The sequence below is a fragment of the Microcoleus sp. D3_18_C4 genome (assembly GCF_036702355.1).
In the GTDB taxonomy this organism is placed as follows: domain Bacteria; phylum Cyanobacteriota; class Cyanobacteriia; order Cyanobacteriales; family Microcoleaceae; genus Microcoleus.
Map to the genome: position 1 here is coordinate 115,343 of NZ_JAUBTF010000003.1, position 57,671 is coordinate 173,013.

52 protein-coding genes and 1 pseudogene (2 of these 53 running past the window's edge) are annotated in these 57,671 nt (G+C 45.7%); 28 read left to right on the forward strand and 25 right to left on the reverse strand.

Annotated features, from left to right (window positions below; translation table 11 throughout):
- The 4 genes from QUA90_RS02255 to QUA90_RS02270 form a co-directional block, all read right to left on the reverse strand.
- On the reverse strand, positions 1-915 hold the 5' portion of the coding sequence (locus tag QUA90_RS02255; protein WP_333327766.1) for a 2-hydroxyacid dehydrogenase. Its footprint begins 93 nt before the window's first position; 915 of the gene's 1,008 nt are visible here — the first part of the coding sequence; it begins with the start codon at positions 913-915; its stop codon lies beyond the left edge, outside the window.
- Between the two features lie 159 nt (positions 916-1,074).
- The gene (locus QUA90_RS02260; RefSeq protein WP_333327769.1) at positions 1,075-1,809 is read right to left on the reverse strand and encodes an ABC transporter ATP-binding protein; all 735 of its coding nucleotides are present in this window, start codon (positions 1,807-1,809) and stop codon (positions 1,075-1,077) included.
- 135 nt (positions 1,810-1,944) lie between these two features.
- Positions 1,945-2,601 carry an energy-coupling factor transporter transmembrane protein EcfT gene (locus QUA90_RS02265; RefSeq protein ID WP_333388839.1) on the reverse strand — a complete coding sequence of 219 codons (657 nt, stop codon included), beginning with the start codon at positions 2,599-2,601 and terminating at the stop codon, positions 1,945-1,947.
- Positions 2,594-3,523: an energy-coupling factor ABC transporter permease gene (locus tag QUA90_RS02270; protein WP_333443687.1), complete on the reverse strand. Its 930-nt coding sequence runs from the start codon at positions 3,521-3,523 to the stop codon at positions 2,594-2,596. The genes QUA90_RS02265 and QUA90_RS02270 overlap by 8 nt, the downstream gene beginning before the upstream one ends.
- Positions 3,524-4,151: 628 nt before the next feature.
- On the opposite strand from QUA90_RS02270, the gene QUA90_RS02275 reads away from it, so the two are divergent.
- From QUA90_RS02275 to QUA90_RS02310, 8 genes and pseudogenes are all read left to right on the forward strand, one after another.
- Positions 4,152-4,787: a hypothetical protein gene (locus QUA90_RS02275; RefSeq protein WP_333443689.1), complete on the forward strand. Its 636-nt coding sequence runs from the start codon at positions 4,152-4,154 to the stop codon at positions 4,785-4,787.
- Positions 4,788-4,856: 69 nt separating this feature from the next.
- Positions 4,857-5,330: a hypothetical protein gene (locus QUA90_RS02280; protein ID WP_333388840.1), complete on the forward strand. Its 474-nt coding sequence runs from the start codon at positions 4,857-4,859 to the stop codon at positions 5,328-5,330.
- A gap of 15 nt (positions 5,331-5,345) precedes the next feature.
- Positions 5,346-6,080 (forward strand): hypothetical protein, encoded by a 735-nt coding sequence (locus QUA90_RS02285; protein ID WP_333327784.1) that lies wholly within the window; start codon positions 5,346-5,348, stop codon positions 6,078-6,080.
- Positions 6,081-6,196: 116 nt separating this feature from the next.
- Positions 6,197-6,631 carry a ferritin-like domain-containing protein gene (locus QUA90_RS02290; RefSeq protein WP_333075906.1) on the forward strand — a complete coding sequence of 145 codons (435 nt, stop codon included), beginning with the start codon at positions 6,197-6,199 and terminating at the stop codon, positions 6,629-6,631.
- 96 nt (positions 6,632-6,727) lie between these two features.
- Positions 6,728-7,690, forward strand: a complete 963-nt coding sequence (locus QUA90_RS02295; protein WP_333443691.1) for an FTR1 family protein — start codon at positions 6,728-6,730, stop codon at positions 7,688-7,690.
- Positions 7,691-8,286: 596 nt separating this feature from the next.
- Complete coding sequence (locus QUA90_RS02300; RefSeq protein ID WP_333081299.1) at positions 8,287-9,024, forward strand: response regulator transcription factor; 738 nt, start codon at positions 8,287-8,289, stop codon at positions 9,022-9,024.
- A 696-nt stretch (positions 9,025-9,720) separates the two neighbouring features.
- Positions 9,721-10,215: pseudogene (locus QUA90_RS02305) on the forward strand (chlorophyll a/b binding light-harvesting protein); the annotation flags it as partial.
- A 472-nt stretch (positions 10,216-10,687) separates the two neighbouring features.
- Entirely contained in the window at positions 10,688-11,203 is a 516-nt protein-coding gene (locus tag QUA90_RS02310; RefSeq protein WP_333443693.1) for a transcriptional repressor, read from the forward strand.
- A 149-nt stretch (positions 11,204-11,352) separates the two neighbouring features.
- Here QUA90_RS02310 and QUA90_RS02315 read toward each other — a convergent pair whose 3' ends face one another.
- Both QUA90_RS02315 and QUA90_RS02320 read right to left on the reverse strand, forming a co-directional pair.
- Positions 11,353-12,207 (reverse strand): Npun_R2479 family HD domain-containing metalloprotein, encoded by an 855-nt coding sequence (locus QUA90_RS02315; protein ID WP_333327792.1) that lies wholly within the window; start codon positions 12,205-12,207, stop codon positions 11,353-11,355.
- Positions 12,208-12,518: 311 nt separating this feature from the next.
- On the reverse strand, positions 12,519-12,722 hold the full coding sequence (locus tag QUA90_RS02320) for a hypothetical protein (protein ID WP_333081254.1): 204 nt from the start codon (positions 12,720-12,722) through the stop codon (positions 12,519-12,521).
- A gap of 454 nt (positions 12,723-13,176) precedes the next feature.
- Here QUA90_RS02320 and rpsL point away from each other — a divergent pair, with 454 nt between their 5' ends.
- From rpsL to QUA90_RS02355, 7 genes are all read left to right on the forward strand, one after another.
- The gene (gene rpsL, locus QUA90_RS02325; protein WP_006632197.1) at positions 13,177-13,557 is read left to right on the forward strand and encodes a 30S ribosomal protein S12; all 381 of its coding nucleotides are present in this window, start codon (positions 13,177-13,179) and stop codon (positions 13,555-13,557) included.
- Between the two features lie 145 nt (positions 13,558-13,702).
- On the forward strand, positions 13,703-14,173 hold the full coding sequence (gene rpsG, locus QUA90_RS02330; RefSeq protein ID WP_006632196.1) for a 30S ribosomal protein S7: 471 nt from the start codon (positions 13,703-13,705) through the stop codon (positions 14,171-14,173).
- A 345-nt stretch (positions 14,174-14,518) separates the two neighbouring features.
- Complete coding sequence (gene fusA, locus QUA90_RS02335; protein ID WP_333160978.1) at positions 14,519-16,591, forward strand: elongation factor G; 2,073 nt, start codon at positions 14,519-14,521, stop codon at positions 16,589-16,591.
- A gap of 102 nt (positions 16,592-16,693) precedes the next feature.
- Positions 16,694-17,923, forward strand: coding sequence for an elongation factor Tu (gene tuf / locus QUA90_RS02340; RefSeq protein WP_242724596.1), 1,230 nt, complete (start codon positions 16,694-16,696; stop codon positions 17,921-17,923).
- Positions 17,924-18,133: 210 nt separating this feature from the next.
- A complete protein-coding gene (gene rpsJ / locus QUA90_RS02345) occupies positions 18,134-18,451 on the forward strand; it encodes a 30S ribosomal protein S10 (protein WP_006632193.1) in 318 nt (105 codons plus the stop codon).
- A gap of 408 nt (positions 18,452-18,859) precedes the next feature.
- A complete protein-coding gene (locus QUA90_RS02350; RefSeq protein ID WP_015174045.1) occupies positions 18,860-19,501 on the forward strand; it encodes an LON peptidase substrate-binding domain-containing protein in 642 nt (213 codons plus the stop codon).
- Positions 19,502-19,702: 201 nt separating this feature from the next.
- Positions 19,703-20,641: a PspA/IM30 family protein gene (locus tag QUA90_RS02355; protein WP_333443696.1), complete on the forward strand. Its 939-nt coding sequence runs from the start codon at positions 19,703-19,705 to the stop codon at positions 20,639-20,641.
- 36 nt (positions 20,642-20,677) lie between these two features.
- Here the strand turns inward: QUA90_RS02355 and QUA90_RS02360 are convergent, their stop codons facing one another.
- Positions 20,678-21,319, reverse strand: coding sequence for a pentapeptide repeat-containing protein (locus tag QUA90_RS02360; protein ID WP_333388842.1), 642 nt, complete (start codon positions 21,317-21,319; stop codon positions 20,678-20,680).
- 50 nt (positions 21,320-21,369) lie between these two features.
- Positions 21,370-22,317 carry a prephenate dehydratase gene (gene pheA, locus QUA90_RS02365; protein ID WP_333327802.1) on the reverse strand — a complete coding sequence of 316 codons (948 nt, stop codon included), beginning with the start codon at positions 22,315-22,317 and terminating at the stop codon, positions 21,370-21,372.
- A gap of 208 nt (positions 22,318-22,525) precedes the next feature.
- Here pheA and QUA90_RS02370 point away from each other — a divergent pair, with 208 nt between their 5' ends.
- Positions 22,526-23,104 carry a DUF1997 domain-containing protein gene (locus QUA90_RS02370; RefSeq protein WP_333327806.1) on the forward strand — a complete coding sequence of 193 codons (579 nt, stop codon included), beginning with the start codon at positions 22,526-22,528 and terminating at the stop codon, positions 23,102-23,104.
- A 145-nt stretch (positions 23,105-23,249) separates the two neighbouring features.
- Here the strand turns inward: QUA90_RS02370 and QUA90_RS02375 are convergent, their stop codons facing one another.
- The 6 genes from QUA90_RS02375 to pgl all read right to left on the reverse strand — a co-directional run bounded on the left by QUA90_RS02375 (position 23,250) and on the right by pgl (position 27,511).
- Positions 23,250-23,702 carry an FHA domain-containing protein gene (locus tag QUA90_RS02375; RefSeq protein WP_333081247.1) on the reverse strand — a complete coding sequence of 151 codons (453 nt, stop codon included), beginning with the start codon at positions 23,700-23,702 and terminating at the stop codon, positions 23,250-23,252.
- Positions 23,699-24,148 carry a hypothetical protein gene (locus QUA90_RS02380; RefSeq protein WP_333327809.1) on the reverse strand — a complete coding sequence of 150 codons (450 nt, stop codon included), beginning with the start codon at positions 24,146-24,148 and terminating at the stop codon, positions 23,699-23,701. Before QUA90_RS02380 ends, QUA90_RS02375 begins: the two co-directional genes overlap by 4 nt.
- Before the next feature lie 280 nt (positions 24,149-24,428).
- On the reverse strand, positions 24,429-25,166 hold the full coding sequence (locus QUA90_RS02385) for a PRC-barrel domain-containing protein (RefSeq protein ID WP_333327811.1): 738 nt from the start codon (positions 25,164-25,166) through the stop codon (positions 24,429-24,431).
- A gap of 55 nt (positions 25,167-25,221) precedes the next feature.
- Complete coding sequence (locus QUA90_RS02390; protein WP_445251691.1) at positions 25,222-25,698, reverse strand: FHA domain-containing protein; 477 nt, start codon at positions 25,696-25,698, stop codon at positions 25,222-25,224.
- Between the two features lie 97 nt (positions 25,699-25,795).
- Entirely contained in the window at positions 25,796-26,587 is a 792-nt protein-coding gene (locus tag QUA90_RS02395) for an FHA domain-containing protein (protein WP_333081242.1), read from the reverse strand.
- A gap of 204 nt (positions 26,588-26,791) precedes the next feature.
- A complete protein-coding gene (gene pgl / locus QUA90_RS02400) occupies positions 26,792-27,511 on the reverse strand; it encodes a 6-phosphogluconolactonase (protein WP_333443697.1) in 720 nt (239 codons plus the stop codon).
- A gap of 459 nt (positions 27,512-27,970) precedes the next feature.
- Here pgl and QUA90_RS02405 point away from each other — a divergent pair, with 459 nt between their 5' ends.
- Positions 27,971-29,338 (forward strand): hypothetical protein, encoded by a 1,368-nt coding sequence (locus QUA90_RS02405; RefSeq protein WP_333443699.1) that lies wholly within the window; start codon positions 27,971-27,973, stop codon positions 29,336-29,338.
- Between the two features lie 72 nt (positions 29,339-29,410).
- Here QUA90_RS02405 and QUA90_RS02410 read toward each other — a convergent pair whose 3' ends face one another.
- The 5 genes from QUA90_RS02410 to QUA90_RS02430 all read right to left on the reverse strand — a co-directional run bounded on the left by QUA90_RS02410 (position 29,411) and on the right by QUA90_RS02430 (position 33,238).
- Positions 29,411-30,577 carry an LptF/LptG family permease gene (locus QUA90_RS02410; RefSeq protein WP_333215896.1) on the reverse strand — a complete coding sequence of 389 codons (1,167 nt, stop codon included), beginning with the start codon at positions 30,575-30,577 and terminating at the stop codon, positions 29,411-29,413.
- 80 nt (positions 30,578-30,657) lie between these two features.
- Positions 30,658-31,386, reverse strand: coding sequence for an LPS export ABC transporter ATP-binding protein (gene lptB / locus QUA90_RS02415; RefSeq protein ID WP_333034782.1), 729 nt, complete (start codon positions 31,384-31,386; stop codon positions 30,658-30,660).
- Between the two features lie 173 nt (positions 31,387-31,559).
- On the reverse strand, positions 31,560-32,030 hold the full coding sequence (locus tag QUA90_RS02420; RefSeq protein WP_333443701.1) for an LptA/OstA family protein: 471 nt from the start codon (positions 32,028-32,030) through the stop codon (positions 31,560-31,562).
- A gap of 291 nt (positions 32,031-32,321) precedes the next feature.
- Positions 32,322-32,729 carry a DUF309 domain-containing protein gene (locus tag QUA90_RS02425; RefSeq protein ID WP_333443703.1) on the reverse strand — a complete coding sequence of 136 codons (408 nt, stop codon included), beginning with the start codon at positions 32,727-32,729 and terminating at the stop codon, positions 32,322-32,324.
- Between the two features lie 146 nt (positions 32,730-32,875).
- Positions 32,876-33,238, reverse strand: a complete 363-nt coding sequence (locus tag QUA90_RS02430) for a ferredoxin-thioredoxin reductase catalytic domain-containing protein (protein ID WP_194012549.1) — start codon at positions 33,236-33,238, stop codon at positions 32,876-32,878.
- Positions 33,239-33,549: 311 nt separating this feature from the next.
- On the opposite strand from QUA90_RS02430, the gene cas6 reads away from it, so the two are divergent.
- Entirely contained in the window at positions 33,550-34,680 is a 1,131-nt protein-coding gene (gene cas6, locus QUA90_RS02435; RefSeq protein ID WP_333443705.1) for a CRISPR-associated endoribonuclease Cas6, read from the forward strand.
- Positions 34,681-34,750: 70 nt separating this feature from the next.
- Here the strand turns inward: cas6 and QUA90_RS02440 are convergent, their stop codons facing one another.
- Positions 34,751-36,187, reverse strand: a complete 1,437-nt coding sequence (locus tag QUA90_RS02440; protein ID WP_333443707.1) for a DUF2079 domain-containing protein — start codon at positions 36,185-36,187, stop codon at positions 34,751-34,753.
- A gap of 9 nt (positions 36,188-36,196) precedes the next feature.
- Positions 36,197-37,780, reverse strand: a complete 1,584-nt coding sequence (locus QUA90_RS02445; protein ID WP_333443751.1) for a DUF2079 domain-containing protein — start codon at positions 37,778-37,780, stop codon at positions 36,197-36,199.
- Positions 37,781-37,907: 127 nt separating this feature from the next.
- On the opposite strand from QUA90_RS02445, the gene dxr reads away from it, so the two are divergent.
- Positions 37,908-39,098: a 1-deoxy-D-xylulose-5-phosphate reductoisomerase gene (dxr, locus tag QUA90_RS02450; protein ID WP_333388850.1), complete on the forward strand. Its 1,191-nt coding sequence runs from the start codon at positions 37,908-37,910 to the stop codon at positions 39,096-39,098.
- A 229-nt stretch (positions 39,099-39,327) separates the two neighbouring features.
- On the opposite strand, the gene QUA90_RS02455 is transcribed toward dxr, so the two are convergent.
- Entirely contained in the window at positions 39,328-39,840 is a 513-nt protein-coding gene (locus QUA90_RS02455) for a phosphoribosyltransferase family protein (protein ID WP_333443709.1), read from the reverse strand.
- Positions 39,841-39,894: 54 nt separating this feature from the next.
- Here QUA90_RS02455 and QUA90_RS02460 point away from each other — a divergent pair, with 54 nt between their 5' ends.
- Positions 39,895-40,644, forward strand: a complete 750-nt coding sequence (locus QUA90_RS02460; protein ID WP_333443711.1) for a pentapeptide repeat-containing protein — start codon at positions 39,895-39,897, stop codon at positions 40,642-40,644.
- Between the two features lie 148 nt (positions 40,645-40,792).
- Here QUA90_RS02460 and QUA90_RS02465 read toward each other — a convergent pair whose 3' ends face one another.
- The 3 genes from QUA90_RS02465 to QUA90_RS30395 all read right to left on the reverse strand — a co-directional run bounded on the left by QUA90_RS02465 (position 40,793) and on the right by QUA90_RS30395 (position 44,307).
- The gene (locus QUA90_RS02465; protein WP_333056545.1) at positions 40,793-40,993 is read right to left on the reverse strand and encodes a hypothetical protein; all 201 of its coding nucleotides are present in this window, start codon (positions 40,991-40,993) and stop codon (positions 40,793-40,795) included.
- Between the two features lie 716 nt (positions 40,994-41,709).
- Positions 41,710-41,907: a hypothetical protein gene (locus QUA90_RS02470; RefSeq protein WP_333231420.1), complete on the reverse strand. Its 198-nt coding sequence runs from the start codon at positions 41,905-41,907 to the stop codon at positions 41,710-41,712.
- Positions 41,908-44,187: 2,280 nt separating this feature from the next.
- Positions 44,188-44,307 (reverse strand): transposase, encoded by a 120-nt coding sequence (locus QUA90_RS30395; protein ID WP_445300087.1) that lies wholly within the window; start codon positions 44,305-44,307, stop codon positions 44,188-44,190.
- A gap of 865 nt (positions 44,308-45,172) precedes the next feature.
- Here QUA90_RS30395 and QUA90_RS02475 point away from each other — a divergent pair.
- The 8 genes from QUA90_RS02475 to QUA90_RS02510 all read left to right on the forward strand — a co-directional run.
- On the forward strand, positions 45,173-46,036 hold the full coding sequence (locus tag QUA90_RS02475; RefSeq protein ID WP_333443714.1) for a calcium-binding protein: 864 nt from the start codon (positions 45,173-45,175) through the stop codon (positions 46,034-46,036).
- A 118-nt stretch (positions 46,037-46,154) separates the two neighbouring features.
- A complete protein-coding gene (locus tag QUA90_RS02480) occupies positions 46,155-46,325 on the forward strand; it encodes a hypothetical protein (protein ID WP_333443717.1) in 171 nt (56 codons plus the stop codon).
- Positions 46,315-49,098, forward strand: coding sequence for a tetratricopeptide repeat protein (locus QUA90_RS02485; RefSeq protein WP_333443719.1), 2,784 nt, complete (start codon positions 46,315-46,317; stop codon positions 49,096-49,098). The genes QUA90_RS02480 and QUA90_RS02485 overlap by 11 nt, the downstream gene beginning before the upstream one ends.
- Before the next feature lie 24 nt (positions 49,099-49,122).
- Positions 49,123-53,214 (forward strand): tetratricopeptide repeat protein, encoded by a 4,092-nt coding sequence (locus QUA90_RS02490; protein ID WP_333443721.1) that lies wholly within the window; start codon positions 49,123-49,125, stop codon positions 53,212-53,214.
- Positions 53,207-55,099, forward strand: a complete 1,893-nt coding sequence (locus tag QUA90_RS02495; RefSeq protein WP_333443723.1) for a tetratricopeptide repeat protein — start codon at positions 53,207-53,209, stop codon at positions 55,097-55,099. The genes QUA90_RS02490 and QUA90_RS02495 overlap by 8 nt, the downstream gene beginning before the upstream one ends.
- 179 nt (positions 55,100-55,278) lie before the next feature.
- Positions 55,279-55,920: a Uma2 family endonuclease gene (locus QUA90_RS02500; RefSeq protein WP_333327864.1), complete on the forward strand. Its 642-nt coding sequence runs from the start codon at positions 55,279-55,281 to the stop codon at positions 55,918-55,920.
- 233 nt (positions 55,921-56,153) lie between these two features.
- Positions 56,154-56,888, forward strand: a complete 735-nt coding sequence (locus QUA90_RS02505; protein WP_333327867.1) for a glutathione peroxidase — start codon at positions 56,154-56,156, stop codon at positions 56,886-56,888.
- 201 nt (positions 56,889-57,089) lie between these two features.
- On the forward strand, positions 57,090-57,671 hold the 5' portion of the coding sequence (locus QUA90_RS02510; RefSeq protein ID WP_333229160.1) for a sodium-dependent bicarbonate transport family permease. 390 nt of this gene lie beyond the right edge of the window; 582 of the gene's 972 nt are visible here — the first part of the coding sequence; the start codon lies at positions 57,090-57,092; its stop codon lies off the right edge, out of view.

Consider the following 57,671-nt stretch of genomic DNA (forward strand, 5'->3'; position numbering starts at 1 on the left):
TTTCAAAGCTTCCTCGGTGAAAAAAGCTTGGTGTCCGGTAATCAGGACGTTGGGGAAAGTCAGCAAACGCTGAAATACGTCGTCTTGAATGACGTGATTTGACAAATCCTCAAAAAACAGATCCGTCTCTTGTTCGTAAACATCTAAACCGAGGTAGCCAATTATACCAGACTTCAGTCCTTTGGTAACAGCTTTAGTGTCAATCAACTGACCGCGGCTGGTATTGATCAGCATCATCCCCGGTTTCATTTGCTTGATCGCCTCTGCACCGATTAAATGGTAAGTTTCCGGTATCAGCGGACAGTGGAGGCTGACAATATCAGAGGTGGCGAACAGTTCGGGGAGTGCGACGTATTCCATGCCTAGGGCGAGGCAATCCGGGTTTTGGTAAACATCGTATCCCAGCAGGTGACACCCGAATCCGTGCAGAATTTGGGCAGTAATTGCGCCAATTCTGCCTGTTCCGACGATTCCCACCGTTTTGCCGTGGAGATCAAAACCCAACAAGCCGTCTAGGGCGAAATTGCCTTCGCGGACGCGGTTGTAGGCCCGATGGATTCTGCGGTTGAGGGACAAAATCAGAGCGACTGCGTGTTCGGCCACTGCGTAGGGAGAATAAGCCGGAACTCGGAGGAGAGTTAGATTTAAATCCTTCGCTGCTGCTAAATCGACGTGATTGAATCCGGCGGATCTCAGGGCCAGCAAGCGAACGCCTTTTTCGGCAATGCTAAGCAGCGTTTTCGCGTCCAAGGAGTCGTTTACGAACGCGCAGACTGCCGGAAATCCAGCAGCCAAAACGCTGGTTTCCAGGTTCAGACGCGGTTCAAAAAAAACTAAATCGTGTTTGTCGCCGACATTCGCTGCTTCCAGAAATGTGCGATCGTAAGATTTGGTGCTGAATACGGCTACCTTCATGATTTTTGCCTGCAAACCCAGTAATAGTGGGAAATTCTTTCCCGATCAACTCTAAAGTTTACTAGAACGCCGTTGCCCCAAACAACCCACTTTCCATGAGACATATCGCTTGTGGTTAGTTATGACTACTTTATGTAATGACTAATAAACAATGGTTAATTACCAATCTGGCGGCAAATTGTAATATTCGAGAGTGGATTTGTCTGCCAGCAAATCTTGGGTTTTTCTGTCAATTTTAATCTCGCCATCCGCCAAAACTAAAGCCCTTTGAGTTGTTTTCCCGATCCAATTCAAATTGTGAGAAGCGATCAAAATTACCTCGATCGGCAATTGGGACAAAACTGACGCCAAGTGACGCCGCCACGAGGGATCTAGTCCATTAGTCGGCTCATCTAAGATTAAAATTGCCGGCTCTAATGCTAAAATTGCTGCCAAGGCTGCTAACCTTCTTTGACCTCCCGAAAGTTCGTGGGCAGAACGGTTGGCAAATTCTACTAAACCAAATTCGTGTAATAGCGCTAAAGCTCGATCGCGCGCAACTCCCGGCGGCACTCCGTAATTGCGCGGCCCGAACATGACATCCTCTAAAATAGTGGGCATAAATAGCTGGTCGTTAGCATCTTGAAAGCAAAATCCAATCTGCCTGCGTGCCTGCGATAAAGTCTTCGGTTCCAACTTTTTTCCCTGCACTCTAATCTCACCGGATTGAGGCACTTTTAAGCCGATCAAGTTTTCGAGCAAAGTGCTTTTACCAGCACCTGTCAGGCCGAGTAGGGCAACTCTTTCTCCCGGTTGCAAAGTAAAAGAAATTCCCCGCAATATTGGCTTTTGATCGTGATATCCGAATACTAAGTTTTCTACTTCGATTGTTGGCACGGATTTGAGTATAGTCAATTTTTATTTTCCTCGATTTTAGGATTAAGAGTATTTAACCGCAGAGAGCACAGAGGGCGCAGAGAGGGGAAGGGAGAAGGCAAAAGGTAGAGGCATGAATTAATCAATTACAAATTACCAATTGCCCCTTCTAAATTACCAGTTACCATAAGAAGCTATTGTTAATCCTGCTGCCATTAAAATTGCTACTGTCAGCCAGAGTCGCTCTTTTGGTGTTGATTTTGAGTCAGCAGGTAAAGCTCCTTGATACCCGCGAATTAGCATGGCTGCGTGTACTCTTTCTGCCCGATCGAGACTTCGCAAATAAAGCGCTCCGATCATGGAAGCACTGGCGTAACGCAGCCATCCTCCGGTACCGGACAAGCCCCGGAGTTGGGCAGATATTTTCATGCGGTTGACTTCGGCCAGCAGGATTTCTAAGTATTGTCCTGTTAAAAGTACAATCTCTTGCAAACCTGCTGGTAGGGGTAATCCTTTGAGGGCGATTCCGAAACTGTGGGGTGGCAAAGTTAGCAGGAAGCTGTTCATAATTAGCAGGCAAATTAGGGAACGCAGCAACAGAAAACTGGCGCGTTCCCAACCTTGGGGCAGCACTAATAAGGAGAGAAAAACCAATTCTGCTCCTAACAGTTGCGCTAGGGTTCGTACCGGAGCCCTGAGCCGAAATGACCACAAAAGTGCGATCGCCCCATAAATTCCCAGCCACAGCCAAGCGCCTGTCTTCAGAAAACCCATGCCAATCACAATTGTGAGAGACACTCGCAATCGAAAAGGTATGGAGAGTTTAGACATCTTTAGGTTTTACCACCAACTGAGCAATCCCAAAAGCCGCGCCGAAGCTGAAGGCAGATCCTAAAAGTCCAGCAATGCTAGTACCAATAGGCTGTTCTTCTAATCCTTTAACCGTGTAATCTGCTAAAGGAGTGGGATTTTCGATCGCCACAGCTTCTTGATCTTTAAAGCCGTATTTTTCGGCTACCGCTTCTAACCCGTCAGGCCAACTTGAAGCAAACAGTGAAAGCACCCCGGAAATTAATAAAACTCCGATTACTGGCACTACCCATTTCTGCAATTGTGGCTGTTGTCCCGGCAATAAATCCGGCCGCACTTTGACGAGATAAGTTAAAACGCCGCCTGTAATTACCCCTTCGCCAATCCCAATTAAAATATGCACCCCTACCATTGCTGGCAATGCGATATTGAGTCCTACTGTTCCAGAAATTGCCAATTGGATCGCCACAGAAATCGAAGCAGCCACGACGCTAAGGGCGGCTGCAATCCCTGCAGCTAGCGGCAAACGATTTCTGGAACCTCCCAAGAGTTGCTGCAATGGCTGCAACAGCCACCAGCCCACCCAAATGCCAACTAGCCCCATGTTAAAAATATTGGCTCCCAGGGCGGTGATGCCCCCGTCGGCAAACAAGACGCTCTGAATTATAAAAACTGTGCTCATCGCTAAAGTTGCCGCCCAAGGGTTCCCCAAAACCACGGAAGCTAGCGCTCCTCCTAATAAGTGGCCGCTGGTGCCACCTGCTACGGGAAAGTTAATCATCTGAGCCGCAAATACGAAAGCTGTAGTTAAGCCCATGATTGGGGCTTGTCGAAGTCCAAGACTGGCGCGGGTTCGATTCAGGGCAACAGCAATTACTGCTGCGCTTGCTATGCCGGTGGCAACAGCTACTGGCGGTGAAAGGAAACCATCAGGTATGTGCATCGATCTATCCCAAACGAGAGAACTTCCAAGTCTTTAGTCAACTATTTTTTACAAAAATTTAAAACCCCCTCTGGGGGTATTGGTGCGATCGAGCGATCGGGGGATTGGTGGCGGGCAATCGCTTATGGGATATAGATTACCGCCTCAAAGGCTGAATTTTGAGGATGAGAAATTTTAGATTAAATAATCCTGAAGAATTATTCGGATATTTTACCTAGCACGCCTAAATAGAAGCTTTTTAATAAGAATTATCAATATTTGTTTACAGATTCAACTGCAAAATTGTATTCACCGTCACCCTCAAACAATAATATTAAAAAAATCTAAAGAATTTACTGAAAATCTCTCATTGGCTTTATTGTCAATTATTGAGAATAAATAGCATTAAATTTTGACGACCGCAGCAGTGAAATTAGCAGATAGCTAGTCAAAGCCAAAGTATTGCGTGTTATAGAAACTAAGAAGTGCGAATTATTGCGACTTAATATAGTTAGCAGTATGTTTGCGGTAGTCGATCGCGCCAATGTGCGATCGGCTTTCCCCGCAGGAGCTGCATTATCAAGAAACTCAAAATACTAATGCGCTTATTCTCAAGTAATTTTCCGCACAACCTACAGGATGTTTGCCAGTGGTGCAGGACTCAACCCAAGACTCAAGTACCGATTTAGTTCCATCTGAATTTCCCAAACAGTTAGATATCGCTCAAGTGTCTGTCTACGGACTTAGCTTTTTATCCGCTGGTTTATTTCTGTTTTTACCTTTAGTTAACCTACTGCATCCGAGCCCTTGGCAGCGGTGGATGGGAACCATTCACGGCATGGGTGCAATGTTGGCATTAGTGGTAATGGTTTATACAGGACATCTAGCATTTCCATTGTTGCGGGGTGTCCCTAAAATCTTGCCACAAATGCGTACATTAGCCTTTTGGTCAACTCTTTTGAGTTTTTTGGCCATTGCTACTGGCAATTGGGCTTATATGCGGTATCGAGCAGGCATAGATTTCGGCGGAGCGAGAGCAGCGCTGAAAGAAAACTCTCCTCTAGCGCAGTACGTTTTGATGGAATATCACGAATTTAGCGTGCTGTTTACATTGCCTTTAACAGTAGCTTGTGCGTGGATTTTGTGGAACTATGGCAACTCGATTTTAGAAAAGCAAAATCGCCCAGTTTTAACAGCTACCTGCGTGGCTTTGATGGCAATCATGTTTTTCGCAATGGGCGGCATGGTGAGCGGGCTTGGTGTGGCTAAAATCCACGCTTTGTAATTAACAGTTAGTTGACTTTAGCATTAGCAACGGCTAATTACCTATTACCAAAATTAGGATATTTTTACAATGACTAGACAATTATCCCGCCAAAATAATGCGGGTAATGAACCTGTATACGGGAAATTTTGGAGCCAATTAAAACACTTTCCCAGCGGTTTAGCCGAAGGAGCAGAAACAGCACCTAGTGTTTCCGGGCCTGCCGCAGCCGCAGTAATTAGTGCAGCAATTGGTTGTTTTACAATGATGGTGACTCACCACTTGTCAGACACATCGAAAGCCACAGAAAAAATTGTTTGGAATCTCGGCACTTGGATTCCCGGAAGCAAGACGGATAGCGAATTGTGGGGAAATATCGGCAGTTACACTGGCAAAGAAACTATGTTGCTGGTGGGTTGGCTGATTAGTTGGCCAATTCTCCATACTCTCTGGAAGAATAAGAACATTAAAAGCCGCACCATATTTTTCTGGATGTTTGCTTTGTTGGTTGCTGCCACAGCTATGTGCTGGCATCCTCTATTTCCCTATTTACCGTTAACTTAAGTAATGTGAGGTTTGATGATGGAGACAAAAAATAAGCCGATCCCAGCCAGGGAGATGCACAAAATAGTTTGGGTTAGCGTCGGAGTTTTAACTCTTTTCTTTATGACTTTTCCCATCGCAATGTGGCGTGTTAGCCAAAAAGAAAAGTTTCGCGGTTTTCACGTCAAGTCTTTGACAATTGAGGGGCAAAATCCCGCTAATGCTGTTGCTAAGGGGCTGGCCCAACCAGCTATTGCCAGTAGCAGTGCGCTTCCGGCTGCTAATAATTCCTATTTAGCTCTTGACAGCCAAAAAAAGCTGCCTGACAAGTCTCCAGAGGTTGTACCTTTCACTAATACGTCTACTGAAACGGCTATGGCGAGTAGCCCTACAGATAAGACTGTCCAAGCTGTACCTGTATCAGCAGGCCAGCAGGAAGTTCAGGCGGTGGATGGAACAAATCACACAGCAGAAATTACGGATCGCGTCAAACTAGATGAGTTAGCTCTCAAAGTCTACGATCGCATCGATCGAAGTTGGCAAACTAGCCCTACATTCAATCAAAATCTAGTGTATCGAGTCACTACAAGTCAAGATGGGGCGATCGGCAATTTCGAGCCACTCAATCAACCAGCCAAGGATTACAGCCAAGAAACTCCTTTGCCAAATCTGCTGAAATCTTCCGAAACTAGCAGCCGTAACAGTGCAGCACCAGTTGCTAAGTTTACTGTAGTGTTTGCTCCTACTGGAACCTTAGAAGTTAACCCCTAACTCACATACAACATCTCTCCGGTAAGGTGCGCCATCAGCACCTTACTTTTCATTTTTAACTTAAATGTGATATTATAAACAGCGCCCTCTAGGGTCTGCTACTTCTAAAACAACAAATGAAAGAACTTGACGAGAAAAAAACCCAGGAACTGCTATGCACCATCATGGAATGGGAACTTGCAGGTGTCGTGCGCTATACCCACTATTCACTAATGGTGACAGGGCCAAACCGGATTCCCATCGTGCAGTTTTTTAAAGCACAAGCCACAGAATCTCTAATCCACGCCCAACAAGCAGGAGAAATTCTCACCGGTTTAGAGGGGCATCCTAGTCAGAAAATTGCTCCCATCGAAGAAACCTACAAACACTCGGTGAAAGACTTGTTAGAAGAAAGTTTAAATCACGAGAAAAAAGCGCTCAAAAAGTATAAATCTTTACTTGAAGTTGTGACCGACTCCAGCGTTTATTTGGAAGAATATGCCCGCAATTTGATTGGGCAAGAAGAATTGCACCAAGTAGAATTGAAAAAAATGCTGCGGGATTATAGTTGATTTAATCATTAGTTAGTTGTTATTGGTTATTGGTTATTGGTTATTTCCACTCACCAATGACCAATACCCCATGCCCATGCCCCATGATTATAAAAAATGAATTTTAGTGAAGCCATACCCACTTTTATAATTACCCTGCGCGAAGGCGTAGAAGCCACCTTAGTTGTCGGAATTGTACTAGCTTGCCTCAAAAAAGCCGAGCAAAGTCACCTCAATTCTTGGGTTTATGCAGGTGTCGCAGCCGGCATTGGTGCTAGCGGTATTGTGGGTATTATCTTCAATGGATTGCTCGCAGCACTATCAACCTCAGAGCAGCCTTACGCACCAGTCATTAAACAGCTATTAGAGGGCGTGTTGGGCATGGTGGCGATCGCAATGCTAAGCTGGATGCTAATTTGGATGACTCAGCAAGCTCGCTTTCTCAAAGCAGAAGTTGAAGGAGCAGTTACAGCAGCTTTAACAGAAAATAGCAAGGCCGGCTGGGGCGTATTTGGCTTAATTTTTATTGCGGTACTGCGCGAAGGTTTTGAAACAGTTATATTTGTCAGCGCTCAATTTCAACAAGGTTTAACTCCTGCTTTGGGTGCTTTGGGCGGTTTGACTGGGGCCGCAATCCTTGGCGCGCTACTGTTCAAGTGGGGTGTCAAAATTGATATCCGCCTGTTTTTCAAGTTTATGGGGATTTTGTTGCTGTTAATCGTAGCAGGTTTGGCAGTATCTGCACTCAAACATTTTGACCAAGCCGCTGGGATTTTGTCGCAGATGAATAGCAAATATTCAGCAATTTGTGTTTATTACGATCGCCTCGCACCACTCCACTCTTGTATTTTAGGGCCTATGGTGTGGAATGCAGCGGAAATTTTGCCCGATCGACAATTTCCAGGAGTGCTTCTCAAAGCACTGTTTGGATACAGAGATCGACTTTATCTCGTCCAAGCAGCCGCTTACACAATATTCTTAGCCACCATCGGCGGTCTTTATTTCCAAAAATTAGGCGCTAAGGCGACTGTTCCCAACAAAAATACTCAGCCAGCTCGATCGGAAACTCGCCCTCAGTAGGTATGCAACCTGTTTTTATCGGTTGTTTTGCTGATTCCAGGGCGATAAAGAAATTAGCCCCACACGCAAAAAATTGACCAAAAACTTTCAGTTTGCGGGATTTATTATTTGACTTTTATATGATATCATTAAATGATGCCAACATTGTTTATTTATTTTATAAATAGTCATAATAATATTATTTGATAATACCGTCAATAACCCAAAAAAGCAAGCCCTACCGATCAAAAAACACAAAAACTTTATCAGCAAAATTAACTAACTTAAAAAAATTACAGTTAACGGTTAACAGGGTTATGCAAAACGCGGACTACCGTTAGGGCGATCCTGTGAAGCCCCAGGCGCACCCTGCAAAAGTTAAGGCTGTTCTTTCCGACCAAAAATCTGTCCCCAGCAAGATTTTTGGTAAACAGTTTTCTGATAAGCGCTCTTAGGGCTTATAATTAGTACAAGAATATTTACAGAGTTCCGAAAGTTCTTAATCAACCTTATAATCCTTAATGAAGCTTAAAATTAAAAAATTGTTCGTTAAAGTTACCTGGAACCCCCAGAAGGCTGTAGGATCTGCCATTCGGTTAGCGGTGAGATAAATAATGATGCCTCGGATACTTGTTATTGATGATGACGCGGCGATCGCCGAACTCGTAGCAGTCAACCTAGAAATGGCTGGCTACGAAGTCACCCAGGCAGAAGACGGCATCAAAGGTCAGGCACTAGCCATACAACTGCTCCCCGACCTGATCATGCTAGACCTCATGCTGCCTAGAGTAGACGGATTCACCGTATGTCAGCGTTTGCGGCGTGACGAGCGCACCTCAGACATTCCCGTCTTGATGTTGACAGCCTTAAGTCAAACTCAAGACAAAGTAGAAGGCTTCAACTCCGGCGCCGACGACTACCTGACCAAACCCTTTGAACTAGAAGAGATGCTAGCCCGAGTGCGAGCTCTACTAAGACGCACAGACCGCATCCCCCAAGCGGCCAAACACTCCGAAATCCTGAATTACGGCCCGCTGACCCTTGTCCCCGAAAGGTTTGAAGCTGTTTGGTACGCTCAGACAGTCAAACTGACCCACCTAGAGTTTGAGCTGCTGCACTGCTTGCTTCAGCGCCACGGTCAGACAGTCTCTCCTAGCGAAATTCTCAAAGAAGTGTGGGGTTACGACCCCGACGACGACATCGAAACTATTCGTGTACACATCAGACACCTGAGAACCAAGATGGAACCCGATCCCCGCCATCCTCGGTACATCAAAACCGTATACGGGGCTGGTTATTGCCTGGAGTTACCCAACAACGAGCAAGTAGCTGAACAAACAAAATCCTCTGCTTGAGCTAGCACGCCAGATGCAACAAGCAGTTAAAAGTTCCGCTAGAAAAGCCTGAGAGCATTTGCTCTCAGGCTTAGTTGTTTGGAGTTTGAGATGAATATGTCAACAAGTAGGCATTAACTCTCTTCATTCGGAAAAAACAATCCCACACCCCCCTCTAACCGCGCGGTTTCATTCTCTTGTAGGGGCTGCCCCCCGTGGCTGCCCCCATGTCTGAAACTGTGAAATCGCCTGTGGGGGGGGTAGGCACGGGGGCACTACCCCTACAAAATCGCGATTTTCGTGAGAATGAAACCGCCCTGCCTCTAACCGTACTTTTAGAGAAGCTTGTCCATAGGAAAGTACCGGATTTCTTTTTCCACCTTGTCTTTTCCGAGAGGATTGGATACCTACTTAAACAATACTCTAGCCATAGTACTCTTTAATAATATTATTTATCAATAAATTTAGAGGTATTCCTTTAGCTGCTATTTTGGCTAAGGAGAAGCCAAACTCCGCTCAAGCGCCAAAAACAGTCATAATCGTGATATAACGATGTTTTTTCCTACTGATTTACATACCTGAACTCAAATCAGTGAAAATTTTTCTCAAATACCCCTTGACTAAACTACTAAAATTGTTGATTATCTATATCAATAATCTGCGATCGCTTAAAACTCCACTGACATCTTTCTCAAGAGGTAAATCGCCGTGACCAGCATGGCAAAAAAATCCTTCCCAACCGAAGGAAAATCATTTCCCTGGTGGGTCGGCAACGCCCGCTTAATCAACCTTTCCGGCCGTTTGCTCGGTATCCACGTCGCCCACGCCGGCCTCATCGTCTTCTGGGCGGGAGCCTATACCCTATTAGAGCTTTCTCGCTTTAACTCAGAATTGCCCATGTACGAACAAGGCTTAATCCTGTTGCCAAACCTAGCCAGACTCGGCTTGGGCGGGGGTGCGGGAGGCAAAATTGTCGAGACTGATCCGTACTTCGCCGTTAGGGCGATTCACCTAATCAGCTCAGCCTTTCTCGGCTTCGGCGGCATCTTTCACTCCCTCAAAGGGCCAGCCACCCTCGAAGCAAGAACTTCTTTCTTTGGCTACACATGGGAAGACGCACACAAAGTGACCACCATCTTGGGCATCCACCTACTTTTGCTGGGTGTCGCTACCTTCTTGTTGGGGGCTAAAGCTATGTATCTCGGTGGTTTATGACTGTCTTTTTCTAATATTTATGTATTGCCACTTTGATTATTTTTGTGGAGTCTGTCCATAACATTGCCAGAAGGAGTGCATCAAATCAAGCGCTTGTATCCAATTCCTTGTGATTGGAATTTTTTTACTAACGACTACCGCCTCACATTTACAGTGCGCCCGTGCGTTGCTTGTGCTGAAGATGCGAGCGGTTGCACTGACTTTGAACCTAAGACTTGTTTTATCAATGCTTATCCGCAACATTGCTATAAACTTCACAAAAATTACGCAGAAATACCGAAAACAACTTTTTCAGTTCCACTTTTAGCAAAGGGGATAGGTGGCTAGCAGATTACCCTGGACTAAAGGGGGAGTCTAGAGTTATATGGATTATCACGGAAAATATACTTTAGAAGCATCTAAAAAATAGCACGAATAAATAACAGATAATCCATGACCATCCTCGTTCAACTTTTTTATTTTTTCCGACATGAATTTATACAGTGCTAACTCACTCAAAGTCGAACTCAACCAAAGAGGCTGCCGCCTGACTCCCCAGCGAGAAACTATTTTGAGTGTCTTTCAAAATCTACCGCAGGGTAATCATTTAAGTGCGGAAGAATTATACAGGACTTTGCAGAATCAAGGAGAACGAATAGGCTTGTCTACTGTCTACCGAACGCTGCATTTATTAGCAAGGATAGGAATTTTGCGTGAACTAGAATTAGCAGAAGGACACAAACATTACGAACTGAATTTTCCCGAATTGCACCACCACCATCATCTGGTTTGCATTCAGTGTCACAAAACCTTTGAATTTAGCGATGAATCAATTTTAAAAATTGGCAAAAAGCAAGTTGAAAAAGCTGGGGTTGAACTGCTTGACTGTCAATTAACTGTGCGAGCTGTTTGTTTGGAAGCGCTACGGGAGGGATGGCCTTCTTTGGTACCCAGCAATTGGTTGTGTCCCAGATATCATTCGCAAATGGAGGAGGAAATTAGTTGATTTGGATGAAATACACTTAGGTAATATGGAATTGGTGATAATTGGTAATTTGTGCTTTTTTATTCGTTATGAGCTGTTAGTTATTAGGACCTACAAATAACCCATGATCATTGACAACTGACTGCTGACTGCTGAATTCACTTTTGCAATCAAGCAACCTCAGAAGAATCGCAACGTTGGTGTTCCATCCGAAATATGTTAGCGTACAAACTAGCAACAATCTGTTTGCCTTCCTGGGTCAACTGCAAGTAACCGAGAGATTCACTGATGTGAGGATAAATGCCGCTCCAGTAAAACTTAGAGTAGCTTTGCAGCAAGTCGCCCGGATGTCGATAGCCCAAAACTTTAGTAGCACCGCTTTCTTCCAACTCGTAAAAGAGCGCGCCAATTTTCTGCAAATATTGCGGGTTGCTGAGCTGACCTATCAAGTCAGCACCGCGAACTAAACTAGAGTAATTAACTGCCTCCTCGTCAGTGTTGCCGTCAAGGACCGAGAAACGAGTCTGTTCTATGTTCTGCTTAATTATCTCAGCATTAATTAGCTTATGGTTGCCGAAGCGCTCGTCAATAAACAATTTAGCTCTGTCAACTCGGTAAGGAGCTAAGCTAGCCGCTGTTGCACCGGGAGCAAGTGCAATTCTCATGCCATCTTTTCCCGTAGCATACAATCCTTCTGATTCTTGGTCTTGCCGGCAAACTCCTTTGACATATCCGATGTCTTGGCACAGCAAAGAAATAATGAAGTGCAGCCAATCTTCGCAGGAAACTCCGCCCTTGCGAATGTGTTTTCCCCGCAAGATTTCTTGACCGACTAAGCTAATGCAAATGGCGTGTTCTACATTGTGATAAAGAGCATCGCTGTTGGCGATGTTTTCTAACGCCATTGCCCCCACCCAGGCAATAATGTCAGCATAATCTGATTTGTAGCCTCCGTAAGTGCGGCTGTACCCGTTCTGAAGTTGTTCGATGAAAGCCTCGATCAGCAGTTCTGTAGAATTAAACATACCCTATCCTTTTACCTTAATATTTCCTTTTAAGAGCGGTGCATCTATTGGGGATTCGTCTACTTTTATGGATGAGATTTTAGCTCATACCAATTCACTATCAAGATACACTAAATGAGGCTGATGTCTTTTTGGTTGGAACTATATCCTTAGCGTTATATTAAATGCAGCTTGATAGTAAATTGGTATCACCACTCATGCACCCCGTGTGTGTTGTGCTCCGTGGGTGGTAATCTCAAAACTCATTGACGCAGCTACGCCCGGGGAGTCACGAAGCAATCTCGCGCCCTGACTCAAAACTCCCAAGCAACTCAGTCCATCACTGACACCCATCCCCGCCGTACTGCATACAGCAGCCTGCTGACAATTTTTCGATCCTCTGAACTTTTTAAACTGTGAGAATTAATTGCGTATTGAATTTCCTGGAACTGATCCCGATCGATCTTACCGGATTTCCAAATATTCAAGTAAAGTTCGGAAATTTTATATTCAGGAATATAAGCTTTGGTTGTCATCTGCAGTCAACTCAATGTATATTTCTTATTGTCCGGCAATTTTAGATAACTTTATGTGATGTAGATCGGCTATAGACTGTGATGCGATCCCAGGCTGGAGTTAATGCACCTCTCCTAACAATGGTAATTTGAGCGAAAAAGCGCGATATTGCGATCTCATAAATTTTGCTGACGGCTGTGAAAATCATCATAGTTGCGCCTAAATTATAGGATGTCACATACCATTCTCCCGTTGCGCTCGCCCCCGGACAACTTGCAGTAAGGAAGCAAGTTGGAGCGGTGGTCGCGCAAATTTCTTGCCAAAGAAACACGCGTCGTGTACAATACAGAGTCTGGTATCCTCACTTACCCATAATTATTTTCATTCATCCCGTCCCCCCAGAGGGGAAGGGACTTTCAGTGCGGATACAGCCAAATCACTATATTCAGCAAAAAGCTAGAAATGCCGTAACTCATGCCCACTATTCAGCAACTCATCCGTTCAGCACGGGAACAAACGCAGAAAAAAACCAAATCGCCAGCTCTCAAGAGTTGCCCCCAGCGCCGCGGAGTTTGCACCAGAGTGTACACGACCACCCCGAAAAAACCCAACTCGGCGCTGCGGAAGGTGGCTCGGGTACGGCTGACCTCTGGTTTTGAAGTCACCGCCTACATCCCTGGGATCGGTCACAACTTGCAAGAACACTCGGTAGTAATGATCCGGGGCGGTCGTGTAAAAGATTTGCCCGGAGTTAGATACCACATCATTCGCGGTACATTAGACACCGCTGGGGTGAAAGACCGCAAGCAGGGTCGTTCCAAATACGGGGCCAAGCGTCCTAAAGAGAAAAAATAACACGGAACTCGCCCGATCGTCGGGGTTGGGAAGCAAAAATAAATCCGATCGCGCCGCTCAATTGCACGCTCGATCGTCATCAATCGAGATGTGATCCCAAAACCCCAAACTCAATCATTCAAAATCAAAAATCCCAAATAGAACTATGTCTCGCCGCACAGTTATTCAAAAACGTCCAGTTCCACCAGATCCAACCTACAACAGCCGGTTGGTAAGCATGATGGTGAGACGGATCATGCAGCACGGCAAAAAATCCGTTGCCTCCAGCATCGTCTACGACGCCCTCAAAACCATCCAAGAACGCACAGGGGCTGAACCGTTAGACTTGTTTGAAAAAGCAGTCAAAAACGCGACACCCCTAGTCGAAGTCAAAGCCCGCCGGGTAGGTGGCGCCACCTACCAAGTGCCAATGGAAGTGCGTTCCGATCGCGGTACAACACTCGCCCTCCGCTGGCTGATCAGATTTGCCCGCGCCCGCACCGGCCGATCGATGGCAGCCAAGCTAGCCAACGAACTGATGGATGCAGCTAACGAAACAGGGAGTGCTATTCGCAAGCGCGAAGAAACTCACCGCATGGCTGAAGCTAACAAGGCTTTTGCTCACTACCGCTACTAACTGCAACAACGGGCATGGAGAAGAGCGCGATCGTGCGGTATAAAAGCATCGGGTGAGAAATTGGAAAGTGTAAGTTTTGAGTGTTGAGATTGCTTCTCTTGGCGCAGTTGCGATTGGTGAAGCAAACTCAAGACTCCCAAAATCAAAATTCACGCACTCAAAATTCACGCACTCTCTGAATCCTCCATGTCGCATCCTTAATATTTTTGTAAACAAATCTTGCAAAAAATATTAAAATGTAACAATAAACTCCAGAGACTTTTGTAAGTTACTGGGGAGTGCAAAATAGGGTTACTGTGTAGTATAATAGTATTATAACAGCAACACAAGATTAAGGAGGTAGCTGTGGCACGTACCGTCCCGCTAGAAAAAACTCGCAACATCGGCATCGCAGCCCACATAGACGCGGGCAAAACAACAACAACTGAAAGAATTCTGTTCTATTCAGGCATGGTTCACAAAATGGGTGAAGTGCACGAGGGAACAGCAGTCACTGACTGGATGGAGCAAGAGCGGGAGCGGGGAATTACGATTACTGCCGCTGCTATCACCACCAGTTGGAAAGATTACAAAATCAACATCATCGACACTCCCGGACACGTAGACTTCACGATCGAAGTCGAACGCTCGATGCGAGTGCTCGACGGAGTGATCGCAGTGTTCTGCTCGGTAGGGGGAGTGCAGCCGCAATCCGAAACAGTTTGGCGACAGGCTGATCGGTACAAAGTACCGAGGATCGTGTTCGTCAATAAAATGGATCGGATGGGGGCAAACTTCTACAAAGTCTACGGTCAAATTCGCGATCGCATGAGAGCGAACGCCGTACCCATCCAAATCCCGATCGGCAGTGAAGAAAACTTCAGGGGAATTGTAGACTTAGTGCAAATGAAAGCCTATATCTACAATAACGACACGGGAACCGACATCGAGGAAGTAGAAATCCCCGATGAAGTAAAGGATCTAGCCGTAGAATACCGCACCAAGCTGATCGAGTCGGTAGCAGAAACCAACGACGCCCTCACGGAGAAATACCTCGAAGGCGAAGAGTTAACGGAAGACGAAATCCGCTTGGCCCTGCGTCACGGCACTGTCGAAGGTACGATCGTCCCCATGTTGTGTGGTTCGGCATTCAAAAACAAAGGCGTTCAGTTGTTGTTGGATGCAGTCATCGACTATCTGCCGTCGCCCTTGGAAGTTCCTCCAATTCAAGGACTCCTACCCAACGGCGACACAGCAGAGCGGTTTGCCGACGACAACGCCCCGCTGTCAGCCCTGGCCTTCAAAATCATGGCTGACCCCTACGGTCGCCTGACCTTTGTTCGCGTCTACTCCGGTATCCTCAAAAAAGGTACCTACGTCCTGAACTCCACCAAAGACAAAAAAGAGCGGGTTTCTCGCTTAATTGTCCTCAAAGCGGACGATCGGATAGAAGTTGAGGAACTCCGAGCCGGAGACTTGGGAGCAGCCTTGGGTTTGAAAGACACCTTCACCGGCGACACCCTCTGCGAAGAAGGAGCGCCAGTGATTCTGGAATCTCTGTTTATTCCAGAGCCAGTTATCTCGGTGGCTGTCGAACCCAAAACCAAACAAGACATGGAGAAGCTCTCCAAAGCCCTCCAGTCGCTCTCGGAAGAAGACCCCACCTTCCGAGTCAACGTTGACCCAGAGACCAACCAGACAGTCATCGCCGGCATGGGCGAACTGCACCTGGAAATCCTGGTAGACAGGATGCTGCGGGAATTCAAAGTAGAAGCCAACGTGGGTCAGCCACAAGTAGCCTACCGTGAAACCATTCGCAAATCCGTCCGCGCCGAAGGTAAATTTATCCGCCAAAGCGGGGGTAAAGGTCAGTACGGTCACGTCGTGATCGAACTAGAACCCACCGAAGTCGGAAGTGGCTTTGAATTTGTCTCCAAAATTGTTGGTGGCACTGTACCCAAAGAGTACATCGGCCCAGCAGAACAAGGGATGAAAGAAGCGTGCGAATCAGGTATTGTAGCAGGATATCCCGTGATTGACCTCAAAGCTACTATGGTAGACGGGTCTTTCCACGACGTAGACTCCTCAGAAATGGCATTTAAGATCGCCGGTTCAATGGCGATCAAAGAAGCCGTGATGAAGGCGTCGCCAGTGCTGCTAGAGCCTATGATGAAAGTAGAGGTGGAAGTTCCCGAAGATTACATCGGGAACGTCATCGGAGACCTCAACTCGCGTCGGGGTCAGATCGAAGGTCAAGAGACGGATCAGGGGATAGCCAAAGTTTCTGTAAAAGTTCCACTAGCAGAAATGTTTGGTTACGCCACCGACATCCGCTCGAAAACCCAAGGTCGAGGCATCTTCACAATGGAATTCAGCCATTACGAAGAAGTGCCGCGAAACGTGGCTGAAGCCATTATCGCTAAGAACAAAGGGAACTAATGATTTTAGATTTTAGATTTTGGATTTTGGATTGAATCCAAAGTCTAAAATCTAAAATGTTAAAATCTAAAATCGCTAAAAGAAACAAGGAACAAATCGAGAATGGCACGCGCAAAATTTGAACGGAATAAACCCCACGTAAACATCGGCACGATCGGTCACGTTGACCACGGCAAAACAACTTTGACCGCCGCGATTACGATGACTCTCTCTGCACTAGGTCAAGCAAAGGCTAAAAACTACGCCGACATCGACGCTGCGCCTGAAGAAAAAGCACGGGGTATTACGATTAATACTGCTCACGTGGAATACGAAACCACAGGTCGGCACTATGCCCACGTAGATTGCCCCGGACACGCTGACTATGTGAAAAACATGATCACCGGTGCAGCTCAAATGGACGGCGGCATCCTAGTAGTGTCAGCGGCAGACGGCCCCATGCCTCAAACTCGCGAACACATCCTGCTAGCTAAGCAAGTTGGCGTTCCCAGCTTGGTTGTCTTCTTGAACAAAGAAGACATGGTGGATGATGCTGAACTGTTGGAATTGGTAGAACTGGAAGTTCGCGAACTTTTGAGCTCTTACGATTTTCCGGGCGATGACATTCCTATCGTCACAGGTTCGGGATTGAAAGCTCTCGAAGCGATGCTTGCTAATCCCAAGACTGTCAAGGGCGAAAATGAGTGGGTTGACAAAATCTACAAGCTGATGGAAGAAGTAGATGCTTACATCCCCACCCCAGAACGCGAAGTTGACAAGCCTTTCTTGATGGCAGTTGAAGACGTATTCTCGATTACTGGTCGGGGTACGGTCGCCACTGGTCGGATTGAGCGCGGAACCATCAAAGTCGGCGAAACAGTCGAATTGGTGGGTCTTAAGGACACTCGCAGCACTACAGTGACTGGTGTGGAAATGTTCACCAAGTCTCTTGAAGAAGGTTTGGCCGGCGACAACGTTGGTCTACTGCTGCGGGGGATTTTAAAGGCGGATATTGAACGCGGAATGGTGATTGCCAAGCCGAAAAGCATCCTGCCTCACACTCAGTTTGAATCTGAAGTGTACATCCTCAAGAAGGAAGAAGGCGGCCGGCACACGCCCTTTTTCTCTGGCTATCGCCCTCAATTCTACGTCCGTACCACTGACGTGACCGGCACGATCGCACAATTCACGGCTGATGACGGTACTGAAGCAGAAATGGTGATGCCCGGTGACCGGATCAAAATGACTGTTGAGTTGATTCACCCGATCGCGATCGAACAAGGAATGCGCTTCGCTATCCGCGAAGGCGGCCGCACCGTCGGCGCCGGCGTTGTTTCCAAAATCCTCAAGTAGGACTCGCATAACAGCTTAAATAGCAGAAAAGCCGCCAAATGTCAATAGGCTTTTCTGCTATTTAGTGAGTAGTGAGTAGTTATAGGTTAGTGGCCAGTTGTTAGTAGTTATGGGTTAAATGTTCAATAACAAATAACAAATAACAAATGACTGATGACTAATGACTAATGACTAAAAATAAACTGAACCTCGAAAATTCAAGAAACAAAAATGGCAACAATTCAACAGCAAAAAATTCGCATTCGCCTCAAAGCTTTCGATCGCCGAATTCTAGACGCATCCTGCGAAAAGATTGTAGATACAGCAAATCGGACAGCAGCCACAGCGATCGGCCCGATTCCCCTACCGACAAAGCGGCGGATTTACTGCTTGCTGCGATCGCCCCACGTAGACAAAGATTCTCGCGAACACTTTGAAACCCGCACGCACCGCCGCATTATCGACATTCACCAGCCATCGGCCAAAACAATTGACGCTTTGATGAAACTGGATTTGCCAGCCGGCGTAGATATCGAAGTCAAGCTGTAGATTGACTTATCGAAAACTCGGAAAGAAGGAACAAAGATTAAATAAATTGTTCCTTCTTTTTGTTGAAATTTTCCTAGTCATTAGTTATTAGGTATTAGTTATTAGTTAATAATCACCAATAATTTCTGCTCCGACACGAATTTAAATAATTATTGTTAATTAAGGGGCGCTCACTACAAAAACGCTCCTTTAGCAGTCGCTATCATCGCCTTCGGACTCACTTAGTTTAGCAAAAAGGTATATTTAACATTTTGACGAAATAACGCCTTGGTCAAGCTGTCAGCACCAGAGATAGCGAGCCGTCGCTCCCGTTGCCACCGAAAAAGCCCGATCGCTCCTGCCCCCGAATTGCCTTTAATCAGTTAAAGTAAGAAAAATAAGCGCAAGTACCGTCACTTTTGAGCGACAATGGCATCCTCTTCCTCTGTAGCAGTTCGCGAACTCCCCTTATTTCCGTTGCCGGAAGTGGTTCTATTTCCAGGTAGGCCACTCCCGCTGCAAATCTTCGAGTTTCGCTATCGAATCATGATGAATACGATTCTGGAGGGCGATCGGCGTTTCGGTGTACTCATGTGGGACCCCAACCAAAACAAAGTCTCTGCCGTTGGCTGTTGCGCCGAAGTGATTCACTGTCAGCGCCTCCCCGACGATCGCATGAAAATTATGACTCTCGGCCAGCAGCGGTTCCGAGTCCTCGACGCCGTTCGGGAAAAACCGTATTTAGTCGGTCTAGTAGAATGGATCGAAGACGCACCGCCACAACAAGACCTCAGACCTTTGGGAAAAGATGTCGAACAACTGCTGAGAGATGTAGTTCGCCTCTCCAGTAAATTGATGGATCAGCCGATCGACCTGCCCGAAGACATTCCCAGTTTGCCTACAGAATTGTCCTACTGGGTAGCCAGCTACCTTTACGGCGCCGCGACAGAACAGCAAACTCTTTTAGAATTGCAAGATACTGCTGCGAGATTGGAACGCGAAACCGAAATTTTGACTTCTACTCGCAATCACTTGGCAGCGAGGACTGTACTGAAAGATACGCTCAAATAGTCAATGGGGCAGGCAAAAAGTACGATCTGTTTGACCTCCATTGCAGAAAGAATTACACACAAATCATTCGATTTTTGATTTTCGATTGACTGATGAACTAAGGGTTTGGATCGCGCGCTTACAGTTCCATTATTTTTGCGAACTGGTATCTGTTCAATTCTTAACTTCAAACAGGTTCGGATAGGTTCCTTATAGCAGTAAATGCTTGTGTTAGAAAATCACGACCAACCGAAACCATACGATGCAGTTAGAGGCGGTCAACTGCCCCCTCCTGTGGGCGGTGTAGTGCTTGGCGGACTAGCAGGAGTTAAACATCGGCTGTCTAGTTCTGTCAACGAACATCGAATTGCCGCCCTGAGAGAGACACTGAATTACGGCGATGCTGGCTTAAAAATAGTCATCAAGATTTGTCAAAGCGAAACAGGGCCAGTGCAGCGGGCGGCCTCCGATTTGCTTCGACAAAGGCTTAATTTGATCGCCCGCGAAAAGTTACAAGCCTTTGTAGCTTCAAGTTCAGATTCAGAAGCTGAGTTAGACAGCACGGAAAAAATATTAAAGCACTCATCCGGTGCAGTCTCAGAAAAAAATTACGATCGGCAAATGTCCGAAGCACAGTTAATATTTGAGACAGTTACGCAGCAGATGCAACCAAATTTGTTGCTATTAGAAGCACTGGTAGCCTCTGTAGAACGCGAAGAATTTACCAGCGAACTGATGAATCTTTGGGAACTATTAATCTTAGAAATTCAGGAACCTCTCAAAGAACTGCGTCAGGCTGTTGGCATTGCGATTTCCGCCCAACTGCGGATTCAGTGGCTGTACAATCAAGCTGAATCTCAAGCCAACCAGTGGCAGCAGCGAGCTTTGCTAGCTCTTCAGACACAGGATGAGAATTCAGTTCGCCTCGCCGTGGTTCGCAAGCAGGTTCAATTTGATCAGGCGGCAGAACTAAAAATTGACTTAGACTACCAAACTTTGCGAGTAGAAAACCTCAACCGCAACTTGCTGGCTTTGGAAAGTAAGATTGCTCAAGCTAATTCTAAGAAAGAGATCCTCAAAATGCAGCTTCATTTTGCTAAGGTACAGCAGCAAATAGACTTCACTTTCAGCCAAGTCAATAGTATATTTTTTAGTCCTTAGTTGTCGGATTCTCCGGTTATATATTATTGCGTGATTTCAAACTTGTCTGACGCAAAAATGTATAGCCCCACTTAAAATTGCCTTATCTAGCTGAGCTCCCTCAAGATTAGCACCGCACAAAAATGCCCCGCTCAAATTAGCACCCCTCAAGTCAGCTCCTCTCAAATCGGCGCCCTCAAGGTTACTTTCACACAAAAAAGCGTTTCTCAAGTTGGCTTTTTTTAGACTTGCTCCCCGCAGTTTAGCCTCGCTTAGATTGGCTTCTTCGAGGTTTGTATTGTCCAAGCAAGCATCTATGAGGTTTGCTTCCATTAGGTTGGCGGCGTACAAGAAAGCTCCGCTCAAATCAACACCGATCATTTTGGTGTCGCTCAAGTTGGCGTTTTTCAGTTTTGCTTCAATCAGGTCAGCTCCTGTTAATCTGGCGAAACTTAGATCGGCTCGGCTCAGGTTTGCCCCATTGAGTTTGGTCATCACCAGGCAAGCATTCTTGAGATTGCTACCTATTAAGTTTGCCCCCATTAGGTTGGCCAAAGCAAAATTTATTTCTTTGAGATTCGCGCAGGCTAGATTAATATGAATTAGGAAAGCTTCTCGCAAAGAAGCCTCTTTCAAGTTTGTTTCATGAAAATTTCTTTCTCCGGCGGCGTATCGCTTGAGAAGTTCATCAGCATTCATCTCACCAGCCTCCTAAGGTTGACTTAAAAAGTATACTACATAAAAGAAAATTATACTACTGACAGTAAATTGTAGCAACCAAAGATTTTTAAAGTTTCTGTGTGATTTTTTAATTCTTCGAGTGCCGCTCGAACAAATGCTTGGCAGGCGTTAGCCTCAACGTCCATAAAGAAAATATATTCTCCGAGTGATCTTTTAGTCGGTCTAGATTCAATCCGACTTAAATTAATACCGCGACTGGCAAATACTTCCAAAGGTTTTACCAGTGCTCCCGGCATATTGGCCGGTACGCTAAAAGCTAGTGAGGTATGGGTGCAATTAGACGGTGAAGTATCGAGGATCAACTTAGCAGCAGATGTTGTGCTGGATTTAAGGGATGAGTGTTCCCCTGGTTCTACGTTGGCGATTTCTCCACCACTCCTGCTGAGTACCCAAAAGCGAGTGTAATTATCGGGATAATCATTAATGGGGTGAGCTAACACTGGCAAATTGTAAAGTTCAGCCGCTCTTGGCGAAGATATCGCTGCTACATTTCTATCTTCCAGATATTGCAATGCTTCCGTGGTAGAGTTCGCCGGAATTAATTGAGCTGAGGGAATAAACTGCCCCAACCATACCTGACACTGAGCTAGCGCTTGCGGGTGAGAGTAAACTTTTTGAATCTCGTTAAAATTTTTGGCATTAGACACTAAGGCGTGGGAAATTGGCAAAACTAAGGCGTGTTGAATGCGGAGTTGATCGAGTCGCCAGAGTGTATCTAAGGTGACAGTCACGCTGCCTTCGATCGAATTTTCGACGGGCACAACTGAATAGTCAACCTGCCCTACGGCAGATGCCTCTAGCGCTTGGGAAATGGTGGAATAAGGACACAGGGTGCATTCCAAGTTAGTTTCCAGGCTCAACCAATTGAGATAAGCTAGAGCCGCTGTTTCTGCATTTGTACCAACAGGGCCGAGATGTGCGATCCTCTTCGAGGGCTGCGCTAACGAAATTTTCATGTAGAGGCAATTTTAGGTTACAAATGTTTGCTTTACTCTCATCAGCTAGGAAGTATGATGAAAAATTAGCGATGTCCAGAAAGCTTTAATCAGTGATTTCTCGGATGACATTGCTGGGCGCGCGACTTAGTGCGCTACGTATGTCACCTTAAAAAAGGTGATACTTTATTAAGATATGCTTAGGAATCCTATATTTTGATATTTTCTCATGTATACCCGCTTTAATTCTTCCCAATCCGTTGAGATCGCCGTACCAGAGGAACGGGTTCCCATTCAACATTATCTGCGCCAGCCGAGGCGACTGGTGAACGCCCTCGTTGATCAAAGTCGCACACAACAGCTAAGCGATGACTGTTTCCGCCTAAAAATGCGACCGTTACAATTTATGATGCTGAGCATTCAACCCACAGTAGACATGAGGGTGTGGGCCCAGTCGGATGGCACAATCAATTTGCAGTCCGTCGCCTGCGAAATTCTCGGCGTGGGTTATATCAACGATCGCTTTGCTCTCAATCTCAAAGGAAAGCTTTGTGTACACCAAAGCAGCGGGGTAGCATACTTGAAAGGAAAAGCGGATTTGGAAGTGCAAGTAGAATTACCGCCGCCGTTTTGGCTGACGCCCAAACCCATTTTAGAAGCAACGGGGAATGCTTTGCTCAAGAGCGTACTGCTGAGCGTCAAACAGCGGTTGATGCACCAGTTGCTCTTAGATTACCGCCGCTGGGCAAACAGCGAAAGTGAGCTAATATCGATCGATCTCCCCCCAATCTTATCTTTAGAAGGCTGACATCCTACTAGATAACCTGTTAATTAATGTATAGGGATATTTAGGCACAAATCAGGCCACTTACCCCAATATTAGTTAGACGCTCGAATTGGGCATCGGTCACTTTGTGGGAACTAGCCAGCAGGGATAGATAGATAGCGGCCGGTCAGTCAAGATCGATTTGAGTCAGCCCCCCAAGTTCATCGTCTTCGAGGATTCCCACGCCCCCAGGCCAAGCTGTTGACCTGTTTTTTGAAACTTCGTCCTTTTGGCGGAGTTCGCGCTGCGGTGGCTTAATGATTTTGCCCGGTTGATTCGTGGCGGCCACCCGAATCCTGATTTTTGGCCCGGAATTGCCCAAGCGAATTGTCATACCGTCCACAACGGACACCTGAGCGATCGGTCTATCATCTACATAAGTGCCGTTAGCACCAAAATTAATAATTTCCCAGCCATTAGCGTGATTCCACAGCTCTACGTGGTGGCGGGAAACTACAGCGCTGTAAATAATTACATCATTGTCGTTCGATCGACCGATCCGAACCACCGGTTCTGATTCAAAACACCAACTTTGAACTGGGACAGACTGGATAGGATGTAAAAGAGTTAAGGTAATCACTGATGTTTTGACACTCCACCGCCAGACTGAAACGGGGATACTTCCAGAGAGATTTTTTGGGAGAAAACTGCAAAAAATTTGCTTTTTAAAGGCGTCGTCAGTGCGCCCCTATTCCCTCTATCGGCAGTAAAAGTCGAACTTTTGGCTGCTTGAGGCATTTGAAGCAACTTTTGAGGGTGAGCTTTTGGCGCAGGCGCCAATTTTTGCTGTCCTCGGTAACAACCAAACACGATGTGATTAGTCGGGTGAACTTCCCAGTGATGGACGGCGGTTTTAACCGCGTGATTAATGTGGTCTGTGAGGGAGCGATTCTGCCGATGGGTGAGCCGCTCAATTCGATCGGCTAAATAATCCTTTTCCCGCTGATGAACCAGAGACTTTAACTCAGACCCGCGCTGGTTGCACCGCTGATTCGACTTCTCGATCAGGCGACAGTCACTGCTCAAGGACTCGCTGTTTATAAAGAAAAAAGTTAACCAATTATTAATCCTGGGGTCTCTAGATAAAATACTTGTTGATTGTATCAAACAGCATAGGTCATTTTGAGTTGCTAACATTTTCCTTATTGATGCGATACCTTTAAAATACAATGCTTTGAGCAGCACTGGAATTTTAAGCGACAACGCATCAATTTCTCATAGCGAAAATACCGATCGACCTTCCTCGCGCGCGCCGCCCGAAAATGCGATCGGCAATTAGTCCCCCAGCGAGCGGGAAGACCAAACTTCAGCTCAAATCTGAGTCAGGCGGCTCCGGTTTCGGCTCTGGCTGGACAGATTCTTGCCTTTGCCGTTTCAACTCTGCAACTTTTTCTTGAGCTACATCCCTGACTTCGAGAGCTTTATCTTGGAATTTTTCCGCCAGACTTTGAGCGCCCCGCTTCACACCGGCCACATTTTTGAGAGTTCTGTCGAAATCTTCGTGTAAAAACTCTGCTACCAGACCGACTTTTTTGTGCAGTCCCTCCGCGTACTGCACTGGCTCTGATACAGCAGCTTCAGAGACGATCGCCCGCTTGCTGCCAATGGTCGAAATAGCTGCCACAGGTAACAAGTAAATGTCGTCTAAAACACCGCGCCAGCCGCTTGATTTAAATAGGTAGTGGGTGACTGAACCCGTGCGGATATCAAAAAGGTAGTCAACCACTGCACCTGCCTGATTCCCAGCGTCCGTGAGCACCTCAAGCCCGATCGGACAAACAGCTTGTTCCGGCTGATGCAATTCCGGCAGTTCCGGGTTAATGGTGACAAAAACATTTTCCCCCACCGTATCAACTTGTGCCCAAGCGAACCAAGTTTTTTTGCTACCCAAAAGGCCCGACTTGCAAGTAAAGCCGATCGCCCGCTGGGAGTGAGCATCGAGCCAAACCCGATCTACCCTGCCGACCTCTTCCGCCGTTCTGCGGTCGATGGTGCGGCGGCCCTGCAGTTCGCTGCGCCTAACAATTTGTGGTGATGTACTCATAAATAAACTCCTGAGTGCCGCCTTTGAAAAATGTCGATCGTCCAAAGAAGCCGATTTAATATTCTTCTTCCGAATAATGGCGATTATTATCTGCCTGGGTTAACTCCTCCTCTTCCCTGGAATTCCCAACTTCTTTGTGGTCGGGAACAGGAATCGTGCTAATGTGCACGCCGCCCGAGGGAGCGTGAATTTCCTTAGCCTCCCTAGGCTTGACGCTAATTTGTCCTAACTGGACTGAGGACTGATTCGGGCCTACGTTGATTTGAATTTTCGGCCCAGAGCGAGCCAAGTGAACGATCAGACCGTCCACAATGGGAACCTTAGCGATCGGCTTACCATCGAGGTAAGTGCCGTTGGTACCTAAATTGATCAGTTCCCAAGTTATGCCGCTGCGCCGCAATTCGATGTGGCGACGAGAAACCACAGCGCTAAAAAGAACGACGTGGTTTTCGGTCGAACGCCCGATCCGGACGACCTGCTCGTCTTCAAAGATCCAACTGCGGACGGGTATAGACTGGAGTGGATGTAGCAAGGTCAGCTTAATCACATTGGCTGCATTGAGTTTTGGTAGAGCGCCTCAAGATGCGATTTTAGATTTTAGACTTTCGATCGCCCAATCCAAACTCGCTCTAAGAGATTTGAAATAAAAACGTAACCAGGTCTCCTTTGCCCAGAGAGATGCGGTCTCCCGGTCGCAACCGGTGGCGGTTTCCCTTGGGTAGCGGAGTATTGTTGACGTAAGTGCCGTTGGAACTGCCTACATCTTCTAGGTAGCAAGCATCTCCCTCCACCCGGAGATTTGCGTGTACCCGAGAAACTATCTCAGAATTAGCAAATCCCGAAACATCAATATCCGGGGGCACTAAATCATTTGGCTTGCCTATGTGAACCACAGCCAGACTGTGAGGCAATTCCATCGGGGTATTTGTCTGAACGTGTAGCAGGCGCGCCGACTGCTGTTGCAGTTGAGTTTTAGCTACACCTGCTGGCTGTAGGCCCGGAACCGGAGGAGAGATAGTTACTGGTGTTGCCACCGATTCAGTTGTAACAGGAACCGAGGGCAAAGGCGGGGGATCTGGAATCGTCGGAATGCTGGCAGGAGTTTTTTCCAAGTTAAGCCCCTTATTCAGGGTAACTAGAGGTTCCATTGCCATCAGGGGATCGGGTGGCACTAAATCCGGCGCCGGTGAGGATACCACTGTCGGGCCTACAGGCGAGGGAGACGGTACTGTCACCTCAACTTCTGGAACTATGGAACCCGGACGCAAATTAAAGCCACACTGACCGCAAAATGCTGCATCTGTCTGAACTGCTGCACCGCAGTTCGAGCAACTTGCGGTAACAGGTAAAGGCGTGTAGCAAGCCTCACACTGGCTGGCCCCGTCGGGGTTCTGGTGATTGCAATTGGGACAGACAATCATCGATTTCTCCTTGCTATCGGCCAGATTTTCAAATCAGCCTCATAAAAATACTCGTGTATATGGTCAAATTTTAACTTTAACCGCCACAATTCTTATATTGCTTCTAATACTAGCAACTGAGCTGACGCCGTGACGTTAGCTGTGATGGGCAAGATTGAGTTAGTGATAATGCTGACTGTGTTGGCACGCTAGCGGCTCTGTCGGCTATTTTACTGCTTCGCCAGCCGCCGCATCGAGCAGCCACCAAAGTTCGCCCTCTGGTTGAACGAGTCTGGCTGGATAGGTCATTTCGTCGGCTGCGGGGGCAAAAATTTGAGCTAGGGCGGGTTGTTTGCTGGCTCCTGCGACCATGAAGATGACGCACCGGGCCCGGTTGATTAAGGGGACTGTAAAGGTAATGCGGGGTTGACCGTCTTTGTTGCCGACAGTTACTAGGGCGTCGCGGACTTGCAAAGCTGCTGTGCCGGGAAATAGAGAGGCTGTGTGGGCGTCGTCTCCTATGCCCAATAAAATGATGTCGAAGGCAGGAAACTCGCCGTCGGATACTTTGAAGAACTGCTGTAATTCGGTTTGGTGCGCCGCAGCGTCGGCTGCGGGGTCGCCGGCGCCTGTGGGCATGGGGTGGATGTTGCTGGCGGGGATATTCACTCGATCGAGCCATGCGAGGCGCGCCATTTTTTGATTGCTGTCTGGGTGTTCTGGGGGAACGTAGCGTTCGTCGCCCCAGAACACGTGAATTTTGTCCCAAGGCAGGTCTTGGGCTGCTATCGCTCTGTAGAGGGGTTCCGGTGTACTTCCGCCCGCTGCGGCGATCGTACAAAGTCCGCGTTCTGCTATGGCTTCTGAGATTTTCGACAGCACAATCTCGAGCGATCGATCTATCAGTTGTTCCCGATTTGCTAATACTTCTACGATTTTTTTCATTAATTTCCTCTCAACTTTTCTTGGGTGTTGTTCTCAGCAATTGCCAATTTTACCTTGACATTTTGGTTTGAGGTCGAGCTGCTAACAGACCCGGCTGGCCGGACACAGCATCCCATAAAATTTTATCATCTTATGCCCCTTGATTTAAGGAAAGCAAGACATATTTCTACCAGTGCTTTATTGATTTTCATCGGTTGCATTGAGCTTTCGCAACTTTCAATCAAAATTTCGATCGTACTCGGAGCATCTGGGCAGAAAGTAAAAAGCTTTTTTTGGGAGTGCGATCCGTCCCGCACAGCAAAATCTATAAATATAGCCAGCCCGACGATCGCACACCGACAGTAAAAGCCAAACCGAGATGCTCCCGCACTTACCCCCGCATAGCAAAAATAATCAAGATTGATGTGGTAGACTAGGAAAAATAGTTTTAAATCCGCACGCTCGGAAGGAAGCAAAACTATGTCAATTTTTAAGCGATTTCCTACATCTGTCCGCTATCTAATAGCGCGGTTGCGCCACTGGACGCAACCCGCCGTTTGGGCTCCCTTAGCCGTGCTGTGTGCGGGGGGGTTATTTATCTGGGAGGTCTCTGTAAATCCAGAAAGGTTGAGTATAGATGGCGAAGAAGAACCAGCCTCAAACACTCCAGCTTCGCTATCGGGACTATCTGCTGAAGATACCGCCATTGCGGCTGAAATCGACAGCTCACCAGTGCTAGTCAATCAGTTTAATGGCTCTACTGCTTCTGAACTGAACTTGTTAAATTCATCAGTAGTAAAAAGCAAAGGTTTATTCGAGGAACTTCGAGATCGGGACTTAGAAACTCCTCAGCCATCTTTAGCCCCCAAGCGGGTAGGAAGCAGCGGATTTTTATCCTTGTCAAATTTAGCAAATTCTGCTGTCGAGGCCGGAAACAATAACCTCCAAAATTCCACCTTGCCAAGTTCAAACGCAACATCAGCGTTGAGTTTATCTAGCAGCGGGAGACTAACTTCCGGGATAAAAACGATCAAGCCTGAGTCTGGGGGTACAGCGACAGCAACTTTATCGCAGGCGTCGAGTGATGCTAATTCAGATAAACAAAACGAAAATTCTCTGCCTTTGAGTCCGTTGCAAGCAGCTATGAAAAAATACGTCGTTGCTAACACTTCGCCAACGGCGGCTTCGGCTGAAAAAACAGCAGACTCGGCTAAATTGCTCGATCGACCGGCTTCCGATCCGGCGGCAGGAAATGCGACCAATTTGCTCCCAACGACCGCTACAGCTCAAAGTGGAGCCACTCCAGTGAATGTTCCCACAGCACTTCTCCCACTTGTGGCTCCGACAAATAATGTGAGCAAGGAATCTCAAGAATTCTTAAAACCGACAGCTACAGTCCCTGAATCATTAGCGGGGTTAACTTCCCGAGTACCGAGCCTTCCCGAAATTAATGCAGGGGCTGCAACGGTGGCTTTGCCGAAAAATCCCTACCAAACTAATTTATCTGGCTCAGGCTTCGCACCTGAAGTTCAACCTGTGGCACTTCCAGTAGCCATACCTTCGCCAACACCTCTACTTCCCAATGTCGGTGCATCTCCCTTTCCAAGTGGGATTGGGGGAAGCAAGATAATTAGCCCTCCATTCTCTCCCAATGCAGCGAATTCTCAATTTCAAACACCTCCACCGAGTCAGCTTAATTTGCCACAGCCGCCTAACTTTGGAGTTGTTCCCCAAAACACAAATCAGGGCGTGCAGCCCATTCAACCTCAAACTTTTTCTACACCCCGCTCCCTGGCTCCGGGACGCTACATTGGCGGTGGCGAAATCAATACTTTTTCTAATCCTTAAATGATGGAAGTGGGGCTACGAAAACGATATTATCAATTCCCAATGCCCAATTCCCAATGTTAGTGGTAAAACTTACCTAGCGGCGGCCCGCACCAACAACAATCCCCCGATTCCCAAGCCAAACACGATAGGCAACCAAGCCGAAAGAATCGGAGTCAAAACAGCTTTCACGCCCATAGAACTGGTGATGAAAGAAAATACGTAGTAAGTGAAAATCACAACTACGCTAATACCAAAACTCGTTCCTCGCCCGGAGCGGCGCGGTTGAGTTCCCAAAGCTGCTCCCACTAAACCGAATACCATGCACACGAAAGGAAAAGCATATTTTTCTTGAATTCGCACCTTTAATTTGCGAATTTGCGGTTCGTCGCCACTGTTTTTAAGGATATCCAAACGCTCTAAGGCTTGGGCAATGTTCATTTCCTTGAAATCCCGCGCTCTAGCCGCTAAATCTAAGGGCGTGCGGGGGAGTTGCAATTGCTGGTGTTGAAACCTAACTATATTGCGGTAAGAGCCGTCAGGAGCAACTATATAAGCGGTTCCGTTGAAAAAATCCCAGGTATTTTCTGAGGGATTCCAAGTAGCTGATTCTGAAGAAACGATTTGATTGAGGCCTGGGGTGGAGCGATCGATAATTGTTAAACCTTTCATTTGCTGGCCGTCAAATTGTTCTGCATAAAAAAAGCGGGCCAGGATTTCGTCGCCGCCTTTTTCTGGTTTGCGAAATTCTGTGTAGATAATATTTCTATCTTGAAATGTCGGTTTTTCTCGCTTGAGGGCTCTGTCTAAAGTCAGAGTTGCTCTGTAGCTGGCGGCGGGTACAACTAGCTCTTGCAAACCAAAAGTTAAGCCTGCAACAATTAAACTCATTATCACAGCAGGCAGTATTAATCGGTAAACGCTAACTCCGCAACTGCGAAGGGCGATAAGTTCGCTGTCGCTGGACATTCGGCTGTAGGCCATTAAGGTTGCTAGCAGCATTGACATGGGGAAAGCCAATACTACGAAGTAGGGAATTTGCAGGAGAAAAATTTCTATGGCTGCGCTGTAGGGGAGGCCGGATTCTGCTACTCTGCGGACTAATTCAAATAAAGCTCCAACTGTGACGGCGACGGATGTAAAGAGTCCGACGCCAAAGAGAAATGGCCCGATTAGTTCTTTGGTAATGTACCAGTCCATTACTGAAATTCTCGGCAGCCAGTTGATGGGATTCAAAGAATTGGATATTGCTATTTTCATAGTTTGGGCTTTTTGCAGTTTGCTCCTCAATCTAACATCTCAAATCTAAAATTATGGCCATGGGGAATGCCTTCAAAAGACTATCGCACGAAGTTGTCGCCTAAGTAATACTGACGCACTAAAGGATTGCTGTAGAGTTCTTCTTCAGCCCCGGAGGCTAAAATTTGGCCGTCTCGCATGATGTAGGCTCGATCGGTAATTTCGAGGGTTTCTCGGACGTTGTGATCGGTGATGAGGATGCCGATTTTACGATCGCGCAATTTAGCAATAATGGTTTGAATTTCGTCTACGGCGATCGGATCGACGCCTGCAAACGGTTCGTCTAAAAATAGGAACATCGGCCCGTCTCGCCCTGCGGCTAATGCTCTGGCCAGTTCAGTACGCCGCCTTTCTCCCCCCGATATTTGAATTCCCAAACTCGATGCTATTTTTTCTAAGCGAAATTCTTGCAATAGGAAATCGACTCGCTCGCGCCATTCCCAGCGCGGCACTTGAGTTTGTTCTAGGACTAACAAAATGTTGTCGCGCACGCTCATGTTGCGAAAAATGCTTGCTTCTTGAGCGAGATAGCCAATTCCCAAATGTGCTCGCTGGTGCATCGCCAATTTAGTGATGTCTAAATCATTTAGCCAAACGGTGCCTTGATTTGGTTTTTCTAATCCGGTTGCTATGTAAAATGTTGTGGTTTTGCCGGCACCGTTGGGGCCGAGCAGTCCTACTATTTCTCCTTGGGCTACCGAAAGGTTGACGCGACTGACTACATTGCGTTTTCCGTAGGATTTGTGAATATTTTCGAGTACAATTTTCATTTTCGCTCCCGGCAACCTCTACAAGCTAAATTTCAGACTGCGGCTTTGTGCGATCGAGTCTCTAATTTAAGTTTTACCTTTTCAAGTTTGTGAGTTTTATAAAGACGAAATTTCGCATCTATCCCAAGTAGTATGTTTTGGCTGAGGCGAAATTTCGCTGCTGCAAGCCACTGTTACCGGGGGGCTGAAGTTGGACGTGGGGAGCCAACTGTATTTTGGGCGGCCGCATCTTGTTCCGGGGCAACCAGATAAACAGATTCTACCTGTCCTGGGTTGTCTGGGAGGGCAATAAACCGCCCTTCGTCGATGAGGTATGTGATGGTTTCGCCGCGTAGGCTGTTGCCCTGCTGCAATACGTAAACATCTCCGCTGAGAATGATCCGGCGCTCGCGGCTGAAATATTGAGCTTGAGCTGCGGTGGCTTGTATTTGGCGGGCTGGATAGTTGATTTGGACGTTGCCGCGGGCTGTCACGATGCCGGTTTTGGAGTCGGCTTCTTGAATGTCTGATCGCACGCTGAGAGTGCGGGGCGGCCCGGCTTGCGGGTAGGTGGGAGAGGCTATCGCGCCTGCCAGAGTCAGGGGCAACAGCAGCGATAATCCTTTGAATATGCCGGAATTGAGCAGTTTAGCGGAGGGCATCATAAGCTTGGAGCCTCAATATTTGTGAAATTACTGAAGGGCATTATATCCAGTTAGATATTTTATCTTAACGGCCAGAAAGATTCCCGTGAGGTCGATCGATTGACCCGATAGTCTCAACCAATTATCCTAGCAAGACAACAGCGAATTTAATTGGCTATTTTGCTGAGTGGCTGCAACTGTCTTACCCAGAAACCGGCAAGATACTCGTTCCACAGTCAATTAATCTGCTTGGGCAGCCAGCCCTCCTCTGTGTAGAGGCTAAGTATACTGCACCCTAATACAAATATTTATTTAACTTTTTGGTACTTTGATAATTAGCGGCAATTGCAAGCCGGCAACTTCTGTACCTGCGAACAACGGTTGAAATTTAGCTACTTCTTCCGGGCCAGCTTGTTGCAAAGCGCTCAAAAGTTTAGCACTTTGTCCGAGCAAGTCTTCAACAGCAATTCCAGCATAACTAGGCTGATAAAAACTGAGCCGATTTATTCCTTCTCCCAGCAATATGACTGCACCGCGCCCGTTTTGATTTCCTAAGTGATAAAGCGCGACCGCAATTTGCAAGATTCCCTGATAAAACCTTTTTTCCGGCTCGCAGGCTTCCATCCACAAAGCCTCTAAAGTATCGTGACAAGCGTAAAATTCTTGGCTGTTAAACTGTTCAACACCTTGCCAAAACTCGATCTGGATTTCCTCTGTCATTCGATTGGGATTGGGGATTTTCGATGGCGGATATATGTTTGAGTAGGCGGCGATCGATTGTTTTTTAATAGCTAAGTCTTAAAAACAGGAAAACTTCCGAATGATTTTCAAAACTACTGCCATTTCACGACCGCCTACTTAACCAATTACATAGTCTCTCTGACAGCTTGAATCTGATCCATTCCTATTTCCTGATTAGTTCCAGCAAAATCGTTGTCTGGCGTCAGAAATAACATACAGTGACACTCTTTCCGCTCGCGCATGGGAATGCAGGGACAGTTCCAGTAGGCGGCTTTTACTTCGGCTTCTTTATCTTCGTAATGGCGACAAGGGCATAAGGGAGCGCCTAGTTCATCCTTGTGTTTTGCTAGTCCTTCTATCACGACAGCAGTGACGGAAGGTTCGGAACAAAAGTAAGTTCCCGTGCGCTTGGCGTAGGTTTCGGAGAAATTCTTCATTGCCTCCAAAGTTTTTTCGTTGGATAGTTTAGATTTTTCTGTTGTGTTCATAGTTTAGGATCGGAGTTGAGGATGCTACGAGCTTTTGACAATTGTAGCGCAGAATGTGATTTTAAACACTGGTATATTTCTGTTTAGTTACAAGGAAGAAAACCTTGACAAAGATTGAGTTTTAGGTTGTTGGTTTTTTAGTGGTTTTTGTCTATCCCGGAGGGTGCGGGAAACTGGCGGCAGAGCGAGTTTTTGAAGCTACCAAAAGATTTGGGCGATCGATCGCCCTCAACAATCATCCCCCAAAGGGGATAAAAATCGGCTAAGATAGCACGGCGCTCTTTCTGTGACGGTTATAGGCACGGCATCTGATGGCAACTTCCCCGAACCGCACCGGCACCCGCGATCGAAAATCTCCTCCGTCTGGGCTGATTTGGCCGGCTGACACCGAGTTAGTCGGATTAGTGTTTGAATTGACTCCCCGCGCTGCTAGCTATCTGTACGCGCAGTATGCTATAGGTTTGCACGCTTGGTTTTTAGCTCAAGTGCAGCAAACTGACCCGGATTTATCGCAACTTTTGCACGATGAACAGTCAGAAAAAGCCTTTACTATTTCGGGATTGGAAGGTGATTTGCTCCCTGGTGGCAAAGAATTTCAGCTTTTGGGCGATCGAATTTATCGCTGGTACGTAACAGGACTTTCAAAGCCAGTAGTGCAGTGGCTGAGTCAGTGGCTGCCAAATTTGCCCGAAGAGATAGATTTACGAAATGCTCCGCTGCTAATTCGCTCTTGGGATATTGCTTTTGCTCCCACAACTTACCAGCAATTACTAACAGCAGAAATCCCATTATCCCACAACATAAAACTTAGTTTTGTGACTCCTACAAGCTTTCGCAGCAAAGGCCATCATTTCCCTTTGCCAGTTCCCGAAAATGTTTTTCACAGCTATTTGCGCCGCTGGAATAACTTTTCGGGGGTAAATTTTGACCAAACAGAATTTTTGAATTGGATTGATGAAAATGCAATTATTAGCCGCCACAAATTGGAGTCGCAAAAGGTAGTGGCGGGCAAAAAAGGCATGGTAACGGGGTTCACTGGGGCTGTGGAATTTGGTCTAGGGCGATCGGCTCACAATCGCCCTGATTTTGTACAATTATTTTATGCTTTGGGGCGGTTAGCGCCTTATTGCGGCACGGGCCACAAAACAACTTTTGGATTGGGACAAACGCGAGCACAATGGTTGACAGAAGCCCTACCTGAAGTGTCAATACAAAGCCTCTTGGGGGCGCGAATAGAGGAATTGACAAAGAAGTTTATGGCACAGAGAAAGCGTAAAGGTGGAAGTCGCGCTGCTGAGATTGCGGAAACTTGGGCGACGATTTTGGGACGCCGGGAATTGGGGGAATCTTTGTTTGATATTGCTGCTGATTTAGAAATGCCTTATGAAACTGTGAAAACTTACGTGAAGTTGGCAAGAAGGGCTTTGAAAGTGGAGGATTAGCGCGAATTTGTTGACTGTTGACTGTTGACTGTTGACTGTTGAATGATGACTGATGACTGATGACTGCTGACTAAGGACTCTTAGTAAATAGATATATGTTGTCTCGCTGATATTTGAGTTGAAATTGAGGGTTGTTTTTTAGTTTAGTTATGAGGTTTTCCACAAAAGCTCGATCGCTCATCCAGCCAGGATAGCGCAAATTCAGCAATACATAATCAAATTCTGCGAGATTTGCAGGCGGCGCGTTAGCCTGAGTTAATCTTACTACAGGGCGGTGCGCTAAGTGCGGAGCAATCTGAGCAGTTGTTAAAACACTGCCTTTGGTTTCAACAAGAGAAATTGCTTCTCTGGTAGCTGGCAAAGTGTCGATCCCATTTAAATAAATAGTCCAAAAATACCCGTATTTCGCTAAAGCTAAGAAAGCAATCAACGACCAAATTACAATGACTCTAGGCAATGGATAATTAGGAAGTGGCAATCTATCAAATACTGTTTTTCCCTTTTGCTGATTGCTAGCTGCTAAACTGGAAATTACGGCAACCAATAAAAACGGCAATATCGGCACAGAATATTGATGAATTAAATCCCGCTGAGCGGGGATATCGGAAAGAATATTCATCGCCAACATTGGCACAGCACTAATTAAAGATGACAGATGACGCGGGGCCAGCCACCAAATTACAGGTAATAGCAATAAGCCTAAATATCCAAAAGTATCTAAAGAAAACAAACGCGCTAAAACTATATTGGGTTTCACTATTAAATTAATAGCAATTTCCAAAACAGAGTTTCCCAAATATTGATATCGCCCGATACCCGCGTGTTCTCTTCCCTGATTAAAATACGGTATAACTGCCTGAGTAACTACCAGAAACCAACCCGCGCCTAGAAAGAGAGCTATGAGTCCACAATTGCGTTTTTTGTCAAAACACAACAGCCACAAACCCATCGCAGCAACAGTTAAAGATAGCACGGCTTTGCAGCTCAAAACTAATACAATAGTAGCACAAAACCACAAGGTTTTATTCAGTCTCGCGGCTAAGATTGCTGCTAGCAGTGCTGGTAAAGCAATGACTTCTGGGTGGAAGTCGAAGAGATTGACATTAAATACTGCGGGATAAAGCAGATATACGGCTGAAATTGCAATTGCTTTTCGTTCGTTTAATCCCGCTTGACGTGCCAAACTCCAACTCGGCCAAGCGCCTAAAGCTAGGGAAACAGCTTGCACTAAAAAAAGCCAGTGAACATCTGGATATATTTTGTAAAGTAAAGCTAGTGGATAGAAAATAAAAGCAGCGTGATCCCCCCAAATATTTATTGCCATTAAAGAGGAAAATGGCGTTTGATTTTGGGATATTAAATAAATTGCTTGGTCAAAAATTGCTAAGTCGAATGCAGTTGACTGAAACAAAGCGTGCCGCGCGCTGCTGGCGGCAAATAAGACTATCGTTGTCACGACAATCATTAAAAATACTGGATGAGATTTTAGGGATTTGAAAGTTAGCATTTTATTGGTTTAATCAGCCCTTCGTTTAAATAGCAGGACTTCGTTTTTTTGATAAGTTAATTTAAAATTGGGAGAAGTTTTAAGTTTATTTGCTAAAGTAGCACCAAGTTTTTCAGTATCAGGCCAGGGATGGCGCAGATTTAATAATATGTATTGAAATTCAGCTAAATTTGTTTGGGGCGAAATTTGTGACAGCAATTTTACTATGGGGCGGTGGGTAAAGTGAGGGGCAAGTCTATTATCTGTTAAAATACTGCTTTGCGGTTGAACTTGTGCGACTGCTTCGCGTGTAGCTTGCCAGGTATCTAGTCTATTTATGTACAGATAAAAATCTTTATATTCGCCCACACATAGGAAGATTAGTAATGACCAAATTATCATGATTCTCGGCAATTGAATTCCCTGCCAAAGTGGAGAAATTCGGAAGTTTTTAAATTGTGGCAGATTGACCCATGTTAAAAAATGTTGCTTATTTACTTTATCCTCTTCCTTGTTGCCTTTTATTTCTTCCCTGTTCCTTGTTTCTTCCTTCGCGATAACTGCTAAAAATAAGAATGGAATTACAGGCACTGAATACTGATAGGCTAAGCTGCGTTGAAATGACAAGTCAGAGAGGATATTGATCAGCAGGGTAGGGAGGGCAGGAATTAGCGCTGTTAAATATTGTAGGCGTAGTTTGCCAGAGAATGGCAATAGCAGCCAAATCACAGGTAAGGTGAGGAGAAATAAATATTTTAATGTATCGAGTGAAAAAAATTTTCCTAATACTAACTGGGGTTTTAATATGAGATTGATGATAATTTCTAGTACGGATTTGCCTAAATAGCTGTAGCGCCCGACTCCAGCGACTTCGCTGCCGCTAAAGAAGGGGATGATTTTCTGGGAAGCTATCAAAAACCAAGCTGCACCAAGCAAAAGTGCGATCGCCCCGTACCGTTGCTTTTTTTCGCAAAAAAACAGCCAGAAACCCATAGCAACAACGGTTAGGGACAAAACCGCTTTGCAACTGAGAACTAACACAATAGCGGTACAAAACCACACAATTTTATTTAAACGTGCCGCCAAAATTGCTGCTAAAAGTGCGGGTAAAGCGATTACTTCCGGGTGAAAATCAAATAAATTGATGTTAAATACCACCGGATAGAGCAAATAAATCAATGCGATCGCACGGGATTGTTCTTGATTCAAGCCTGCCAAACGCGCTAAACTCCACATAGGCCAAGCGCCTAGGGATAATGCAACTGCTTGTACCAACAGCAGCCAATGCACATCCGGGTAGATTTTGTACAGCCAAGCTAGCGGATAATAGATTACCGCTGCGTGATCGCCCAAAATATGAATCCCCATTAAAGAAGAAAAAGGCGTTTGGTTTTGGCTGATCAAGTAAATTGCTTGGTCAAAAATTCCCAAATCGAAAGCAGTTGATTGGAATAAAGCGTGCCGTAAACTGCTACACAAAAAGAAAATTGCCGCAGCAGTGGCGATCGCCCAAACCAAACTCGACGGTAGCTGAGATCGACCTTCCTCTCTATTTTCGGCGATCGAGACACTGATGTCCTCACGGTCATCAGCAAAATTTTCCCTATTTTGCATGAAATCTGGCACTAGGTGGTCACTCAAAATATGATTCCATCGAATGTGCTTTCCACGCAATAGTTAACCACTAATTTTCATCCCCGCAATCGTAATATTAGAATAATCCACAAAACATTAAAAAATTGTGAAAGCAATAACTCTTCTCGGCTCCACAGGCTCCATCGGCACTCAAACTCTGGATATTGTAGCTCAATACCCCGATCAATTTCGGATTGTCGGGTTAACCGCCGGACGAAATGTAACGTTGCTGGCCCAGCAAATTCGCCAGTTTCGACCGGAAATTGTCGCGATTTGCGACGAAGATCAATTACAGGAATTGAAAGAGGCGATCGCAGATCTCGACCCTCAACCTATTTTACTTGCTGGCGAGTCAGGCGTTGTCGAAGTTGCCCAATACGGTGACGCTCAAGCCGTCGTCACGGGAATAGTTGGCTGCGCCGGTTTGTTGCCAACAATTGCGGCTATCAAAGCAGGCAAAGATATTGCCTTAGCCAATAAAGAAACATTAATCGCAGGGGGCCCCGTTGTCAACCCCTTAATCGAAAAATACGGCGTTAAAATATTACCGGCTGACTCGGAACATTCGGCAATTTTTCAGTGCCTCCAAGGTGTTATGGTTGGCGGGTTACGGCGAATCATTCTCACTGCTTCGGGGGGTTCTTTTCGAGATTTACCGATCGAGAAATTAGCAGGAGTAACAGTAGCCGATGCTTTGAAACATCCGAATTGGTCGATGGGGCAGAAAATCACAATTGATTCTGCTACTTTGATGAATAAAGGATTAGAAGTAATTGAGGCTCATTACTTGTTCGGAATGGATTATGACGACATTGATATTGTCATCCATCCTCAGAGCATAATTCACTCGTTAATTGAGCTGCAAGATACCTCGGTTTTGGCGCAATTGGGATGGCCGGATATGCGATTGCCGCTGCTTTATGCTTTGTCTTGGCCGGAGCGAATTCATACAGATTGGGAACGGCTGGATTTGGTAAAAGCTGGGGATTTAACTTTCCGAGAACCCGACCACGAAAAGTATCCTTGTATGCAGTTGGCTTATGCGGCGGGACGTGCGGGCGGTTCGATGCCTGCGGTGCTGAATGCGGCAAACGAACAGGCGGTAGCGCTATTTTTGCAGGAGAAGATTCAGTTTTTGGATATTCCGAAGTTGATTGAGAAGGCCTGCGACAAACATCAAGCCGATAACTGTGAAAGTCCTGGTTTAGACGATATTTTGGCCGCGGATAGGTGGGCGCGGCAGGAAGTTTTGGCAGATAGTATGGAATTGGGCGATCGTATTCTTTCGGTTCGCTAATTCTATCAGCAGACTTGCACTTACCCACAAGCCCTAGGAGTGAATTAATTCCCCGTCTCATAGCTAAAGTCGGTTGAAACCGACTGCCCAACCTTGATAAATATCCAGTCCTCTTTCAGAGGACTTTAGCTATGAGACACGGGTTTCAACCCCGGACGGACTATACCCAAAAGTGCAAAATATCGGCAAAACCCTATAAAAAATTGACCAGATGTTAGCCTTTTATACACTAACTCGCAACTTTCTCAGCCAAATCAGCCGCACTCATCTTTTCGTACATTTCAAAAGGTTGGTGAATCCAAGGATTGTCAGCCAAATAATCTACATAATAATCCGGCTTTGCAACAGAACAAGCCTTGTACCAGAGTACAGCAGTCCGAATTTCCTGAATATCCTCGCCGTAGCGACTCTTGAGCCAAGCGATACCTTGCTCTAAACTAATTCCCGAATCGACCAAATCGTCAACCAGGAGAATGCGGCTGCCCAAATTATCGCCCACCATTGTCAAATCGCGGGCAAACTCGATCGCGCCCCGGACATTTCCCTCGGCCCCACCATAAGACGAGGCCGCTAAAATGGCCAAAGGTTTGTCGAAAATCCGCGACAGAGTATCCCCAACCCGCAGCCCTCCCCTCGCCAGACAGACAATTCGATCGAATTTCCACTGAGATTCCTCAATTTTTACAGCCAAATCCTCAATTTTTCGATGGTATTGAGACCAAGAAACGTAAAGGTCGCTCATGCCTAATATTATTGAAATATCAAAGGTATTATTAAATATTTTGGGGGAAATGACATGGATGCAGAGGAACTTCTCAGACGGTATGCAGCCGGAGAACGGGTTTTTCACAAAGTAGACCTGAGCGGTGCCCATATCTCAAGGACAAATTTGCGCGATATTGACCTGAGTCACGCTAATTTAAAAGGTGCAAATTCGATCGGTCTCACCCTCTACAGAGCTAATCTGTATCAAGCAGATATCAGTCAAGCCAACCTCTCCCAAGCCAACCTCATGTCCGCTAATTTTGGCGAATGCGAGGCGGTGGGAGCGAACTTGAGCGGAGCCATCTTGCGGAGTGTCGTCTTCAGCGGGGCCGATTTAACGGGGGCTAGTCTCAGGGGTGCAGATATGAGAGATGCAAACCTTCAGGGGGCAATTTTGATTCAAGTTTATGCAGTTAACGCTAACTTGCAAGGTGCAAACTTGACAGAAGTAAAGCTTTGCGGAATCAACCTGAGCAAAGCAAATTTAACGGATGCGAACTTAACACAAGCTGACCTCAGCCGTGCTAACCTAACTCAAGCAAATCTGAGTTGGGCAAATTTGACGGAAGCAAACCTGGAAAAAGCGGATTTGAAGGGAGCCGATTTGAGCGGAGCTAACTTGAGCTGTGCAAATCTCCATCGAGCCGATTTGAGCGGAGTTTCCCTTAAGGGAGCAAATCTCCGGGGAGCAAACTTGCATCAAGCTTCTTTGCGCGGGACAAATTTGAATGAAGCGAATCTGAGAGAGGCCATGATGCCTGACGGCACAATCTCTGACTAAATAAGCTGAGAAAATAGAAGTTAAAACCGCAGGGTGCCTATGGCGCACCCTACATTTAGGCTAATGCCTGATTTTTTTAAGGGGATTTAATTCTGCCTTTAAGTGACAGTGCATTTAAAGAGTAGTGGCAAAAAATTTAGAACCGACTTTAATCTACAACTTTCAGCCAGCCACGGCGAACGGCGTGGAGCAAGCGGTTGATGGCTGTTTGATCTTCTTCGGTAAGACAGTCATTTAACAGGGCTGTCTTGAGCTGTTGTCGGTGAGTGGGAGTCAGCAGACCGGAGTGATATACCTGAAAGACTAGCTCTGCAATAGTAAATTGAGGTAAAAGCGTTTGGGTTGTCATCATGTGTTTTTTTTTGAACTCACTTTTGACAGTATTGACTGATTTTTCCAAAATTGATGTGATTCAACTACGGGAGTAAATGTGATCGATTGGCTATTGATGAGTGATTTGTGTCAGCCGAACTTGGGGATCTGATATTTCCTCGATCGCCCTGCTACTTGAAACATAAACCCCGTCCCGATTCCTTGCTTCTGGCAACCCCCACGTCTCTACTTTTGGTTAAGAAACGGTGACAAATAAATTAATATTTATCTATTAAGAGATTACTAATGACTGCTAGCGAAATCGCTCTGCTTAATTCAAGGTAAAACTTTTAGCCTGTTTATAAACCCGCTTTTACCTACATTTACCTAGTTTCTTGCTGTGGTCTGTTTTCCGTGGATATACTTAATAACCCGCCCAAAGACAGATACAAGTTTCCGATAGGAGCGGGCATCCGCCCCAAATTTTAACCTTTAGTTCAAGCTCCCAGATTCATATGTGAAGTCAATCTAAAATCTAAAATCTAAAATCTAAAATCTAAAATCTAAAATCGACTGACTGCTTAAAATCAAAAATCCCGGCTTCTTCAAGAAACCGGGTCGAGCTTTTCGATCGCAGTACAAATTTTTTTTGAGAAGGCTAATGGAGCGACCTACTCACTTCAATCTTATTGTTGGGAAAGCTTGACAGGAGAGAAAGTAGAAATACTCATCTCAACTTCTTGTGTGAGGGGACTAATCGGAAATCCTGACCCATCCGCGGCGGATGGCGTGCAGCAGGCGGTTGACTGCATCTCTGGCGTCTTCGCTGAGAGCGCTTTGGCAGAGTTCCCGCAATCCGTGGCTTTCAGTGCGAGTCAGATTGCCTGAATTGGTGACTTGATAGAACAGTTCAGCGATCGCGCGATCAGATTTTAAAGTCAGAGCTTGCATGAAATCTCGTTGAACTCGACTATTATAATATCGAGGATTTGAGAAAAAAGTAGGGTGATTGCAGTCGGGTAAGCTGTGTGATCGTTCTTGGCTCGATTTGTGACCGAAGTCTGCCAGTATACGTGATTTAAATCACAGCAAACCCAAGACCTCGATCGCATAAGCTATGATTGGGGTGGTAGCCTCAAGGTTTGACAAAACCTCGAAAAGCTCTGAACGCAAGACCTTTAGCGCCTCGCGTCGCCCAGCAGGAGTAAGTCAGCTCAACATCGCAGGCTCTGGACGTGGATAGCTGTGAAACTTTGGCTTTTAGACACTTGCAGCTTGCAGCTCAGGGCATAAAGTTGCGATCGGCGAGCCACGGCCTGAGATACAATAATTATAAATACTTCTGTCCCATCTATAGACAGGGAGGTAAAAAAATGATAATGATTAGCTACTTTTCGATTGCCTTAATCGTTTTTCTTGTTTGGTTCAAAAGTTTTTGGAATGATACTGCGACATCTAAAAAAGACGTGATATCTTGGATAGCCTTAATAATCGGCCCTCTGGTTTGGCCTGTTGTTCTGCCCCTATCCCTTTTGCAAATTACCAGCAAAAAGTCTGTGGTACAAACAGCTCAATGCGAGCAAGAGTTATTATAAATTGTGGAAGTAACTGGCTTCAACACACTCGCTTATCTCTTCCTAAATTATTCGGCCTGCATCGCTCCTGGCAGCGAGTAATTTATCTTGTTTCATTGTAAAAAAAATGCAGCGAGAAGGTAGAATCCCCTAAAAATTCTGAATCCTAAAACAGTATTTTTTACCGCTATCAAATTCTGCCTTCTGCTTTTTGACCCCGCCCAAAAACGGCTACAAGTTTCCGACAGGAGTCGGCTGCTGCCCTAAAATTGAGGCTTTTCTTCAAGCTCTCCGATTCCTCTGTGGAATAAATCTCAAATCTCAAATCGTTCAACTGAGCGAGATTGACTCACCGCTCGCCGAAGGTCTCAGGCCGAAGTATCCAATCGACTGAGGCCTAATTTTCTGTCACATCGTGAATTAATGGTGCGGATCAGTCAAAATTGTTCAGGCAAAATTGTCAGACTCAAATTATCGGACAGCGACCATAATTTTTTTACCCAAAAAGTATTTACCACCTCAACCAAGCTCAAAATTAATATGCAATCTAACATGGCCTGTTGCTTGCAAAAATATAACTTCAGACATATTTTTGCAAGCAACAGGTCAACTTAAGAATTTTCATTACTTCCGGCCACTGCGTACCATTAATCGAAGGTGGGAAAATCCTGGCGAGGCGTGGAAAAACAGCTAGGCTCTTTGCCCTGTAAGCTTTTCCAGCTCCCTTTTTTCAAATCGTAGTAGCTCTAAACAGGAAATTGTAGAGTTCGTATGCGCCCAAAATTCCTAACTCTTACCGCAGTTAGATAGACAATTCAAGGCAGAGACCGCAATATGAAATAGGCAACAAAAACTGTTTCACATCTCAAGTAGGACTTATTTTTGGCGATCGGGCATCAGGAGTGTATAACGCGATCCAGCTAAATTTTTAGAGGTACGAGATGTTTGGGAACTTCTAAAAAAAAGTGCCGTCACGGTATCCAAATTAGTTATTTGCATAAAAAGTAGGAGTCAAAATGAACAAAGTATCTGAGAAACCAATTTATAGAGTTCTTAATCTATTGTCGCTGTTAGGGCTGACCTACTATGCAGCTACTTCCATCAATTATATTTTCGAGAGTGACGCTCACATCTATAGGTACGATAGCCAGAGCAATTCCAACGCGTCACCAGCGCAACTTGCAGCACACCGCTCTGAATAAATAGTAGAGATTTTATCTGAATGAATGCCGAACCAAATTTCGGGAAATTTGCTAATCGCTAATGATCAGCTCGAAGTTAACAACAATTAGTAAAAAAGTTTTTCCTAAAAACTTAAGATTTTCACTCACAGGTATTAGCCCTCGAATGGGGAGCATCTCACTTTTGCAGCCAAGCTAGAAATTGGAGTTGGGAGGCAGAAGGCAGGAGGCAGGAGGAAATAGGAAGAAAGAAGGAGCCAGAAGAAGTGTTTTTACAAAAATGAGATGCTCCGGATCGGATGTACCACAAAAATTAACTGTTTAATGGGTTATCAAAAAAGACCAGAGTGATGAAAGGATGGCCAAGCATTTTCATCATTAAAAGCATTAATAGCTTTAGTAATCGCTTCATCAAGAACATTTGAAGGTGAATACGCTTCAGGACGGAAAATCGCTTTGATTTTTGCCCACTACAACTAGATGGGAGATAAATCCGGCGAGTATCGAGGTAAGAATTTTACTGGGGAGCCGATAGATACGATCAAAAAATTGACGGCTTCAGCATTATGAACAGGTAAATTATCCATAACTACAATTGTGCCGACCCATAACTGCGATTCATCTGTGGACTAAATCTAAAATCTAAAATTTAAAATCTAGTGACAGTACCGTCACAAATCTACCGACCCACCGTTCGTCCCAACTTCACCAAAAGACGATCGCTGCATTGTCTGATGATCCGGATGGATGTGGATCATGGTTGAAATGATGGATTGTGGTTGAAAAACAGGGTTTTTTAGCCAAAATCTTACATTGAGCGTGACTGATTTGGCTGGAAACATCCAGGTGATGAGACTCAAAAGCCTCTCCAGGACTGTGTTGGGATGCACTTTTGATTAAATACGACCTCCAGCGTGCGTCGGCTTGCTGTGAAAGCCAGTTAAAAAATTTTGATTTCTGGGGAACTCTAGGGGAAAATCTAAAGTCTGGTCAACTACAGTGTACTTAAAAGAAATCGCAGCTTAGTTCCAGCCCCATTGCGGGCGATCGAACTCTCCGGCGATCGAGAGTGCCAAGGGCCCGGTGCAACTTCTCAATCTTGAGAGCATACTCCCATTAAAAATGGTCTCTGTGTATCTTCCGGGTATTGTTTTAATAATGACTAGCCATATCGATGGTCATTATGGTAAACTCGCAAACGTTTAACTGGAATATTTTCGTGTTAGAGGAGGCAGTGGTGGAGTCGAGAGTCAAAAGCAGGAAACAACCGAGATTTGCTGCTCAACGAATACAGGATTCAACTCGCGCTCCGAGGCTCGCTGCTGACAATTTAAATTACATGACAGCTTATAGCAGCCGGGTAAATTAGGGTCTCAACCGATGTCCGGTTTCATTTATTGAATCCCTTTGGAGGGAAAAGTGTATTGTAGAAAAATGATTGATCTTTTAGGAGGAGTGTAAATGACACAGGTAACAAATCCAACACAACCAGCAAGTTCACTACCAGGTGGTGGTGGTGGCGGTGGCTCAACGGTTATCGGCATCACTGGCGCCAACAGGTTGAACGGCAGCGAAGGCAGCGATATTATCCTGACTTTTGGGGCCGCAGATGTCGTCTCCGGTGGCGGTGGCGACGACCTGATTATTACCGGAGGCGGAAATGACAGTATCGGCGGCGGCAGCGGCAACGATAATATCTTTTCAGGCAGTGGCGCCGATGTGGTCGCTGGTGGCACCGGCGACGACCGGATCTTTGCTGGTAAAGGGGATGACCTCGTAGACGGCGGTGATGGCAATGACTTGGTTTCTGGCGACAACGGCAACGACACCGTACTCGGCGGATCGGGCAGCGATACAGTCTTTGGTGGCCGAGGCAACGATATTGTCGATGGCGGCGACGGCAACGACACTGTCTACGGCGGTAAAGACAACGATACTGTCAATGGTGGCGGTGGCAATGACTTTATCTCTGGCGACAGAGGAAGTGATGTGCTGACGGGCGGTGCTGGCAGCGATACGTTCTACTTCTTCTCCAGCGGTGGCGATTATGGCGTAGACACGATCACTGACTTTACCCCAGGCGAAGATAAGATCCGCTTGAAGCAGGGCGGTGTGTTCGCTGGTTTGGGTAGCAGCTTCGAGGCAAGCGAGTTTGTCGTCGTTTCTAATTTCAACGCAGCTACTCCAGGAGCAACCACGACCAACAAGTTGGTCTACGACCCAACAAGCGGTGCGTTGTACTTCAACGGCGCCAGCGGAGTGCTAACTATTGCTCAGTTGCAGCCTGGCCTGACAATTACGTCGAACAACTTCGAGTTGTTCTAAAACAACTGGCTGTTGTGGGGCAGCACCGGATAAGATTCGGGGCTGTTCTCACAAAGGCGGTAGTTTTAAAGGATTTCAACCTCACTCTGCCACCAGCGGAGTGAGGTTGAAATCTTAAATGCAGGAAATGAAGCAGGGGCAGTTAAAAAAAAGTCGATCGACAGTTATTGATAAAATTAATCGATCGCCCGATCGGGCAAAATATAAATACAAAGTTTTTAAATTACAATTTCTAGGTTTTACTGAAGCGGTAAAGAAACCGCAACTGCTGGCTAGCAATGAGCACTGAAGAATATATCCGGCAAGCCAAAATTTATTTGAACCGGGGGAAGTTAACTGAGGCGATCGAGTTTTGCAAAAAGGCGATCGAACTTCAACCATTTTCGCCCTCGGCTTACACGACTTTAGGCGAAATTCTCGACGCTCAAGGCGATCCGACGGCGGCAAGAGACGCTTTTGTGCAAGCTTTGGAGATTTCGCCCCAGTTTTTTCTGGCTCATGCTTATTTGGGTCAACTTTACAGCGACTATGCGTGGCTGGATGAGGCGGTTTTTCACTATCGACAAGCTCTGGATTTGAAACCAGATTGGGCTGAAGTTCATTATAACTTGGGAAATGTTTTTCACAAGCAGGGTAATTTGTTGGGGGCGATCGACTGTTACCGCAATGCGATCGCCCAAAAACCGGATTATCTCGATGCTTTATACAATCTGGCTGTGGTTTTAGATGAAAATAGTCAGCTCGCAGCGGCAATGGATACCTACCGACAGGTGATTGCCGTGGCGCCGGATTACGTGGAAGCTTACAGCAATCTGGGTGTGATTTTGCTCAAGGACGATCGCGCTGCTGAGGCGATCGAAGTTTACCAGCGGGCGATGGAGATTAAGCCCGATTGGGCGACGCTGCACAATAATTTGGGTCAAGCCTTGCTGGATAAAAGTCCGGAAAGGGCGATCGCATTTTACCTCACAGCTATTGAGTTGGAGCCGGACATGGTTTTGGCTCACTATAATCTGGGGAAAGCGTGGCAATTACAGGGGGAACATTCGGCGGCGCTTGCTTGTTTCGATCGGGCGATCGAGATCAATTCTGACTATATTTCGGGCTATACAGACGCCGGGTTTTCTTTGATGGTTTTGGGCAAAATTGCTGAAGCCATGCCTTATTTTGAGCGGGCAATAGCTCTGAAGCCTGATTTTGTTGAAGCTTACTGCCGCTTAGGAGACAGGCGCAGAGTTGCGGCGGTAGAAGATGATGAATTCTCAAGGGCGATCGCTGCGTGCGATCGATTTCTCACAGCATTGATGGGAAGGAAGAAGGAAGAAGGAAGAGAGAAGAAGGAAGAAAAAGAAACTATTCCCAATGCCCAATGCCCAATGCCCAATGCCCAATTACCAATTGCTAAAATTTGCGATAATTTAGCCGAAATTTACTTGCATTTGGGAAATGCTTTAACAGAGTACGGCGGGCACGAATCTGCCACCACTTATTATCAAAAAGCTTTGCAAATTCAGCCCAAAAATGCAGAGCTTTACTGGCGGGTGGGAAATTCCTTAGCCCAGCAACAGCGCTTGGGCGCAGCAATTGCAGTTTACCGCATGGCTTTGACGATTCAACCTGCTTTACCGCAGGTTTATTTTGAGTTGGCAAAACTGCTGGAAAAACAGGGGCGCTGGGAACGGGCGATTGATTATTATCAAAAAGTTTTAGAGCTGCAATTGCACGGGTATGGGGAGCAGAAAGAATGGCAAAAAAAGAGTTTTATCTTGCCAGATAACACTTCTATAAAACCTCCTTACGGTATTTATTTATCGAGTTGGGATTGGCTAGTTAATGCTAAGTTGGATGCTGATAATTATGTGGAAATATTTTGGAAATCGGCACCAGAAGCAAGTGCAGAAAATATTCCGAATTCCCAATTTGCGATCGCTAATTCCAAATTGGCTAATTCCGATTGTGCCGGGTTAACTTGCGGGCTGTGTTTGCAGCGACTTTCTAAGTGGTTCGATCCGGTGCATTTGGGTTGGGGAGTTTGCCGTTTGTCCAACTCGCAACCGATACCTGTGGAGGCGCCCAAGACTTTTGTGGCAGCAATTCCTAACGGGCGAGTTTGGATTGTTCCACAGGAAAATTATTGGCTGATTTGTAAGGCGATCGCTGTAATTACTCCTGACAATTATTTATTGGCTGATGTGTCGAGAGATTATCCGGGGTTTTTGCCGGGATGCGAAAAGCATGATGTTAGAAAACACAGCGTTTTTCAGTTAGAATCCTTTCCAGGTGTAAAGCAAATTGACGGCAGCGTGGCGGTGCTTTCTGGTTTGTCGGGAAATGTCTATTTTCACTGGATGGTTGATGTTTTGCCGAGGATAGAATTGCTGCGGCATAGCGGTAGGAATTTGGCGGAGATTGATTGGTTTTTGGTGAATAGTTGTCAGCACCAATTTCAGCGGGAAAGTTTGAGAATTCTGGGCATTCCCGAAGAAAAAGTCTTGGAGAGCGATCGCTTGCCTCACATTCAAGCAACCGAGTTAATTGTGCCGTCTTTTGCGGGATATTTGGGCTGGCCTTCTGGGTGGGCGATGGATTTTTTGAGGCGCGAGTTTCTCAAGGGAATTATACCTAGTTCCAGCTATCCAAAACGCATTTACATCAGCCGCAGCAAAGCAAGATACCGACGAGTTTTGAACGAGAAAGATGTGGTTGAGGTTTTGGAGAACTTTGGCTTTGTTTCTATTTTACCTGAGTCGATGTCTTTGGCAGAGCAAATTGCTCATTTTTACCACGCTGAGGTAATAGTTGCCGCCCACGGCAGCGGCTTGACAAATACGATTTTTTGTCGCCCGGGAACTAAAGTAATTGAGTTGGTGTCGCCTCACTATATCAGCCATTATTACTGGGGAATCAGTCAATATTTGCAGTTGGAACATTACTTTTTAACGGGGGAGGCTTTTGAATGCTATCCTATTAGACAGTTGATGTATCAGAATTCGCTGACTGAGGATATTTTAGTGAACTTGAGTTCGCTGAAAAGGATGGTTGAGGTGGTGGGTTTGAGTTAGTTGGTGTCTGGAGCAAGTTTAATTATGCCCTCGATTGAGAAGATGGAAAAGGCAGCGGTTGATTTGAGTCGGCAAGCAGAAGTTTATTTAGCCGAAGGAAAGTTGAATGAGGCAGTTTCTGCTTGCGAGTCAGCGTTGAAAATTGAACCAAATTTGGCGGCAGCTTGTCAGACGCTGGGAAAGGTGATGCAGGTTCGAGGTGAAATCGAGCAAGCTAAGCAGTGGTATGAAGCGGCAATCGATCGCAATCCAAATTTGCCGGAAGTTTATGCTAATCTCGGCATTTTGTATTCTCAGGAGAAACAGTGGGAAAAGGCGATCGCCAATTGTGAAAAAGCAATTTCGCTAGCGCCGAATTTTGCTGCTGTTTATCGGCAGTTGGCGAGAATTTGGACGCAGTTAGAGAAGCGAGAAGAGGCGGCAGACTGTTGGTATCAAGCTTTTAATATCGAGCCGAATTGGGCAACTGCTGAGGAACACGTCACTCTGGGAAATAGTTTGGTTGAATTGGGAAAGTTCGATCGCGCTATGGAGTGTTATTCGCGCGCAACTAAGTTAAACCCGAAGCTAGCAACAGCTTATCACAATTTGGGGGAAATGCTGATTGGCCAGAAGCGGTGGGATGAGGCGATCGCCAATTACCGACAAGCGATTGCCATCAATCCAAATTCGTTTGAATCTTACCACAGTTTGGGTAAAACTTGGGCGGAGCGAGGAGAATTAGATCGGGCGATCGCCTGTTACAACAAAAGCCTCGAACTCAATCCCAACTACGCTCGTGCTTACGTGGGTTTAGGTAATGTTTTCGCGCAAAAACAGGACTTTGATGCAGCCATTAAATGTTACCGTCAGACTCTGGAAATTAATGATAATTCCTACTGGGCATACAATTGCTTAGGGGACGCTTTGGCTCAAAAACAACTGTGGCCCGAAGCTATTAGTTGCTACCGCAAAGCTATTGCAATAAATCCCAATATTCCGTGGTTTTATGTCAATTTGGGAGTTGCCTTAACCTGCGAAAAATCCTGGGATCAAGCTGTGGCTGCTTACCTGCACGCGGTTCAGATTGAGCCGAATTTGACGGGAATCAATCAGCGGTTGGGATATGTTTTGCGGAAGCGCAGCGAATCGGGTTTAGACATCACAATTGAAACTTATTGTCAAGGTGTAGAGGTACTTGCAAGTGGGAAAATTTACCACAGCTTGCTGGAAATTGAGTTAGATGGAGCAGAGTTTTATATAAATTTAGGCAATAGTTTAGCGAAACAGAAGCAGTTGGAAGGTGCGATCGTATTTTATAGCATGGCACTGCAAATTGAACCCAATGCTGCGGAAGTGGTCGCCCAACTGAATGATGTGCGGGCAAAACAACAGGAGTTATACGCACAAATTGCCGCTTACCGCCACCAAATAGAAATCGAGCCGACTAATTCTAAGCCTTACAACGATTTAGGAAATATTTTACCCCAATTAGGGGAATTAGAAGAAGCAATTATTTGCCACCAAAAAGCGGCGGAATTGAGGGGTTGGGCTGAGTGTGCGGCGAAAGATTATCAATTTACCCAAGATTGGTTTACCCACAATATTCCTATTTGGCAACGGCATTTGCAGGAATTTACCGGAATAGCGGATTTTCAAGTTGTGGAAATCGGCAGTTTTCAGGGAATGTCGGCTTGCTGGCTGCTGGATAATATTTTAACTCATCCGACGGCAAAGATTACTTGTATTGATTTGTATTTTCAACAACATTTTAAGGGCAATATTGTTAAAACGGGAGCAGCGGATCGGGTAATTGAATTAGAAGGTTACTCTCAAGATTTGTTAGTGAATTTGACTTCGGAATATTACGATGTTGCTTACATTGACGGCTGTCACAAACCTACCAGTGCTCTGCAAGATGCGATTTTATCTTGGAGGTTGGTGAAAGTTGGGGGCTTGATGATTTTTGACGATTACGAGTTTACGTTTCCCGACAGCCCGGAGCAAGATACTAAAATTGGCATAGATGTTTTTTTGGAGATGTTTGGAAGTCAGTTAGAAGTGGTACACAAAGGCTATCAACTCATCGTCAAAAAAATCGGCAATCAAAGTTTGGGTGAAGAGCAAACTCTGTTGTCTCTGGGTTGGGAAAAGCTGGGGGATATTGCGGCAAATGCGGGTTATTTGGATGAGGCGAGCGCTCGCTATCAAACAGCTATTAAAATTAAGTCTGGCAACTACTTAACTTACCACAAGTTGGGTAAAACTCTGCAAGAGAAAGAACTATTTGACGAAGCTCGGGCCGCTTACCAACGGGCGATCGCACTAAACCCTAATTTTAGTTGGTCTTACCACTTTTTGGGGGAAACTTGGCAGGCGATTGAGGAACACGGCGAAGCCGCTGCTGCTTACCGCAAAGCTATTGAGTTAAATCCCGATTTTTGTTGGACTTACAACAATTTAGGCGATGTGCTGATGGAGCTTTCTGATTGCGAGGAAGCTGCTGTTGCTTACCGCAAGTTAGTTGAACTCAATCCCGATTTTTGTTGGTCTTACGAGAGATTAGGTAGGGCTGTAGTTGCACTGGAAAATTGGGAGGAGGCGACGGGGGCTTACCGCAAAGCTATTGAATTAAACCCCAATGATTGTTGGCTGTACAATAGTTTGGGGGAACTTCTGGAATTACAAGAAAATTGGCCCGAAGCAGCAGGGGCTTTTGGTCGTGCTATTGAGCTAGAATCTGATCATAGCTGGCTGTACAAAAAGTTGGGTGATGCACTGCGGAAGCAAGGAGAATTGGAAAGGGCGATCGCCATTTACGAAAAAGGCATCAATCTCGATCCAAAATCCTGCTGGTGTTACGAAGGATTGGGTTTGAGTTTCATAGCAAAACAGCAGTGGGAACCTGCAATCACTAATTTAGTTCAAGCCCTGCAAATTAAACCCGATTTGTTTGAAGCTTACGATAATATAGGTTATGCTCTGGAACAACAAGGAGAAGGCGATGAGAGCGATCGGGCAAAATGCAGTAATCAAAATTTACCCTTAAGTATTCTCAAAAAATACTGTGGGTTTACAGAAGATTTGACCGTTGCACCAGAATCAAATCCTAACCTCACCTGCATTGACATCCATCCTGCGAGTCAAATCAATTTATCTGAGTCCAAAACAATCGACAGCAGCCGCAGATTTTGGGAACATCAAAGTCATTCCAGAAAAGCTTTTGTTGCCGTATTGCCAAACGGACGAGCTTGGGCAGATGTTGTGACTACCGCCGTCATTACTTCAGACAATAAGCTTGTTGCTGACATTTCAATGGGTTGTGCTGAATTGGTAATCACTTCCGACAAATTGCCTCCCGCTGAACACGTCGATGGAAATGTGGCTTTTTTATCTGCTCGCTGGGGTGGAGCTGCTTATTTTCATTGGATGTTTGATGTGATTACGCGATTTGACCTTTTGCAGCGGAGCGGATTGATAGAAACTATAGATAAGTTTGTTGTCAATGCCAGTGATTCTTCCTATCAAGCAGAAACTTTAAATAGTTTAGGAATTCCTCAAGATAAACTTTTAGAAAGTCGCTGTAATTTACACATTACCGCCGCTAAATTAATAGTGCCGTCAATATCTTATGACGGCTCTGGGGCGGTTTCTAAATGGAAGTGTGAATATCTCAAACAGACATTTTTAAAGGAACAACAGCCCCTAAATACAGACTATTCAGAGCGAATTTATATCACTCGCCAACAAGCATCATATCGGCAAATCGTCAACGATGAAGAGGTAATTAAATACTTAGAAAAATTGGGGTTCCGCAGTGTCAAGCTGGAAACGATGTCGATAGCGGAACAAGCATCGTGTTTGGCTGCTGCTAAAGTAGTTGTCGCCCCCCACGGAGGGGGGTTGACAAATCTAGTTTTTTGCAGCCCGGGAACTAAGGTGATTGAGATTTTTTCTCCCCTTTACGTCCCGCATTGTTATTGGATGATTAGCAATTTGTGCGGTTTGGAACATTACTATTTAATTGGTGATTTGGTTGATGATGGAACTCCGACCAAACCTTTACATAAAGATATGCAGTTGGATTTGAAATCGCTGGAAAAATTACTGGCTATGGCAGGAGTTTTGCATGGATAATGACTACCACGATTTGGGAAATTCCCTGCAAGAATGCGGTCGTTTTGATGAGGCTGTTGCTGCTTACAAAAAAGCTATTGAACTAAATCCAGACTTTTCTTGGTCTTATCACAGTTTGGGCGATGTTTGGCTGAAACTTGAAAAATGGGAGGAAGCTGTCGCTGCTTACAAAAAAGCTGTTGAGTTAAATCCTAATTTTTCGTGGTCTTATCACAATTTGGGCGATGCTTTGCTGAAACTTCGGCAATGGGAAGAAGCTGCTGCTGCTTACCGCTGCGAGATTGCTCTCAACTCTGATTTTGCTTGGTCTTTTTGCAATTTAGGCGATGCTTTAACTAAACTAAAACTGTGGGATGAAGCTATCGCGACGTATTTAAAAGCTATTGAAATTGATGGAGATTTGCCTGGAATTTACGAGAAGTTGGGAGACGCTCTCGGACAAACAGAGTCTGATTTAAACTTAGTGTTAGAAAAATCTCCATTGCAAATTACACCGGAAAATTGGGAGTTTTATTTGCAGTTAGGAAAGAATTTAGCAAAGTACGATCGCCCAAAAAACGCAATTATTTTTTACCAAACTCTCTTGACATCCATGCCGAGTGGTGGTAATTTATCAACGGAAGTAGAGGAGTTGTTGCAGCAGCAAGAAAAGTGCGTAAGCGTTGCCCTCGAAGAGGATCGCGCATTAGCCTCATCTCGCGCAACTGTCGCCCAAAAACCAGATGATTGCTGGTCTTATTACAATTTAGGTGCTGTTCTGAGCCACCAAAAATATTGGGAAGAAGCGGCGGTGGCATTTTTCCAAGCAATACAAATAAATCCCGATATTCCTTGGTGGTTTTATTACAATTTGTGGGAAGTTTTTCTTAAGCAGAATAAGTTAGATGAAGTTGAGAACTTTTGCCGCGAAGTTGTTGCAGCTAAACCGGAGGCTTTTTGGCCTTATCTGAATTTGGGGGAAGCTTTGACCAGGCAAGGTAAAATTCCCGAGGCGATTGATTTTTATCGAACTGTCAGTTTTAAACAAAGTTTGGCATTTCTTATCAGTAAGAGAACAGGCAAGATGCCTGTTCCACAAGCAGAGACAGGCAAGATGCCTGTGCCACAAGCAGAGACAGGCAAGATGCCTGTTCCACAAAATTGGAACTTAAAACCAGTCAAAGTTCCTAACTTTATAATTATTGGTTCTCAGCGGTGCGGCACGACTTCTCTGTATACTTATTTAGCTCAACACCCGCAAATTTTGACTCCGATTAAAAAGGAGATGGATTTTTTCTCGTGGCACTTTGACAGAGGGATTGATTGGTATTTGGCTCATTTTCCGCCCATGCCTCGGGGAGAGCAATTTGTAACTGGTGAAGCAAGCCCCAGCTATTTTGACTATCGGGAAGCACCGGAACGTCTTTACAGCCTGTTTCCAGAGGCTAAACTGATTGTACTGTTACGAAATCCGGTCGATCGGGCGATTTCTCAATTTTACCGCTTGACTGACTTAAACTGGGAAGCGCGATCGCTCGATCGAGTAATTAGCGATGAAATTGAACGGTTGAATCAAAATCCAGAATACATCATCGGCGAGGAACCGGGGAATTATTTAGCTCGCGGTAGGTACATAGAATTTATTAAAAACTGGCTGGCTTTCTTTCCTAGAGAACAGTTGTTAATTTTGAAAAGTGAAGATTTTTATGCAGGTGCGGCGGCTATAGTCCAGCAAGTTTTAGCATTTTTAGATTTGCCGGAATATCAATTGTCTGAATACCAAAATGCTAATCCTGGTTCTTATCAGCGGGTAAATGAATCGGTTCGCGACAGGTTGAGCGATTATTTCCGACCTTACAATCAGGAATTAGAGGAATATTTGGGGCGGAGATGGGATTGGAAATAAGATATGACTTACGGTTCAAACCGCGCCTATATAAACTTGCACGTGCCTCCGCAGGTTGAATAAAAGGCGATTAAACTTGGCTTGTTCTCTTCAGTCTGCGGAGGCAGACATCGTTTGTGTAGACGCGGTTTCAACCGCCGTCTGCTAAGATTAGAACAACTTGTAAGGAGGTAATACCGATGCTGACGAGCGAGCTAGATACATTACTTAAAGAACAAGCACTCCAACGCCAAGATCCTGAAGATCGCTACCTTACCGATAGCGCCAACTGGGAACAATACGAGACACTGCTGAATCGGATTGGAGATGCGGCAGGATATCGAGTTACTTATTTAGATGGAGTTTTGGAAATTATGTCGCCTTCTCGCCGCCATGAAAGTAGAAAAACTCGCATTGGAGATCTGCTGCTTATTTATTTTGTAGAAGCTGACATCGAATATTTCCCTTTTGGGTCTACAACTCTGCGACAAGAGGAAAAACGTGGCGGTACGGAACCGGATGAAGCTTACTGTATTGGCACAGATAAAGAATTTCCCGATTTGGTAATTGAAGTGATTGTTACCAGTGGCAGCATCAATAAACTAGAACTGTATAGAAGATTGAATGTGCGAGAGGTTTGGTTCTGGCGAAATGACCGATTTTCTATCTACCATTTGCGAGAAGAAATTCCGGTTGAATTCGTGTCCAACTGCGGTTATGAATTAATCACACAAAGCGAATTGCTACCGGGAATTGATATCGATATGTTGACAGAATGTGTAAAAAATCCTCACCCGTTAGCAGCAGCAAAGGAATGGAGACAGAATTGCCGACCTACTTAAACAGCAAGTTTTAAATCTGCTAGCTGTCGCCAAGACAATGAACTGAGTTCGCGCGTGCCGCGAGATTGATTCGGACTATGATTCAAACCGTCGCAAAGACAAGGAACTGAGCTCGCTCGCGCGCGCGCCCAAGTCGGAGAAAAAAACTCGCCTCCCCTTGACAACTCATACTCGTTATGAGTACGCTATAATAAGCAAAGGAATTGAACCCAAGTACCCAAAAATTTAAAATCATGCTGACGAACCAAGAAGGTCAAAGAGTACCCAAAGTCACCTTTCGCACTCGCAAAGACAACGAGTGGGTCGATGTCACCACCGATGATATATTTGCAGGCAAAACCGTAGTAGTGTTCTCGCTGCCAGGAGCTTTTACTCCCACTTGTTCGTCAACGCACCTCCCCGGTTACAACGAATTGGCGAAAGTTTTCAAAGAAAACGGCGTAGATGAAATCGTTTGTATTTCCGTCAACGACACCTTTGTGATGAATGAGTGGGCAAAAGACCAAGAATCAGACAATGTGACGTTAATTCCCGATGGTAACGGCGAATTTACTCAAGGCATGGGAATGCTGGTAGACAAAACAGATTTAGGCTTTGGGAAGCGGTCTTGGCGTTATTCGATGCTGGTAAAAGATGGCGTGGTTGAAAAAATGTTTATTGAGCCAGAGGAACCGGGCGACCCTTTCAAAGTGTCCGATGCCGAGACGATGCTCAACTACATCAACTCCGCAGCAACCAAGCCGAAGCTAGTGTCGCTGTTTACAAAAATGGGCTGTCCCTTCTGCGCTAAGGCTAAGGGAATGCTGAGTCAAAAGGGCTTGGATTATGAAGAAATCGTCTTGGGCCGGGATATCACAACCCGATCGCTCCGGGCTGTGACTGGGGCTACAACAGTGCCGCAAGTATTTATCGACGGCAAGTTGATCGGTGGTTCCGAAGCCCTAGAGTCTTATTTGTCAGTTGCTTAGTTAAACAACAATAACTTAGCCTGCGGGTGCACAGTGCACACCTTCGTTGTAGGGTGCGTACTGTGCGCCTTTGCCGTATTTGGGGGTATTTAGCCCGATCGAGCTTCTGAGTCAAAAGTTCGATCGGTCTATTGATCCATTCTCGTGCAACAATTACTGGGGAAGTAATATTAAAAACGCAACAAATGGGAGTGACCGATCGTGGATTTGAGTTTAGTATCGTCAAATATCTTAAATCCCCCAATATTAGCTTTTTTCATGGGAATGCTGGCCATTTTTCTCAAATCTGATTTAGAAATTCCAGCGCCCATCCCTAAACTGTTTTCGCTGTACCTGCTGTTTGCGATCGGATTTAAAGGTGGCGTCGAACTGTCCAAAAGCGGAATTGACCAGCAAATCGCCCTGACAATTTTGGCAGCGATGCTGATGTCAATGCTAGTACCAGTTTATACTTTTTTCATACTGAGAATCAAACTCGACTCCTACAATGCTGCCGCGATCGCAGCCACCTACGGTTCCATCAGCGCCGTCACATTTATCACCGCAACCTCCTTCCTCACAGCACAGGGGATCGACTTTGACGGTTACATGGTAGCCGCGCTAGCATTAATGGAATCCCCAGCAATTATAGTCGGTCTGATTCTAGTCAGTGTATTTGGTGGGGAAGAAGGAAAACGCGAAATAGTTTGGCCCGAAGTGTTGCAAGAAGCATTCCTAAACAGTTCAGTTTTTCTGCTGATTGGCAGCCTAATTATGGGCGTACTGACAGGAGAACATGGTTGG

Coding starts and splice junctions, on each gene's coding strand:
- QUA90_RS02455 (WP_333443709.1), bottom strand. CDS start 39,840: ATGAGCGACCTTTACGTTTCTTGGTCTCAATACCATCGAAAAATTGAG.
- QUA90_RS02470 (WP_333231420.1), bottom strand. CDS start 41,907: ATGCAAGCTCTGACTTTAAAATCTGATCGCGCGATCGCTGAACTGTTC.
- QUA90_RS02280 (WP_333388840.1), top strand. CDS start 4,857: ATGACTAGACAATTATCCCGCCAAAATAATGCGGGTAATGAACCTGTA.
- QUA90_RS02405 (WP_333443699.1), top strand. CDS start 27,971: ATGTCAATTTTTAAGCGATTTCCTACATCTGTCCGCTATCTAATAGCG.
- QUA90_RS02395 (WP_333081242.1), bottom strand. CDS start 26,587: ATGATTGTCTGTCCCAATTGCAATCACCAGAACCCCGACGGGGCCAGC.
- QUA90_RS02480 (WP_333443717.1), top strand. CDS start 46,155: ATGCAGGAAATGAAGCAGGGGCAGTTAAAAAAAAGTCGATCGACAGTT.
- QUA90_RS02440 (WP_333443707.1), bottom strand. CDS start 36,187: ATGCTAACTTTCAAATCCCTAAAATCTCATCCAGTATTTTTAATGATT.
- rpsL (WP_006632197.1), top strand. CDS start 13,177: ATGCCCACTATTCAGCAACTCATCCGTTCAGCACGGGAACAAACGCAG.
- QUA90_RS02505 (WP_333327867.1), top strand. CDS start 56,154: ATGCTGACGAACCAAGAAGGTCAAAGAGTACCCAAAGTCACCTTTCGC.
- QUA90_RS02460 (WP_333443711.1), top strand. CDS start 39,895: ATGGATGCAGAGGAACTTCTCAGACGGTATGCAGCCGGAGAACGGGTT.
- QUA90_RS02485 (WP_333443719.1), top strand. CDS start 46,315: ATGAGCACTGAAGAATATATCCGGCAAGCCAAAATTTATTTGAACCGG.
- QUA90_RS02315 (WP_333327792.1), bottom strand. CDS start 12,207: ATGTTTAATTCTACAGAACTGCTGATCGAGGCTTTCATCGAACAACTT.
- QUA90_RS02265 (WP_333388839.1), bottom strand. CDS start 2,601: ATGTCTAAACTCTCCATACCTTTTCGATTGCGAGTGTCTCTCACAATT.
- QUA90_RS02475 (WP_333443714.1), top strand. CDS start 45,173: ATGACACAGGTAACAAATCCAACACAACCAGCAAGTTCACTACCAGGT.
- QUA90_RS02290 (WP_333075906.1), top strand. CDS start 6,197: ATGAAAGAACTTGACGAGAAAAAAACCCAGGAACTGCTATGCACCATC.
- QUA90_RS02495 (WP_333443723.1), top strand. CDS start 53,207: ATGGATAATGACTACCACGATTTGGGAAATTCCCTGCAAGAATGCGGT.
- tuf (WP_242724596.1), top strand. CDS start 16,694: ATGGCACGCGCAAAATTTGAACGGAATAAACCCCACGTAAACATCGGC.
- cas6 (WP_333443705.1), top strand. CDS start 33,550: ATGGCAACTTCCCCGAACCGCACCGGCACCCGCGATCGAAAATCTCCT.
- QUA90_RS02490 (WP_333443721.1), top strand. CDS start 49,123: ATGCCCTCGATTGAGAAGATGGAAAAGGCAGCGGTTGATTTGAGTCGG.
- pgl (WP_333443697.1), bottom strand. CDS start 27,511: ATGAAAAAAATCGTAGAAGTATTAGCAAATCGGGAACAACTGATAGAT.
- QUA90_RS02355 (WP_333443696.1), top strand. CDS start 19,703: ATGCTTGTGTTAGAAAATCACGACCAACCGAAACCATACGATGCAGTT.
- QUA90_RS02430 (WP_194012549.1), bottom strand. CDS start 33,238: ATGAACACAACAGAAAAATCTAAACTATCCAACGAAAAAACTTTGGAG.
- QUA90_RS02420 (WP_333443701.1), bottom strand. CDS start 32,030: ATGATGCCCTCCGCTAAACTGCTCAATTCCGGCATATTCAAAGGATTA.
- QUA90_RS02425 (WP_333443703.1), bottom strand. CDS start 32,729: ATGACAGAGGAAATCCAGATCGAGTTTTGGCAAGGTGTTGAACAGTTT.
- QUA90_RS02465 (WP_333056545.1), bottom strand. CDS start 40,993: ATGACAACCCAAACGCTTTTACCTCAATTTACTATTGCAGAGCTAGTC.
- QUA90_RS02310 (WP_333443693.1), top strand. CDS start 10,688: ATGAATTTATACAGTGCTAACTCACTCAAAGTCGAACTCAACCAAAGA.
- QUA90_RS02445 (WP_333443751.1), bottom strand. CDS start 37,780: ATGCAAAATAGGGAAAATTTTGCTGATGACCGTGAGGACATCAGTGTC.
- QUA90_RS02350 (WP_015174045.1), top strand. CDS start 18,860: ATGGCATCCTCTTCCTCTGTAGCAGTTCGCGAACTCCCCTTATTTCCG.
- QUA90_RS02360 (WP_333388842.1), bottom strand. CDS start 21,319: ATGAATGCTGATGAACTTCTCAAGCGATACGCCGCCGGAGAAAGAAAT.
- QUA90_RS02500 (WP_333327864.1), top strand. CDS start 55,279: ATGCTGACGAGCGAGCTAGATACATTACTTAAAGAACAAGCACTCCAA.
- QUA90_RS02300 (WP_333081299.1), top strand. CDS start 8,287: ATGCCTCGGATACTTGTTATTGATGATGACGCGGCGATCGCCGAACTC.
- QUA90_RS02270 (WP_333443687.1), bottom strand. CDS start 3,523: ATGCACATACCTGATGGTTTCCTTTCACCGCCAGTAGCTGTTGCCACC.
- QUA90_RS02320 (WP_333081254.1), bottom strand. CDS start 12,722: ATGACAACCAAAGCTTATATTCCTGAATATAAAATTTCCGAACTTTAC.
- rpsG (WP_006632196.1), top strand. CDS start 13,703: ATGTCTCGCCGCACAGTTATTCAAAAACGTCCAGTTCCACCAGATCCA.
- QUA90_RS02370 (WP_333327806.1), top strand. CDS start 22,526: ATGTATACCCGCTTTAATTCTTCCCAATCCGTTGAGATCGCCGTACCA.
- lptB (WP_333034782.1), bottom strand. CDS start 31,386: ATGAAAATTGTACTCGAAAATATTCACAAATCCTACGGAAAACGCAAT.
- QUA90_RS02385 (WP_333327811.1), bottom strand. CDS start 25,166: ATGAGTACATCACCACAAATTGTTAGGCGCAGCGAACTGCAGGGCCGC.
- pheA (WP_333327802.1), bottom strand. CDS start 22,317: ATGAAAATTTCGTTAGCGCAGCCCTCGAAGAGGATCGCACATCTCGGC.
- QUA90_RS02295 (WP_333443691.1), top strand. CDS start 6,728: ATGAATTTTAGTGAAGCCATACCCACTTTTATAATTACCCTGCGCGAA.
- QUA90_RS02410 (WP_333215896.1), bottom strand. CDS start 30,577: ATGAAAATAGCAATATCCAATTCTTTGAATCCCATCAACTGGCTGCCG.
- rpsJ (WP_006632193.1), top strand. CDS start 18,134: ATGGCAACAATTCAACAGCAAAAAATTCGCATTCGCCTCAAAGCTTTC.
- QUA90_RS02285 (WP_333327784.1), top strand. CDS start 5,346: ATGATGGAGACAAAAAATAAGCCGATCCCAGCCAGGGAGATGCACAAA.